This window comes from Methylobacterium sp. 391_Methyba4, from assembly GCF_029691625.1.
GTDB lineage: Bacteria > Pseudomonadota > Alphaproteobacteria > Rhizobiales > Beijerinckiaceae > Methylobacterium > Methylobacterium fujisawaense.
In genome coordinates this window covers 1,795,152-1,850,151 of sequence record NZ_CP121475.1, presented here as the reverse complement: position 1 = coordinate 1,850,151, position 55,000 = coordinate 1,795,152, and the positions used below count along the sequence as shown (strand labels likewise).

Sequence of the window (55,000 nt, the reverse complement as noted above, 5' to 3'; positions counted from 1 at the left end):
CGTCCCAGGCGTGGCGGCAGGCGGCGATGTCCCGGGCCTTGTCCTGGGTCTCCCAGGTGAAGCCCTCGCCCAGGGTGTGCCACACGACCCGGTCGCCGAAGGCCGCCACGGCGTGGCGCTCGCCGGTATCCCAGCCGCCCTTGATGAACTGCACCATGCCGACCCGCCAGCCGCGGCCGAGCGCCCGCAGCATCAGCCCCAGCGCCGCCGTGCTCTTGCCCTTGCCCGGACCGGTATGGACGAGGAGCAGGCCCTTCTCGAGGGTCTTGGCGGCCACCTCGGCATCCTGGACGGCCTTGCGCTTCTCCATCTTGGCGCGGTGGCGGGCGTCGTCGTCGCTCATGCGGAGGCTCCTGCGGTGGGGGCTTGCGGCTTCACGACCAGCGGCAGGCCGGCCACGGTGAGCACGACCCGGTCGGCCCGGGCGGCGAGCTGCTGGTGCAGGCGGCCGGCCGCGTCGCGGAAGCGGCGGGCGAGGGCGTTGTCGGGCACGATCCCGAGCCCGACCTCGTTGCCGACCAGCACCACCGGGCCGGGCGCGCCGGCGCAGGCTTCGAGGAGGCGCGCCGTCGCAGCGTCCAGATCGGCCTCGGCGAGGATCAGGTTGGTGAGCCAGAGCGTGAGGCAATCGACCAGGACCGGCCCTTCGGACGCGGCGACCGCCTCCGGCAGGGCGAGCGGCACGTCGCGGGTGCGCCACGCCCCGGCGCGCCGGGCGCGGTGCTGGGCGATGCGCGCGACCATCTCGTCGTCGAAGGCCTGCGCGGTGGCGAGATACAGCCACGGGCCGGGGCAGGCTTCGATCAACCCCTCCGCGTAGGCGCTCTTGCCGGACCGCGCCCCGCCGAGGACGAGGGTCATGCGAGGGGGGGATTGGGGCATCCGTCCTCCATCGCCCCAACCCGGCCCGCGGTCAAACCTGGGTCCTGTGGCACCAGTGCCGCGCATGAACGGTTGCCGGGCGTCTCCGGTCCGACTATAGAACCCCGGCCTAGCCAGAGCGCCCTTCGTCTAGCGGTCCAGGACGTCGCCCTTTCACGGCGAAAACACGGGTTCGATTCCCGTAGGGCGCGCCAGCACATTCAAGCCCGTAGCTGAAGGTGCTGGTGCGGCTCACATGGCTGTTTCACACCGTTCGCTCAGACCGTGCCAGGCCATGGATGCCAGCCCATGGACCCGCGAGTGATGCCCGTTCGGCACGTGAGGGGCGTACGCGGCCCGCTCGGAGGCTGACCGTCCCGTGGTGGTGCGCCTCCAGCGTGGCGTGCCGCCCGCGGAAGGGGCCTCAGTCCACGGCGAGCGGGCGCCGACGGGCCGGACCACATGCCCCACGCGTCTCAGCCGGGGGGCCGGATCGCCGGGTTGAAGAGCCGCAGGGAGCGGCCGGCCCCGCGGGAAGAGGCCGACGACCCCGCTCACGGGGGCATCGCCAGCATCCGGACCGCCAGGGCGACCATCATCACGCTCTCGGTCAGCGCGACGAAGCCGGGCGGCACCGTGCTCGCCCCGCCGGCGCAGGCGCACTCGATGTCGCGCCCTTCGAGGTCGACCGCCTTGAACACCGCGTTGGCCGGCACGGAGGTCGGCATGTTCGGGCGTGGGCCGCCTTGCCGAGACGGCGCTGCAGGTCGTCGATGAAGGTCCGGGGCGTCGGTTTGACCGGGGGCTCGTCCTCGAGGCGTTCGGCCTCATCGCGGGCCGTGAGCCTGCGGTCCTCGACCGCGAAGCCCCCGCATTCGCGCAGGTCCTCGGCCTTCAGGCCGGAGGGACAGAGGCGCTCGGAGGGGGCCATGCGGTGGAGCGTGGCCTTGCGGGCGGCATGCATCGGTTGCCCCTGGACAGGCGCGGGTGGAATCGGGACGCGGGCCGGGCGCCCCTGTCGGCGGCCCGGCCCCGGCGGCGACTACCGGCCGTGCCGCTTCAGCCACGCCTCCATGTCGGCGATCTCCGTGGTCTGGTCGGCGATGATCTTCCGGGCCATCGCCTGCGTGGCGGGGTCCCGGGCGTATTTCAGCGCGACCTCGGCCATGGCGACCGCGCCCTTGTGGTGCGGGATCATGTGCGTGCGGAAGTCGACGTCGGGGTCGCCGGTGTAGGGGACGTCCATGTCCCTCATCATCGTCTGGTCGGCGGCCTTGAACGCCCGGGTCGAGGCGTCGTCCTTCGGGTCCGGCTTCATCGATCCCCTCCCCTGGCCGGACATGGAACCGTGGTCGTGCAGGCCCTGTGCGCGGGCGGTGCCGGCGAGGCCTGCGGTCAGCAGGGCGGCGGCGAGGAGGGTCCGGGCGACGGTCATGGAAGAGATCCCTTCGGTGGTCGGTTCAGTTGAACTTGCCGCTGACGGTGGCCCCGTCCGGGGCGGCGAGCTGCACGGCGCCCTTCGGGCGGTCGCCGAGCGCCGCCGGGGCCTTCCCGGTCAGGCGGTTGCCGTCGGCCGGCTCCAGCGGCACGCGGGCGGGCTTGCCGCCGGCCACGAGGATGGCCGTGCCCCTGAAACCCGCGACAGGGACCGGCGCCTGCGTGCCGTCCGACACGTAGACGTCGACGGTCTCGCCCCGGGTGACGAGTTCGACGTGGAAGTCGCCGGCGTCGGCGACGCGCCCGCCGTGCCGGCCCGCAGTCTCGTGGGCGTCGGCGGCGGTTGCGGCCAGCAGGCCGGCGGCAAGGGTCAGGCTCGGTCGGATCATGCGCGTGTCTCCTCGGGGGTCAGTACGCCTCGGCCGGGCGCGGGGGCGTGCCCGACGGCGATGGGTGGGCCGGGGCTTCGGCGTGGAGGGCGCGCAGCCGTTCCAGCGACGTGCGGCCGAAGCGCAGGAACAGGACGGGGGTCAGGACGGTGTCGAGCAGCGTCGCGCTGACGAGGCCTCCGAAGATCGTCACCGCCACCGGGTGCAGGATCTCCTTGCCGGGGCTCGCCGCATCGTAGAGCAGCGGCACCAGCGCGACGCCCGCCGAGAGCGCCGTCATCAGCACGGGGGTCAGCCGCTCCAGGCTGCCGCGCACCGCGAGGTCGGGCCCGAACGGCACGCCCTCGTGCAGCGACAGGTTCAGGTAGTGGCTGATCTTCAGGATGCCGTTGCGCGCGACGATCCCGGTCAGCGTGATGAAGCCGATCATCGACGCCACCGAGAGCGGCTGGCCCACGAGCCAGAGGGCGGCCACCGAGCCGATGAGCGCCAGCGGGACGTTGCCCATGATGATCAGGGCGAGTGCGGCCGAGCGGTAGCGGCTGAACAGGATGGCGAAGACCAGGGCCAGGGACAGCGCGGAAAGCGCCGCGATGGTCCGGCTCGCCTCCTCCTGCGCCTGGAAGGTGCCCTCCAGGCTGGTGAAGAAGCCGGGCGGCAGCGGCTCCTTGGCCACGGCCTCGCGGATGGCCGCCACCACGGTCGCCATGTCGCTTGCGCCGTCGGTGTTGGCCTGGACGACGATGCGGCGGCGGGCGTTCTCGCGCAGGATCTGGTTCGGCCCGTCCGTCTCGCGGATGTCGGCCACCTGCCGCGCCGGCACCCAGCCCGACGGTGTCTCCAGGAGGAGATCGCCCAGCCCCGCGGTCGTCCGCCGGTCCTCGGACAGGCGCAGCACCACGTCGAAGCGGCGCACGCCATCCACGATCGTCGAGACCACCCGCCCGTTCGACAGGCGGCTGATCTGCTCGACGATTGCGGCCGGCTGAACCCCGTAGAGGGCCGCCCGGGTATAGTCGACCCGCACCTCCAGCTGCGGGATGCGCACCTGCCGCTCGACCTGCAGGTCGGCGAGGCCCGGAATCGCCGCCAGCCGGTCGCGCAGGGCGTTGGCCACCCGGCGCAGGCCGTCGAGGTCGTCGCCGAACACCTTCAGGGCGATCTCGGCGCGGACGCCCGAGAGCATGTGGTCGAGCCGGTGCGCGATCGGCTGGCCGACATTCACCGCCACCGGCAGGGCGGCGAGGCGTCCGCGGATGTCGGCGACGAGCGCCTCCTTCGGACGCGCGGCGTCCGCGTCGAGGGCGACCTCGATCTCGGAGGCGTGGACCCCCTCGGCGTGCTCGTCGAGTTCGGCGCGGCCGGTCCTGCGGCCCACCGCCTTCACGCCCCGGATGTCGAGGAGCAGCCGCTCGGCGATGAGCCCGACCCGGTCGCTCTCGGCGAGGGAGATGCCCGGGCGGAACGTCATGTTGACCGTGAAGGAGCCCTCGTTGAACGGCGGCAGGAAGGCCCGGGGCAGGTTCCAGGCGGCCACGCTCGCGGCCGCCACCGCCACGGCGACGGCGCCGACGAGCCGGCCCTGGTGCCGGAAGGCGGCCCCCAGCAGGGCGGCGTTGGCCCGCTTGAGCAGGGCCAGGAAGCGGCTGTCGTGTTGCTCCAGGTTCCTGAGCCCCGGCAGCAGCAGGGAGGCCAGCACCGGGGTCAGGGTGATGGAGGTGAGCAGGCTCGCCAGGATGGAGATGATGTAGGCCTGCCCCAGGGGGGCGAAGAGCCGGCCCTCGATGCCCGACAGCGCGAAGAGCGGGACGAAGACCAGGATGATGATCAGCGTCGCGTAGACGATGCCGGACCGGACCTCGTTCGAGGCCTCCACCACCACCTGGAACACGCTCTTCGGGTTGCCGGCCTTCCGGTTCTCGCCGAGCCGGCGAAAAATGTTCTCGACGTCGACCACCGCGTCGTCGACGAGTTCGCCGATGGCGATGGCGAGGCCGCCGAGCGTCATCGTGTTGATGGAGAGCCCGAACAGGTGGAACACCGCGGCGGTCGTCAGCACCGAGACCGGGATGGCGAGCAGCGAGATGGCCGTGGTCCGGACGTTCAGCAGGAAGGCGAACAGCACCACCGCCACCACCAGTACCGCCTCGACGAGGACGCCCTCGACGTTGCGGATCGAGGTCTCGATGAAGTCGGCCTGCCGGAACAGGATCCGGTCGGCCCGGATGCCGGCCGGCAGCGTCGGCGCCATCTCCTTCAGGGCGGTCTCGATCCTGCGGGTGAGCCGCACCGTATCGACGTCGGGCTGCTTCTCCACCGAGACGATGACCGCGGGCTTGGCCATGTACCCGGCGTCGCCGCGCTTCACCTTCGCGGCGAAGGAGACCTCGGCAACCTGGCGCAGGGATACGGGCGCGTCGTTGACCGTCGCGACCACGAGGTTGCGCAGGTCGTCGAGGCTCAGGGTGCGGCCGATGTTCCGGATCAGGTACTCGCGGGCGTTCTGGTCGGTGAAGCCTCCGCCGGCATTCGTGCCGAACTGCGCGAGCGCGGTCTCCAGCTGCGCGTTGGTCACCCCGAGCGCGCGCATGGCGGCCGGGTTCGGGCCGATCCGGAACTGGCGCACCTCACCGCCGATGGGGATGACCTGCGCGACGCCCGGAATGGTCAGCAGCCGCGGCCGCAGGGTGAAGTCCGCGACCTCGCGCACCTGCATCGGGCTCGCCGTCGCGCTCGTGACCGCCACCAGCAGGATCTGGCCCATGATGGAGGAGATGGGGGCCATCACCGGGGTCACGCCCCGGGGCAGCTGGTTCTGCACCAGCGCCAGACGCTCCGCGACCTGCTGGCGATTCCGGTAGATGTCGGTGCCCCAGTCGAACTCGACATAGGTGATGGACAGCCCCACGCCCGAGACCGAGCGCACCCGGGTGACGCCCGGGAGTCCGTTCATCCGGGTCTCGATGGGGTAGGTGACGAGCTGCTCGACCTCCTGGGGGGCGTACCCCTCCGCCTCCGTCATGAGGGTGACGGTCGGCTTGTTGAGATCGGGGAAGACGTCGACCGGCAGCTTGGTGGCGGCGAAGGCGCCGTACAGCACCAGCGCCGCGGCGAGCGCGAGGACGAGCAGGCGGTTGCGGACCGACTGGCCGACGAGGACGGTGAACATCGCGGGCCTCCTCAGCGCACTTGGTCGAGGAGTTCGGCACCCTGGGTCACGACCCGCCGGCCGGGCCCCATCCCCTCGGCGACCAGCACGCGGCCGCCGTCGAGCGGCTCGACGCGCACCGGCCGCGCCTCGAAGCGCTCGGCGGTGGTGTGCTCGTAGACGACGTCCTGCCCGTTGCCGGTCCGCACGACCGCCGCGCGCGGCAGGGCCAAGCCCGCCTGCTCGCGGTCCGTCCCGGCGAGCACGGTGACGAACTGCCCGACGCGCAGGCCCGACGCGTCGCCCTGGACCGCGAACTGGACCGGGATGGCCTGGTTGCGGTCGGCGAGCCCCGAGCCCTGGTAGGCGAGCGTCAGGAGCCGGCCGTCGGCGAGCCGCGCCGTGGCGTCCTGCGCCGCCGTGAGGGCATCGAAACTCAGCGCCTCGACCCAGAGGCGGTTCGGGTCGACGATCTGGAAGACCATCTGCCCGGGGCTCGCCATCTGCCCGGCGACCGCCGCGGCCTGCGCGACCACGCCATCCACCGGGGAAACCAGCGGCTCGGGCTCCCGGCGGATCCGGTCGAGGGCCGCGCGCCGGTCCTGCAGGCCCTTGAACTCGGCCAGGGCGTCGTCGAGCTGGGTCTGGGCCACCGCCCCCGTCAGGGCGAGACGCCTGTAGCGGTCGACCCGGCGCTCGACGATGGAGATCTGCTGGTCGAGGTCGCCCTGCGTCTGGCGCATGTCGGAGAGGTCGACGGCCTGGATCGGCGGGGTGACGGTGGCCAGCACCTCGCCCCGGCGCACCCGGGTGCCGAGGCGGGGAAACAGCCCCGAGGCCGGAGGCGAGAGGCGGCCGCCGACCGAGGATTGCACGACGCCGCTCGCATTCGGATCCGGGATGATGCGGCCGGGGAGTTCCACCGCGCGGTGGAACCGGCCCTGCTCGGTCATCGTCGTGCGCAGAACCAGCAACCGCTGGGTGGGCTTGGGCACGAAGACGGAGCCGTCGGGCAGGCGCTGGGCGAGATCGGAGGATCCGGACGGGCGCGGCTCGGTCAGGGCGGCACCCTGCACGGCCGGGCCGTGGTCCTCGTCGCCATGCGCGAAGGCGGCCGTGCCGAGGACGAGGGTGATGCCGATGGCGAGCAACGCCACCGCCGGGACGCTGCGGCGCCCGCGTGCGAGCCCGGTCACCAGCATGCCGAGCAGGAAGGCGACGACGACCGCGCCGACCCGGGTCGGATCCTTCTGCCCGAGGCGCGCGCGAACCCCCTGGGCGACCTCGGACACGCGCGACAGGGCGGCCCGCCCCGGTGACGGCTCGGCGGGCGCCGCGGCCGCCCGGCCGGAGGGGTCCGGCACGGCGACCGCGACGGTCAGGACGTCGACGTCCCCGCCCGCCGTGACGGTGGCGACGAATTCGTGCCGGCCGGGCGCCGACATCCACGGGGCCGTGAGCGCGTAGCCGCCCTCCGGCGTGGCGGTCGCGGTCTTCGGGCCGTCCGGCGTCTCGACATCGATGGTTGCGCCGGTCACCGGCTCGTTCGTCCGGAAGCGGTCGAGGAACAGCGTCAGGGTGCCGTCGCGCGGGACGGCGACCAGTTCGAAGGTCTCCGAGAGGGCCTCGCCGCGGGGGGCGATGGTCTTCGAGACGGGCGGCGGGGCCGCGCCGTGGTCATGGCCCTCATGGGCGAGCGCGGATCCCGCCAGAACGGCGGCAAGCGGCGCCATCGCGCCCAGGGCGGCGGCAAGACGGGTCGACATGGAAACGGTATTCCTCGCGGTGGGGATGCCGGGCGCGGCCGTTCGCGGGCGCAGCTCGGGCGTCGCGCGCCTCGGGCGCGCCTCATCTCAGGCGAGGGTTCGTGGGGGTTTGGGCAGGGTCTCGGGGTCGGTGCCGACGCGGCCGGAGACGTCCCCCGGGATCAGCGTGCCGGTCCGGAACAGGGACGGGACGAGGGCGTCGAACCCGGACAGGACGCCGGTCGCGCAGCAGGACATCGTCCCGCAGCAGCGGGTCTTGCAACCGGGCCGGCAACACGCGTCCCCGGTCGGCGCGATGTACGCCGCCTCGACGGCCGTGGTGACGACCTTGGACCACGTGGGCGCCGCGGCGCGAACCGTCGGCTTCGCCGCCACCGCCGCCGCCGCCTTCGGCTGTGGCTGCGCCGCGGCCATGTGGCGGCCGTGGCCCCCGTGGCCGCCATGACCCCCATGGCCCTCGTGGGCCTGGGCGGCGGACGGCGCGACGTAGGCGATGATCGCGAGGATCATCGCCGCCATCAGGCGCGCGATCTGCCGGTCGAAGCACATGGACTCAGGATTACACCGGTTCGGGTGGCGGGACCATGTCGGGCATGGGACGTCCATGCACAGCGCAGGTTGGGTTGGCGGCCCGAAGCATCAGGCCGCCGCGAGCATCGGCTCGGCCGGATAGCCGGCGGCGACGAGAACCCGGGCGATCCGCTCGGCCGGAGCCGAGGCGTTCGACACGGTGACGCGCTTCGCACCGAGGTCGACCTCGACATGGGCGCCGGGATCGATGGCTTGAACGGCGCGGGTCACGGATTCGGCGCAGCCACCGCAGCCCATCCTGTCGACCTTGAAGCGGACCATGACGTTCTCCTTCGGATGCCGTCCCGACGAGATGGGGCTTCCCACCGTTGGAAGGTCAAGCCCCCGGGATCGTCGGGCCTCGGCGTGCCGGCGGGCCTCGGCGTGACGGCGTAGACCGGTGGCCGGTCCCGGGCCGTTGTCGGCCGTTTTGCCGATGACCTTGCCGGGGGGCGATCCCCGGCGGGACCGGGGCGAGACAGGCCTGCGCGGGTGGCTTGTACCGGTCCCTCGATCCCGATACCGACATGCGACACCGCAGGATGGCGCCGCGATCCCGACGGATGCGACCGCAGGGCGCGGCGGGCTTCGCGGGGGCGCCGTCGGAGGCCGTCCGATGCGGGACGCCGCTCGCGAACGCATGGCCGGCCGTCCCCCCGCCGGCACGACGGAGCGAGGCCGCCCATGACCGAAGCCCCCGCGGCCGCCGAGGCGCGGCGTACCGATCCCGCCTCGGCGGGCGCGTCCGGCTCCGCCGGGGAGGTGTTCCGCGCCTTCTTCAAGCTCGGCCTGACCTCGTTCGGCGGCCCGGTCGCGCATCTCGGCTATTTCCGCGACGAGTTGGTCATACGGCGCCGGTGGCTGGACGAGCGTGGCTATGCCGACCTCGTGGCGCTGTGCCAGTTCCTGCCCGGGCCGGCGTCAAGCCAGGTCGGGTTCTCGCTCGGGGTTCTGCGCGGCGGGCTTCTCGGCGGGCTCGCGGCCTGGACGGCCTTCACCCTGCCCTCCGCCCTGCTGCTTCTGGCCTTCGCCTCCGGCGCCGGCGCCCTGTCCGGCCCGGTGGCCGAGGGCGCGATCCACGGGCTCAAGCTGGTCGCCGTCGCGGTGGTCGCGCAGGCGGTCTGGGGCATGGCCCGCGCGCTGGCGCCGGATCGGCCGCGCGCCGGCATCGCGGTGGCGGCGCTGTTCCTCACCGTGTTGGTCGCCGGGTCGGTCGGTCAGGTCGGGGCCATCGCGCTCGGTGCCCTCGCCGGCCTCGTGCTCTGCCGGCTGCCGCCGCAGGAGCAGGCCGGGCTTCTCGCCTTCCCGGTGTCCCGACGGGCCGGCGCAATCGGCCTGCTCGCCTTCGCGCTGCTCCTCGTCGTCCCTCACCTGCTGGCCGCCAGTCTGCAATCCCAGGCTCTGGCGCTGTTCGATGCCTTCTACCGCTCCGGGGCTCTGGTGTTCGGCGGCGGCCACGTGGTCCTTCCGCTGCTGCAGGCCGAGGTGGTCGCCCCGGGCTGGGTCGGCCCCGGCACCTTCCTCGCCGGATACGGGGCCGCCCAGGCCGTGCCCGGGCCGCTGTTCACCTTCGCGGCCTATCTCGGAGCCGTCGCCGGACCGGCACCCCACGGCGTGGTCGGTGCGGCCATCGCGCTGGTCGCGATCTTTCTGCCCGGTCTGCTGCTGGTCTACGGCATGCTGCCCTACTGGGACGCGCTCCGGACGCGACCGCTGGCCCAGGCGGCCATGCGCGGGACCAACGCGGCGGTGGTCGGAATCCTCGGCTCCGCGCTCTACGATCCCGTCTGGACCAGCGCGGTCGGGAACGCGCGCGACTACGCGGTGGCCGTGCTCGCCTTCGGGCTCCTGACCGTCGGCCGGACGCCGCCCTGGATGGTCGTCGCACTCACGGCCCTGGGCGGCGTCGCCCTGGCCCTGCTCTGACGGATCGCTGTCGAGGCCTCGGGCAGCCGTGCGCGATCCGGCCGCCTGCTGAGACCTTCCGGGGGAATCGCCTGCCATGCCCGAGCCCGTCCGTTTCCGGCCGTGCGATAGGCTGTCAGCCCTGGGCCGGAAGGTCGAGGCCGCCGCCGGCGTTTCAGACCCGGCAGTCGTCGCTCACCCGACCGATGTCTCGACCGATGTCCCGGACTGTGCCGCCTGCGCCGCGGCGGCGTGGCGGAGGCCGTCCCAGCCGAGCCAGCCGGTGTAGAGGCCGACCAGCACGATCAGCGCCGCCGAGGCGTACGGCGCCCGGCGTGCGAACGCGCCGAACCCAGACCAGCGGCCGGCCACGTGCCGCACGCTCAAGGCCGCGACGACGCCGGCCGAGACCATCGTGAGCGCCAGCCCGATGCTGAAGCAGGCGACCAGCGCGAAGCCGAGGCTCAACTGCTTGAGCTGGATGCACAGCAGCAGCACCGTGATGGCGGCTGGGCACGGGATGAGCCCGCCGGTCAGGCCGAACAGCACGATCTGCCCCGTGGTCACGGTGCGGCCCTGGAAGCGGCGGCGGATGTCCTCCGCATGCGCCCTGGCATGGGCGTCGTCCTCGTCGCCGAGGTTCATATGATCGTGGTCGTGGTCGTGCTCCGCGAAGGCGACCTCGTGCACCTCCGACCCGGCCGGGCCGTCGAGGCGGACACGCGCCGTGAACGCGTGGGGCTCGGGGATCTCGTCCCGGCTCTCCAGGAAGCCTTCGCGCGCGACGAATCCGAACGCCTGCCGGGCGCCATCCGGGCGCACCGTCTCGACCGTGACGGCCGCGGGGACCGGCAACGATCCGCCCTCGGCCCGCAGGCGCCAGCGCGGCGGCACGCCGTCCTCGAACACCTCCAGCGTCAGCGCACCGTCGCGCGTGACGATGAGCCGATGCGCGTCAGGGTGGTGATGGTCGTGCGCGTGATGCTGCTCGCGCCAGGTCCGCCACGCCATCCAGAACGCGACGCCGAGGATGAGGGCGGCCGAGGCGAGCTGGAAATACGGCTCGGCGGCCTCGCCGCCCCATTCCCGGCCGAGGTACTGGCCGCCCAGCGCGATGGTCCAGACCACCGCCGTGTGGGAGAGCGTCGCCGCCAGCCCGAGCAGGACCGCCTGCAGGACCGTGCCGCGCACGGCGATGATGAACGCCGCCATCATGGTCTTCGCGTGACCGGGCTCCAGGCCGTGGAGGGCGCCCAGCAGGATCGCGCTCGGCACGAACAGCCAGGCATGGGCGGTCCCCTGCTGCAGCAGGTCGGCGAACGGCGTCATGGGGCGGCCTTCATTTGAGGTAGGTCCGGACCACCTCGATCAGCTCGGCGGCGCCCCGGGCGCGCTCGGCGTCCGGTTCCGCGTCCGGGTTCACGACGTGGTGACGGATGTGGTCTTCCATCAGCTCGGCGGTCAGGCCGTTGATGGCCCCGCGCATCGAGGCGACCAGCATCAGGACGTCGGCGCAGCCGAGTTCGGCCTCCAGGGCCCGCTCGACGGCTTCCGCCTGTCCCTTGATCCGGCGCACCCGCGCCAGGAGCTTGGCCTTTTCCTTGACCGTGTGGGCCATCGCGGGCTTCCTCGTCGTAGTGACGTATAGGGGGGTACCCTATATGTGTCCAGCGGCGGACGGGCCGCCTGGCGTACGGAGCCCTAACATGAAGACGGACGACCCCTGCATCGGGGTTTGCCAGTGGGACGGGCGGACCGGCTGGTGCCTCGGATGCGGCCGCACGGTCCCGGAGATCCGCGCGTGGTGGAAGATGACGCCCTACCGGAAGACCGCTCTCGTTCGCGACCTGCCGCGGCGGATACGGCAGATCGCCGCCGTACAGGCCCAAGCCGGTCCCGACAGGACCTGACGTGGCGCGTGGACGGCAGCGTGCGCCCGGGCGCAGCTTGGCGCCGGCGGCGCCCGCACGGCTCGGCCGCCTCAAGCCGGGACGGTAGGAGGTCGAGACGGCGCCGGCCCGCCGCGTGGTCAGAGACCGGCGCCTCCGGCCCGTGTCGCCGGTTTGCCGCACGCACGGCGCATGCGAACACGCGCCCATGCTCACCTATCCCGCCTTCGCCGCGGCCGCCTTGGCCGAGATCGCCGGTTGCTTCGCCTTCTGGGCGTGGCTGCGCCTCGACAGATCCCCGTGGTGGCTCGTCCCGGGGATGGCCTCGCTGGCGCTGTTCGCCTCCCTGCTGACCGTCGTGGAGAGCGGGGCGGCGGGACGCACCTATGCGGCCTACGGCGGCATCTACGTCGTCGCGGCCATCCTGTGGCTCTGGGGCTTCGAAGGCCACCGGCCCGACCGCTGGGACATCGCCGGCGGCCTCGTATGCGTGCTCGGCAGCGCCCTCATCCTGTTCGGGCCGCGGGGCGCCTGAGCCTCCGCCGACCGCCCCGGACCGTCGTTCGGTCCGGGGCGGTCCGGGGCGGTCCGTTCCGTCGGCGAAGTCGTGGTTGGGGGGATGGGGGCCCCGTTCATCGAAGAACGACCTGTCCTCGTCGCGGCGCGGATGGTGATGCCGGCCGACGTGGTCGTCGACGTGGTCGTGCGGCCGCCAGTCGCCGGAGCCGCCCGCGGAGGATTGGGCGTCTGGCGCCAGGGCGAAGAGGTGTCGTCTCCTGTCGGGTCTCTCCCGATGCCGGCCGAGCCAGGCTGTCGCGACGGCGTTGAGCCGCGACGGACGGTGACATTCCGCACTCCGTCGGCCGGACCGGCGACCTGACCGCCCGGCGTTTCACCCCCGCGTCTTGTGGCCCGACGCCCGAATCGCCCATAAGGAGCACGATGAAGTCGGCGGGACGCCAGCGAGCCTTCGGGGCCTGGACGGGGTGGTGGGCGACCGTCGCCCGCGCGCTCGCGCTCGTCCTGGCGCTGGCCGTCGCTCTCCCGACCGCCGGCCTCGCCGAGGACCTGGCGTATCATCAGAACCATCCGGGCCACGACCGGACGGAGCTGGTCATGGCGTCGGACCTGACGCCGGCCTCGGCCCGGGCGGCGGATCCCGGCATCGCCTGCCACGTCCATTGCGGCTGCCACGTGGCCATGCCGTCGGACGGCCTCGCCCCCGTTCCGCCCGCCCTGCCGTCCCGACCCTGCTACGCCCCGGTCGACGCGGCGCGCGCCTCGATCTCCCCCGACCGCCTGCCGCGTCCGCCGCGCGCCTGAGGTGACGCCGCGACGGCGCGCGTCCTGAACCCCGGGTCCGAGGCCCCGGGGCCGCTTCCTCACGTCATCGCAACGGGACCGGCCCGGAAGCCGCCACGGCACCGGCGCCCCGACGAGCAGGCATCATGCGCATTCTCCTGACTGCGGCCCTGGTGGCCGCCGGCGTCCTCGTGGGCGCCGCCGTTCCCGCCGTGTCCGGCTTCGTTCGCGGCCTCCTCGCCGCGGCCGGGTTGCCGCCGGCCCTCCACACCTTCGCCGCCGGGCCTGGCCCAGCATCGCCGGGCGAGCCCCGCCACGAAGCGGGCGGCGGCCACGACCACGGCAAGGCCGCCGCCCCCAAGGCGGGCGCAGGCCACGCTCACGGAGCGCACGAGCCTTCCGAAGCCGAGGGCGCGGAGGGGCACGTCACGATGACCGCCGAGCAGATCGAGAACCAGGACATCAAGGTGGCCAAGGCGGAAGGCGGCCTGCTGTCGAGGCACATCCTCGTCCCCGGCACGATCACCCCGGACACGGACCGGATCGCCCGCGTCCCGGTCCGCGTCGTCGGCACGGTGTCCGAGATGCGCAAGCGCCTCGGCGACGACGTGCGGAAGGGGGACGTCGTCGCCGTCCTCGACAGCCGCGAGGTCGCCGACGCCAAGAGCGAGTACCTCACCGCCATGGTCCAGTCCGACCTCCAGAAGGTCAATTTCGAGCGCCAGCAGAGGCTGCTGGCATCCGCGGCGGCATCCCAGGCGGCGTTCGACAACGCCAAGGCCGTGTTCCAGGAGAACCAGCTCCGCGTCGACCTCGCCCGCCAGAAGCTCTCGGCGCTCGGCCTGAACGCCGCCGAGGTCGCCGCCGCGCAGAAACGCGACGAGGCGACGCCCAACGCCTCGACCCTGCGCCAGTACGAGCTGCGGGCGCCCATCTCCGGCCGCATCGTCGAGCGCAAGGTCGACGTGGGCACCGCCGTCGGCAAGGAGGGCGACCCGGCCGACGTCTACACCGTGGCCGACCTCTCCACCGTCTGGATCGAGCTCGCGGTGCCGACCTCGGACCTCGACGAGGTCCGGGAAGGCGCCCGGGTCACCGTGAACCGCGGCGGCCGCAGCGTGCAGGGGAAGGTGGTGTTCGTCAGCCCGCTGCTGAACGCCGACACCCGGTCCGCCCGGGTGGTGGTCTCGCTGCCCAACCAGGACATGGCTTGGCGTCCGGGGACCTACGTCACCGCCGAGGTCGAGACCGAGACGGATCGAGTGCCCGTCCGGGTGGCCAAGGCCGCGCTCCAGACCGTCGAGGGCAAGCGCGTCGTCTTCGTGCGCACCGACGAGGGCTTCGAGAAGCGCGAGGTCGAGCTCGGGCGCGCGGATGACGACGCCTACGAGGTGGTCTCCGGCCTCAAGGCCGGCGAGGACATCGCGGTCGCCAATACCTTCCTCCTCAAGGCCGAGCTCGGGAAGAGCGAAGCCGGCCACGAGCATTGAGGGGCCGAGACATGATCAGCCGCATCCTCGACGTCTCGGTCCGCCAGCGCTGGCTCGTGCTGCTGCTGTCGCTGCTCGCCGCCGGCTTCGGCGGCTACGCGGTGACGCAGCTGCCCATCGATGCGGTCCCGGACATCACCAACAACCAGGTGCAGATCAACACGACCGCGCCCTCGCTCGCGCCGGTCGATATCGAGAAGCAGGTCACCTACCCGGTCGAGACCGCCCTCGCCGGCATCAAGGGGCTCGAATACACCCGCTCGCTCTCGCGCAACGGCTTCTCGCAGGTCACCGCCGTCTTCGCCGAGACGCTCGACATCTACTTCGCCCGCCAGCAGGTGGCCGAGCGCCTCGCCCAGGTGAGGCGGGCTCTGCCCCCCGGGGCAGAGCCCGCCATGGGCCCGATCTCCACGGGCCTCGGCGAGATCTACATGTGGTCGATCCACTACGCGAAGCCCGGCGAGCGAACGCTCTCGAAGGCGGGCGCGCCGGGCTGGCAGCCCGACGGAAGCTACCTGACCCCCGAGGGCCAGCGTCTCAGGACCGCGCTGGAGCAGACCGCGTACCTGCGCACGGTTCAGGACTGGATCATCCGGCCCCAGATCAAGACCGTGCCCGGCGTGGCCGGCGTCGACGGGATCGGCGGCTTCGAGAAGCAGTACCACGTCCAGCCCGACCCCGATAAGCTCGCCTCCCTCGACCTGTCCTTCTCGGACGTCGCCCGGGCGCTGGAGGCGAACAACGCCAACCAGGGCGCTCGCTACCTGGAGGATAACGGCGAGGGCTACGTCGTGCGCGCCGCCGGACGCCTCGAGGACATGGACGACATCGGCAACGTCGTGGTCGCGACCCGCGGCGGCGTGCCGGTCCGGATCCGGGACATCGCCGAGGTCCGCATCGGGCGCGACCTGCGCACCGGCTCGGGCAGCGAGGACGGCCAGGAGGTCGTCATCGGCACCGCCCTGATGCTGATCGGCGAGAACAGCCGCACGGTGGCCGCCGCGGTCGACGCCAAGATGGACCAGATCCGCAGGAGCCTGCCCCCCGGCGTCGCGGTCCAGACCGTCCTCGACCGGACCCGTCTCGTCGAGGCGACGGTGAGGACGGTGGTGAAGAACCTGTCCGAGGGCGCGGCCCTCGTCATCGTCATCCTGTTCCTGCTGCTCGGCAACATCCGGGCGGCCGTCATCACGGCGCTGGTCATCCCGGTGGCGATGCTGATGACCCTGACCGGGATGGTCGAGGCGAAGATCTCGGCGAACCTGATGTCGCTCGGCGCCCTCGACTTCGGCCTCATCGTCGACGGGGCGGTGATCATCACCGAGAACGCCCTGCGCCATCTCGCCGAGAAGCAACACGCCCTCGGGCGGGCCCTCGAGACCGAGGAGCGCCTTCAGACGGTGCGGGCGTCGGCCGAGGAGATGATCAAGCCGTCCCTCTACGGGCAAGCCATCATCATCCTGGTCTACGTGCCGCTCCTGACCTTCACCGGGGTCGAGGGCAAGATGTTCGCGCCGATGGCGCTGACCGTCATCATCGCGCTGGTCTCGGCCTTCATCCTGTCGCTGACCTTCGTGCCGGCGCTGATCGCCATCGTCATCACCGGCACGGTCACCGAGAAGGACAACCTCATCATCCGGGCGCTGAAGGCGGCCTACCGGCCGGTGCTCGGGGCTGCGGTGCGCGGTCCCCTCGCCTTTCTCGGGGCGGCCCTGTTGCTGCTGGTCGGGGCGGGCGTCCTGTTCACCCGGCTCGGGACCGAGTTCATCCCGCAACTCGACGAGAAGAGCATCGCGCTCAACGCCACCCGCATCCCCTCGACCTCGTTGACCCAGTCGCAGGCGATGCAGCTCAAGGTCGAGCAGGTGGTCTCCAAGTTCCCGCAGGTCGCCTACGTGTTCTCGAAGACCGGCACGGCGGAGGTCGCCTCCGACCCGATGCCGCCGAACTCCTCCGACACCTTCGTCATGCTCAGACCGCAGGAGGCGTGGCCGGACCCGAGCCTGTCGAAGGCCGACCTGCAGGCGCAGATCGAGACGGCGGTGGGGGCGCTCGCCGGCAACGTCTACGAGTTCTCGCAGCCGATCCAGCTCCGCTTCAACGAGCTGCTCGCCGGCACCCGGGGCGACCTCGCCGTGAAGGTGTTCGGCGAGGAGTTCGAGCCGATGCTGAAGACCGCCAACCAGATCGCGGCGGTCCTGAAGGGCATCGACGGCGCCGAGGACGTGAAGGTCGAGCAGACGGCGGGCCTGCCGTTCCTGGAGATCAAGATCAACAAGGCCGAGGCCGCCCGCTACGGCCTCAGCACGGGCGCCATCCAGGAGGTCATCGGCGCGGCCATCGGCGGCAAGGATGCCGGCGTCGTCTTCGAGGGCGACCGGCGCTTTCCCATCGTGGTGCGCCTCACCGACACGGTGCGCGAGGACCGCGAGGCCCTGGAGAATATCCCGGTGCCGCTGCCGCCCGGCCCGAACGGCCGTGCGCGTTCGGTCCTGCTCAAGCAGGTGGCGGGCTTCTCGGTCACGGAGGGGCCGAACCAGATCAGCCGCGAGAACGGCAAGCGCCGGGTGGTCGTCACCGCCAACGTGCGCGGGCGCGACATCGGCTCCCTCGTGGCGGAGGCGCAGGCCGAGGTCGGGCGGCAAGTGCCGTTGCCGCCGGGCTCCTTCGTGACCTGGGGCGGCCAGTTCGAGAACCTCGCCTCGGCCAAGCAGCGGCTGATGGTGGTGGTGCCGGCGTGCTTCTTCCTGATCTTCCTGCTGCTCTACTCGGCCCTGGGCTCGCCGCGGGACGCGCTGCTGGTGTTCAGCGCGGTGCCGCTGGCGCTGACCGGCGGCATCGTGGCCCTGTGGCTGCGCGGCATGCCGGTCTCGGTGCCGGCGGCGGTCGGCTTCATCGCGCTGTCGGGCGTGGCGGTCCTGAACGGCCTCGTGATGCTGACCTTCATCAAGCAGCTCGTGGCGGAGGGGCGCCCGAAGCGGGAGGCCATCCTGGAGGGCGCGATGATCCGGCTGCGGCCGGTGGCGATGACGGCGCTGGTCGCTTCGCTCGGCTTCGTGCCGATGGCCATCGCCACCGAGACCGGGGCCGAGATCCAGCGGCCGCTCGCCACCGTGGTCATCGGCGGCCTGATCAGCGCGACCCTGCTGACGCTGGTGGTGCTGCCGGCCCTCTACGCCCGCTTCGGCAGGGTCCGGCCCGCGACGATCACGTCCCGGGCGCGCCAGCCGGAGCCGGTCCACCGCGAGGCCGCAGAGTAGAGGCGTGCGGTCAGTCCTCCCGCTGGGGCGGCCTGGCCCGGCTCATGTCGCGCCGGTCGCAGGGCCGGGCCGCACGCCGGATCCCGGGGAACGGGGCCCCTCGGGGGCCCCGACCAGCTCACATGCGGTGATGGCGGTGCATATGCCGCGTCATGTGCCCGCGATGATGGTGATGGCGCATCATGTGCCCGTGGCGGTGATGGCGCATCATCCGGTGGTGATGGTGGCCGTGCATCCGGTCCATGCGGACGGAGACCACGTCCGACGGGGCGCTCACGGCGCCGGGCAGGCCGGGCGCGGCCGAGGCCGAGGTCGCGGCGCCGGCCGCGCCGAAGGCGGCCAGGACGGCGACGACCAGCAGGGACTTCCTCATAGGCGTTCCTCTCAGGGTGTCGGCGCGCCGGTCATCGCCGGCGGCTCGGTGCCGGCCAGGGCTGGTCGGCAGGGAGGCAACAGCCAAGCTCACGACACCGTTCCGCACGGCGCGCGCGCCGCCTCGGGCATGCTTAAGAGGCCGAAGGGCTCACGGACGACGCGCCACCGCGCTCGGCAGCAACCCGCGAGACCCGCGCGCAAGCGAGCGCCCGAGTGGCGTCGCGTCGGATCCGCCTCCGGCAACGGATCTGCAGGCGCCGCTGGTCCCGCCGCGGCCGATATCCGCTCCAGCGCAGGGGATGAAGGCCGGCGAGTGGCCACAAGGCGGAAGGTCAGTGTCAAGCCGCGATGGACAATCGCGTGCCTTGAGACGGCTTCGGCCGCCGGGCGGCACGAAGAATCTCGGAAGTCCTGCGGGGGCGACGGCCGGTTATCTCCGCGCACGCAGAACACTCCGATCCCGGAGCCGGACATGCGCCGGATCCGGCCAGAATCACGCTCTCGGGACAGGCGGGCGTCACAGGGCCGATCGGGTGTCGCCACGGGCCCTGGCCGGCCGGGCGGCCGACCGACGATGCGGCACCCGTCTTACCCCGCGCGCCCCGCAGGGCTTCGTCCTCCCGTTGGACGGGGCGGACCTCATAAGGCGGCAGGCTCGCCGTCACGGGCGCCTGTGGGCAGGCCCGCGGGCAGCAGGTCACGCAAGACGGCATCCTGGCGAGCCTTGAGCAGGCGCAGGACCCGCGCAGGCGTGCGGTTAACCGCGCGGCCGGCCGCTGGTAGGGGCGAACGAGCCGCCGCGTGCGAAGAGGGCCGGTCGGTTTGTTTGGCCGTATCGCGCTCCGTGCGCGATCTCACGCCGGCGGGCCCGGACCCGTCGCAGGGTAGGCCGGCGGGGCGAGCCGGTCGCCCCGCCGGTGCGAATCGAGGGCTGGGGGCGACGGTCATGGCGGGGATACGACCGAGCAGGCGCAGGATCCTCGCGGGCGGCGGCGCCCTGGCGGCCGCCGCGCTGCTGCCGCGGGCGGCCCGGGCCGCGCCGCGGATCATCCTGAACGATGCGAGCGGCCTCAACCCGACCCCGGTGGCCCGCCACGCCGTGCTCCCGACAGGGTCGACCGAGGCCCTGATCGAGGCCCTGCGCGCCGAGATCCGGGACGCCGCCGCCGCCGGGCGGCCGGTGGCGGTCGGCGTCGCCCGCCATTCCATGGGCGGCCAGAGCCTCGCCCGCGACGGGACGGCCGTGACCCTGGAGGGCGGCCCGATCGAGCCCGACACCGCTGCCGGCCTCTACCGGGTCGGGGCCGGCGCGCGCTGGTCGCAGGTCATCCGGCAGCTCGACCGGATCGGGTTCTCGCCCGCGGTGATGCAGTCGAACAGCGATTTCGGGGTCGGCTCGACCTTCAGCGTCAACGCCCATGGCTGGCCGGCCCCGCGCGGGCCCTTCGGCTCCACCGTCCGCGCCCTCCGCTTCGTCCTGGCCGATGGCAGCCTCGTCACCTGCTCCCGCACCGAGAACGCCGAGCTGTTCGGGCTGGCGATGGGCGGCTACGGCCTGTTCGGGATCGTGGTCGACCTGGTGGTCGAGATGGTGCCGAACCGCCTCCTGACGCCGACCTTCGCGGTGATGCCGGCCGCGGAGTTCGCGCCGGCCTTCGTGGCGGCGGTGGAGCGCGACCCGCGGCTGCGCATGGCCTACGGCCGCCTCTCGGTGGCGCAGGCCGGGTTCTTCGAGGAGGCGATCCTCGTCACCTACGCGGAGGCGGAGCACCCGCCGCAGGTCCTGCCCGCCGCGGCCGCGCAGGGGGCGTTCTCGGCGGTCTCGCGGGAGATCTACCGCGCCCAGGTCGGCAGCGAGTTCGGCAAGCGCGCCCGCTGGATCGCCGAGACCCGGCTCAACCCGACGCTCGACCCCGGCCTCGCCACCCGCAACAGCCTGATGAACGAGCCGGTGGCGAACCTCGCCTCGCGCGACCGCAACCGCACCGACATCCTGCACGAGTATTTCGTCCCGCCCGAGCGGTTCGACGCGTTCCGCGCCGCCTGCCGGGAGATCATCCCGGGCTCGGGCTGCGACTGCCTCAACGTGACCCTGCGCTACGTGGCGGCGGACCCGGACTCGACGCTGGCCTACGCGCCTTCTCCCCGCATCGGTGCCGTGATGTCGTTCTCGCAGGGGCTCACCCCCGGCGACGAGGCCGCGATGATGCGCATGACCGAGGCCCTGATCGAGCGCGTCGTGGCGCTCGGCGGGGCCTATTACCTGCCCTACCGCCTGCATGCCCGGCGCGACCAGATGGCCCGGGCCTATCCCAGGCTCGACGCCTTCGTGGCGGCCAAGCGCCGGTACGATCCCGGGCTGCTGTTCCGGAACGCCCTCTGGTCGACCTCCATGGCCTGACCGCGCAAGGATCCGCTCATGAGACCCACGCCCCCACAGGCGGCCGCCCTCGCCTTCGCGGCCATCCTGCTGTTCGCCGCCGCCACCGACTACATCCCGGCCTTCCGGGACGCGGAGGGCCGCGTCTTCGGCCTGTTCCGGCTCGACGTCTACAAGGACGCGCTCCACCTCGCCTCCGGCCTGTGGGCGCTCGCCGCCGCCCTGTGGTCGCGGCACGCCGCCGTGACCTTCCTGCGGGCCTTCGGGGCGATCTACCTCCTCGACGGCGTGGTCGGGGTGATCACCGGATCGAGCTTCCTCGACCTGTCGCTGTTCCTGAAGGGCTTCCAGGACAGCCCGCTCCTCTCGAACGGCCCGCACCTGAGCCTCGGGCTCGCCGGCGTGGTGCTCGGCTGGTGGCCGTGGCGCGCCGCCGCGGCGGGCGCGGCGTGAGCCCCCGTCCCGCCCGTCGCCGCCGCCGGGCCGCCCGCTGGGCGGCCGCCGGCCTGGCCCTCCTCGCGCTCGCCTGCGCCCTGCCGGTCGCGGCGATCGAGGGGGGCTGCGCGGTCGCGCCCGATCCCACCCTGCAGGGGCGTGCGGGGGGCGGCTCGCGCTTCGGGATCGCCCCCGACGGCTACAAGCGCGCGGCCGGCGACAGCTACCTGACCTTCCCCGAATGGGACATCGTCCACGCCTACGCGGACCTCGCCGGGGTGACGCGATCCGCCTCGGAATCGGCTTTCGACTACTGGGCGGCGACCACCGGCTTCTGGACGAGCCTGTGCGGGGCGACCCGGGCGGCCGGGCGCACCGGCGACGTCACCGCGGGCCAGAAGGTCACCAACTACGTCATCGGCCTCAGCTTCACGGCCGAGATGCTGATCCAGGGCGCCTACGAGCGCACCGTCGGGGCGCTGACCGCGTGGTGGCGGGGGCCCGAGCCCACGGAGGAGGACCGGTTCAACGCCCGGCTGCTCGCGGATTACGCCGTGTTCCTGCGCCAGACCCCCTGGTACCGCTACCCGTTCGACGCGGAGCTGTCCCGGCTCTGGCGCGATGTCCCGTTCACGCCGTCCCTGCGGGCGGTCGAGCGGCGCGGCGCGCTCTCGCTGCAATACGGGGTGAAATGGGCCTACGCGCAGGGGATCGCGTGGCTCGCCGGGATGGACCCGGCCGGCCTGACGATCCGCAGCGTCGTGGCGGGGCTCGACGCCGCCGACGCGGCCGCCGACCCGCGCATCACCCGCCTCGGCCCCGTCCCGGCCGGCGATGGCGGACCGGCCGCCCTGATCGAGACGCCGCGCTACCGGGCCTTCACGGAGATCCTGCGGGGCCTGGGGGCGCGCGGCCGGACCGTGCTGGAGATCGCCGGCAACGACCGCATCCTCACCACCGTCCTCCTGCCGCCGGGCCGGACGGTCGCCCTCGCCGGGGCCGAGCCGCTGTTCGCGATGCCGATCCAGTCCGAGCCGGGCTGGCAGCGCGTCGGCTACGACACCGCGGTGGAGCAGCTCGTCGAACAGATCCGCGCCGTCGAGGCCGCGGGGGGCCGGTTCGAGCATGCCTACGATTACTGATCGGCGCCGACGGCGCCGCCTGCCGGTCGCCCCGGCGGCGGCGGCGCTCGCCGGGTGGCTCGGCGTGACCGCGCTGACCGCCCTCGCGGTCCAGCCGGAGACCGTGGTGGCGCTCGGGAACCCCGCCGCCCTGGCGGCCGCCGACGATGGGGCCCTGGTCTCGGCCGGCCGCGCGTATCTGGTGATCCGGCCCGCCGCGCCGGGCGCGGTCCGGCGCCTCTACGCGGGGGGCGCCTGGCTGGTCCTGCCGACGCCCGGGACCGGCTGCCTCGGCGCGCGCTGAGGGCGGTGCTCAGTAGGGATCGGACCGCTCGAGGATCTCCTGCCCCATCAGCACGCAGCTCCCGGGCATCGGCGCGTAGATCAGCCGGATCCGATAATCGCCCTTGTCGATGCTGCCCTCCGCCTCGATCACCTGGAAGCGCCGCGTCCCGACCAGGGACGCGACGGTGCCGACGGACCGAACGGAAGCGGGATCGACCGTGGCCCGCGCGTCGCCGTCGCTGTGGAAGCGCAGCAGCTTGAGGGCCTGCCGCTCGGCCTCGGCCGCGCAGGACGGCGCGGGCGCCGCGACCGCGGCGGTCGCGGCCGGCCCCGTCGCCGCGATCAGCGCCAGCGCCCGCAGGATCCGTCTCATCGGCACGTGACTCCGTATTCGTGGACCTCGGGCAGGTCCCCGTCGCCCGTCGTGGTCACCGAGAGCGCGCCAGCGGCCCCCGCATACCGGAAGCTGCAATAGGCGAGGCCCGTCCCGGAACAGCCGTCGACCTCGATCACGCCGCGCCGGGCGAGGTCCCGCTCCCGCGCATCGTCGCTCGGCGGACCCTTCACCGGCGTCCAGCCCGCGGCGATCAGCGCCGCCCGGGCCGTGTCGATCGGCTGGCCGCGGATGGCGGGGACCGCTCCGCGGCCACCGCAGACGGATTCGACCGTGGGAAGCGGCTCCAGGGACAGGGTCCCGTCCGGGCGCAGGGTCAGGTCGCCCACCGGAGAGGGCGGCAGATCGCCGTCCCAGAGACGCACGCCGCCGGCGCGCGCCGCGATCCGGCCGACCGCGCCGGTCCGGCCGGCGCCGTACACGAGGGCGACGAGGCGCGGTCCCTCGAAGAGGCCGACATTGCCGTCCGCGATGAAGCAGGTGCCGCTCGTCCCCTGCTGCAGGTCGCTGGCGAAGCTGACGGCCCGGTAGCGGCCCAGCGCCGCTTCGCCGGTGACGAACCAGTCCCGGGCGGCCACGGCCTGCGCCGCTTCCGATTGCGCCGGGACGACCTCGCCCGGGCAGCCGGCCTGGCGGCCCGCCCCGCCCGGGGCCCGCGGCAGCGCGGCGAGGGGCACGAAGCGCAGGTTCTTCACGGCGGAGGCGACCCGCGGCGCCGGCGGCCCGTCCTGCGCCCCGGCCGGCTCGGCGAGGGGCAGGCCGAGCATCAGACCGAGCATCAGGCCGAGGGCCAAGGCGGGTGCCCGGCCGGCTCGGCCGATGCGCGGGCGCCGAGGAGCTTCCCCGGCTGCGCCACGGCCTGCGCGCAGCCGAAGGCCGGCGTCACCCGGAAGGCGGCTGCGGGCCGGGTCCGGCAAGGGGGCGTCCGGTCTCATCGTCACTTCCCGTTCGGGTCGCCCGCGCGCGCCGGCGGGCGCGACCCCGGTTCCGTCCCGGCCGCCGGAACCGGGTCGGGCGGCGGATAGGCGGGGTCTGTCAGGCAGGTCGAGAGCCAGGTCTCGGCCTCGGCGTCCGAGGCCAGCTCGACATCGAGGACGGCCCGAGGGCCTGCGGGCGCCGTCGTCGCGCTGGCAGTCGCGGCCGCCGGGGCGGCAGGCCGCGTCCAGCGGCCGGCGGGGTTTTCGGGACCCGGGCATTCCGCGTCGTCGCCCCCGCCGATCGTGCAGGTCGCGACCGTTCGCACGGCGCCGTCGACGACCCGCCCGACCGTGCGCGTCTCGGTGGTGTGCCCGCTCGCCCAGTCGTCGGACAGCGTGCAGACCCGGTCGCCGTTCTGGAAGCGCCGGCTGCCGAAGCAGCCGTAGACCCGGTCCTGCCCGACGGGCAGGAAATAGCAGGCCGTGTCGAACCCCGCGAAGGGGCCGCCGGTGAACCGTGCCGCGAAGGCCCGCTGGCGCAGCGCCGCCGCGATCCAGTGCGGCCGGGCCGGATCGCTCTTCGCGCGGCCGGACAGGTCCTCGGTCCGGGCCCGGATCGCCCCCAGCACGATGGTGCGCGCGTCGGCCGCGTCCAGGTCGCCGAGCCACGTGTCCCGGGCCGCCACCCAGCGCTTCTGGCTGGCGATCAGCATCGCCCGGATCTCGGCGTCGTCCGTGCCGTGCAGGAGGCCGGCATAGGCCGAACCCAGGGCGGCATCGGCCTTTCGGAGCGCCGCGTCGGCGCAGATCATGCGCTCGAGCGGGCTGGCCGCCCTGCGGCAGTCGATCGCCCGGGCCGCAGACGGCGCCAGGAGGGATGCGGCGACGGCCGCCACCAGGAGCCGCGTCACGGCCGGCCTCGCACTGAACGGCGCATCTGAACCTCGCATCCGGACCGCGCGCCCGGGCAGCGCCGCGGAGCCACGCCGCTCCCCCGTGACAGGCCGCGGGGTTCGGGCGGACGCCCGCAGCCGCGCGCCATCCGGGCCCTACTGCGCCGCGGCATCGACGACGCGGCACAGGTTCTGGTCGACGTCCTGACCGATCTGCCCGGCCTGCACCATGAACAGGGCGTCGACCCGGCTGCCCGTCCCGGCCTTGCGCACGACGACCCGCAGCGTCTGCGGTCGCCCCGAGCCCGATGTCTCCTGCTGGGCCGTCAGGGTCCCGAGCTGCTTCTCGACGTGCACGCCCACGAAGCCTTCGGCCAGGACCGCCCGCGTCACCCGGTCGAACGCGGCCTTGGGGCTGACCGAGGGGAAGATCATCCACGTCTTGTAGGTGATGGCCTGAAGCATCGGCGTCCCCTCGCTCCGGTAATGGTCGCGGCATGTCTCCGCCGCGGCCGCCGGGAGCGCGAGTGTGGACAGGATTGCCGCGTGGACGAACGCGGTTTGCATCGATCCCATGGGGCGCCTCTCACTTCGTTCTGGCGTGGACTTGGCGGACCTGCGCGGCCGGGTCCCGGTCGGGCGTCGATCCGTACGGGTGCGGGAGGCCGGTCCGCGCCGGCCGGCCCCCCGCAGGGTCTCAGAGCTGCGGCGCGGCCGGTGGCCGGGGGCGCGGCGGCGGCGCCATCTCGCGCGGTGCCGGGGGCTCGGTCCGCGGCACCGCGCCGGACGCGGCCGCCTCCGCCTTCGGAGGCTCAGCGACCGGCGCCGGCCGCGGGGCCGCGACCGAGCCGCGGACCGTGTCGCGCAGGAAATCGCCGGTGCTGGTGCCGGCCTCCCGGGACGCCGGAGCCGGCGCCGCCCGGGCCACCGGTGCGGCCTGGCCGCTGCCGCCGTCGCGCGGCACCGGCACCTGCGACACCGCCGGGGCCCGGCGGGGCTCGCCCGGCGGCACGGTGATCCGGAACGTGTACGGCACCGTGGACCCGTCCCCGAAGGTGACGGCGACCGACAGGGTGTCGAGGCCGGAGAAGTCGGTGCGTGCCGTGTAGTAGAGCGACATCGCATCCTTCTTGGCGTCCTCGCAGCCGTCCGGCTGCCGGATCTGCGCCCCGGTCTCGTCGACCTTGCCGCTGAGGATCCGGAATTCCCGCCGCTGCTCGATGCGCCCGCCGCGCGGCGGCCTGACGAGTTCGATCGTGGCCGCGCGCGAGCGGCACCCCTGCGTGGCGAAGTAGTAGGTGAAGCCCTGGAGGAAGATCCGCTGGCCGGGGCGCGCGGTCTTGTTCTCTACCTCCGCCCGGGCCGGCAGGGCGAGGCAGAGCGGCAGACAGAGCGCTGAGCCGAGCGCCGACCCGAGGGCCAGGACGCCGGCGCCGGTGCGCCGCCGCGGTCGGGTCGGTGCTGCGGATCGGGGAGCGTTCGGAAGGTGCTGATGCACGGGACTCGTCCTCGGCTTGGCGATGGGGGGCGCGGCCTCCGCCGCAGGGCTGACCGTCCGCGGCGCGTCAGAGCTGCGGCGCGGCGGGCGGGCGCGGCGGTGCCAGCTGCTGTGGCGGCAGCGCGGGCGGTGCGGGCGTGCCGGACACGGGCGCCGCGGCCTCTGCAGCCTTCGGGGGCGGCGAAGCCGGTGCCGGCCGGCCGGCCGGGACCGCGCCGCGGACCGCGTCGCGCAGGAAGTCGCCGGTGCTGGCCTCCTGGGGCGCCGGAGCCGGAGCCGGAGCCGCTCGCTCGGCCGGAGCGGCGCGCGCCGTCGGGGCCGGCCGCGAGAGGCCCGCGTCGCGGGGGGCGGGTGCCTGGGACACCGCCGGCGCCCGCCGGCCTTCGCCCTCGGGCACCGTGATCCTGTAGGTGTAGGTCGCCTCCTCGCCGGTGACGAAGGTGACGATCACCGACACCGTGTCCAGGCCGGAGAAATCGGGCCGGGCCGTGTAGTAGAGCGCCCGCGCGTCCCGCTCGACATCCTGGCAGCCGTCCCGCGACGGGGTGCCGTCGGTGTTCCGGCCGAGGACCAGGAATTCGCGCCGCTGCTCGATGCGTCCGCCGCGGGGCGGCGTGACCAGTTCGACCGCGGCCGCCGGAACCGACGGGCAGCCCGGCCGGGTCTCGTGGGTGGCGTAGCCGTCGAGGCGAATCCGCTGTCCGGGGCGCGCGGTCACGCTCGTGGATCCGGCGAGCGCCGGCCCCGCGAGGCAGAGCCCGAGGAGGCCGAAGAGGAAGCCGAAGCCGGGCCGCCCAGGCCGCACGACCCCGGCCGCTCTCGTCTTCGGGACGCTGTGTGCCATGGGACTCCTCCTCGGCCTGCGGGACGGGCGGTCGTGGACCGCGGGCGGGACGCTCACTTCGGGTCGGAGCGCTCCAGGACCGGCTTGCCGCCATCGGTGCGGAACCGGACCGCGTAGGTGCTGTTCGTCGACTGGGCGTTGCACGTGATGACCACCGGGCCGCCCATCGGGTTGGGCAACTCGCAGGTGCCCTTCACCTTGATGGTGGACTGGTCGCGCTCGGCGTACATCAGCTCGTCGATGGGCTGGCGCAGGGTGCCGCCTGCGACGAGGCCCTTCGCCGAGGCCAGGAACGCCATGGCCTTGCCGTCGGTGGTGCCGAAGATGAACCCGGCCTTCGGGCTCCCGACGACGGAGGTGTTCACCGCACCCGAGGCGCAGAGGGCGGTGAGATCCTCCCCGTCCATCACCAGGGATTCGCAGCGGCCCTTGAAGGACAGCTTCAGGAACGTGCCCGGCGGCGGGTCCCGCGCCTCCGCGGTGTCGCGGGGCGCGGGCGGTGGAGACGGTGACTGCGACGGCGACGGCGACGGCGGCGTGTCGGGCGGAGCCGGAGCCCGCGCTTCGGCGGGCCGATCGCGGGAAGGCGCGGTCCCGCCGTCCCGCCGGTCCCAGCCGCCGCGAGGCTGGCCGGGCTGCCAGACGCAGAGACGGACGCCGTCATTGTCCCAGCAGGGGCCGCTCGGGGACAGGGCGCCGAGGGATTCGGCGGCGCGCAGGCCACCGGACGACCCGTTCCAGAAGGCGGTGGCTTTCAGCGGGTTCTGCGGGTCGCGGACGAGCTGCGCCACGACGTCGAGCTTGCTCCCGGAATAGGAGCGGATCTCGAAGCCGCGGGCACCGGTCTGCCCGGTCTCCGCCCGGAACTGGCAGGCCCCGTCGAGGCGGACATCGCCGGCGACCTCGAGGTAGCAATCGGCGGCCCGCGGCGCGCCGGCCTCGGGCGCCGCCGCGGGAGCCCCGCCGAAGCCGGGGCGGCCCTCGCCGACCTTCCAGGCGCAGACCCGGCTCCGGGACCCGGTCCAGCAGGCGCCCTCCGACGTGACGCCGTCGGCGGGGCCGTCCTCGGGCTTGCCGCCGGGCTCCCGGTTCCAGGTGGCCGTGCCCCGGCCCGGCGCCGTCACCGACACGACCACGCCGTCGCGCAGGTAGCCGTTGTCGTAGGTGGCGAGGCGGAACCCGCCCACGCCGTAGCTGCGCGCGTCGGTCAGGAACTCGCAGACCCCGTCGATGACGGTCCTGCCGTCGGCCGCGAAGAAGCAATCGGCCTTGCGGACCTTGATCTGCGCCTGCGCGGCGGCGGGCAGGAGGAGGCCGGCCAACAGGGCGGCGGCGAAGAGGGCGAGGCGGCGCCCGGCCCGAGGGGCCGGGAACCGCGCAGGATTCGAACGGCGGCGGGGGGCCATGGCCGTCTCCTATGGATTGCCGAGGAGGCGGCGGGCCGCCTGGATGGTGCGGTCGTTGCGCTGGTCGACGACGCGGCCCTGGTAGAGATTCCGGTCGGCGAGGCGTTGCTGGAGCGCGGCCCAGAAGCCGACGCCCCATTTGTCCTGCTCGAGGTTCTGCAGGATCTCGGTGGACTTGAGTTCGAGGGCGCGGATCGTCATGTCGGCCGCCTTGCCGGGATCCCGCTGCAGGCCGGCGCCGCCGATATCGAACAGGAACGCCGCCGAGGCCGCCGCGGGGGCGAAGGAGGCCTCGCCCGCGAGGCGCTCCAGATACCGCCGCGCCAAGAGGCCGTCGGGGGCGGTGATCCGCTGCTCCGTGTTCGCCGGCGACAGGAGCAGCGCGTAGAGATACTGCGCCACCGAGACCCCGCTCTCCGCCAGGCTCCTGAGCTTCGCCTCGTCGGCGGCGTTGGTGGTGGCGCTCTTGAACAGCGCCATCAACGCCTCGACGCTCGGTGCGGAGGCGGGTGGTGTCGCGGGCGGTGTCGCGGGCGGCGGCGTGCCCGGCTTTCCGGGGCCGGAATTGCCCGCCCCGGAATTGCCCGCCCCTGGATTGCCGGTCCCCGGATTGGTCTGCGGGCCGGCGGCCCTGCCGGCCAGCGCCTGCACGGCCGCGCGCGTCTGCGGCGTCGCCGACCCGTCGGCGGGGCCCGTGTAGAAGCCGCGCTTCGCGAGATTGCGCTGGATCGCCGCCACGAGGTCGGGGGGCTGGCGGCCGAGCTCGTCCGTGAAGGTGGTGACCGCCAGCGGCAGCTTGGCCGCCACCGTGTCCATGTAGAGATCGGCGGCCTTCTGCGGATCGCGCGGGACGCCGCTCTCGGCATCGGTGTAGCAGCCGGCGATCCAGTAGAGCGTCGACCAGGAATCGAGATAGGCGTTCCGGGCGGCGACCGGGTTCGCGTGGAAGGCCAGCCCGTAGCGGCAGCCCCGCTTGAGATCGTATTGGCCGCGGCCTCTGTTGAGCAGGAGCTCGGTCATGCCGCGCTGGGCCCCGGGGAAGCCGAGGTCGGCGGGCTTCTGGTAGTAGGTCAGGGCCTTGGCGGCATCGGGCTTGACGGGATTCTTGGCGTAGAGCGCGGCCCATTCGGGATTGTAGAGGGCGCCCATGAACGAGCGGGCGCTGACGTCGCCGGCCTCGGCACCCGCCTTGAGCTTCTCGAAGGCGGCCCTGTCGCCGTCCTTGCCGGCCTTGTCGAGCAGGTCGAGATAGAGCTTCTCGTTCTCCTTGCTGTCGGCGGGCTTGCCCCACTCGCCCGCGGGCTTCAGCAGCGCGAGGGCGAGGCCGGCCAGGAGCGCGACCGCGGCCTGGGGCAGGACCAGCCAGGCGAGGCGGTAGCGCGCATCCGCGTACCAGAGCGTCGCGTGCGCCCGGAGCCGGTCGGTCCCGATCAAGACGCCGCTCATGACTTGGCTTTCATGTAGGCGCGCAGGGCCGTGATGACCGCCGGATTGCGCGTGTTCTCGACCGGGAGCGTGTAGAAGCCGCGGGTGGTCAGTTCGGCCTGAAGGGCGCCCCAGAACCCGTCGCTCCAGTGCCCCGCCTCGGGGAACAGCAGCCAGAAGGTGATCTGGTCGTCCTTGAGGTCGATGCCCCGCAGGGCGAGGGCCGCGGCCTTCCGGGGATCCTTGGCGACGTTGCCGTAGCCGGAATCGTAGAGCACCGCGGCCTCGCCCGCCGCCATGCCGTTCCCGGCGGCCGCGGCGCGCTCGTAGGCGGCCACGGCGACCTGCGCGTCCGGCGCGAAGACGTCGCCCTTGTTCATCACCGGGTTGAACAGGCGCGCATAGGCGGTGAGCGCGTCCGCGTCCCCGGCATCGGCCCGGCCCTTGAGCTCGGCCAGCTTCCGCCGGTCGCCGGCCCGGGCGGCGGTCGCGAGGGCGATCACCTCCGGATCCGGGCCCTTGGGCGCCATCCGCCGCGGCTCGGGCCGCGGGGTCGCGACCGTGTTGGTGATCCCCGCCTCCACCTGGAGGGCCGTGATGATCCCGGGATTGGGCCGCCCGTCCACGGGGCCGATATAGCGACGCTGCTCGGCCAGATGCCGCTGGAGGCCCGACACCAGGGCGGGGTTCTGCTGGCCGAGATTGTTGATGAAGGCGTCCATCGTCGGCCGGTGCTTGCGCCACAGCACCGCGGTCACCAGCCCCCCGGCCCGGACCGGGTCCTGCGGCAGGCCGCTCTCGGGCTCGACGTAGCAGGTGGCGAGCTTGACGGTGAGCCGCTCCTCGCCGGTGATCGTGCGCTCGAGCGTCTCGGGATCGTCGAACCAGGTCTGGGCGAGGCGGCAGCCGCGCCGGAGGTCGCGGTTGGGGTTGGCCGGATCGAGCAGCACGTCCGCGAGGCGCGCCACCGCCAGGAGGTCGCCGATCGCGGCGCCCGGTCCGTAGAGGGCGGCCGCCCGGGCGAAATCGTTCGGCGCGGGCTTGCTGGGAAAGTAGGCGGCGGTCAGCGGGTCGTAGAGCGTCCCGAGCTTGGTCGCGGCGTCGATCTGGCCCCGGGTGGCCGCGGCGGTCAGCGCGTCGAACGCCGTGCGGTCGCCGTCCTTGCCGGCCCGGTCGCGCAGGGCGCTCAGCTCGGCGATCCGCGCCTTCGAGGCGGTGGCCGGCTGACCCCAGACGCCCTGCGCGGCCAGCGCCATGCATAGGCCCGCCACCGCGCAGGTCACGGCCTGCGGCAGGGCGAGCCAGGCCAGGCGGTAGCGGCGATCGTCGTACCAGAGGGTCGCGTGCGCGCGCAGCCAGTCCTCGCGTGCGATGCTCATGGCCGCGACGGCTCCCGGGCCGTCACGACAATGCGGCGGGGCGCGGGGCGCCGCCGCCGAGCGCCCGCTCGAAATCCACGAGCTCGAACTGGCCGTAATCGCCCAGGGGATCGCTGGCGAGCCGCATCGCCTGGGCCTCGCGCAGGCGCTCCAGGAGGGTGCGCATCGCGCGGGCATTCGCCCAGTCGTGCCGCTGCGCGCGCTGCTCGACCCACGGGATCAGCAGGGTCTCGAAGCGCGGCGGCAGCCGGAAGGATTGCCGCGACGCCATCAGGCGCAGGATCTCGACGAGGTCGTAAGGATCGTAGGCCGGGAATTCGACGGTCTTGGTGAAGCGGCCGGCGAGGCCGGGATTCGTGTCGATGAACCGCGCCATGTCGCCGGTGTAGCCGGCGACGATCACGATGATCCGGTCGCGGTTGTCCTCCATGAACTTGAGGAGGGTGTCGATCGCCTCCTTGCCGAAGTCGCTTCCGCCCCCGCCGCCCTCGGCCAGGGTGTAGGCCTCGTCGATGAACAGGATGCCGTCGAGGGCCTCGCGGCAGCGCTCCAGGGTCTTGGCCGCGGTCTGGCCGACATAGCCCGCCACCAGCCCGGCCCGGTCGACCTCGACCACGTGCCCCTTCCGCAGGACGCCGAGCGCCCGGAAGATGTCGCCCATGATGCGCGCCACCTCGGTCTTGCCGACGCCGGGCGGGCCGGTGAACACCATGTGCTGGCTCACCGCGCCGACCTCGATGCCCTCGGCGCGGCGCCGGGCATCGACCAGCACCCGCGCCGCCACGGTCTTCACCTGCTCCTTGACCGGCGCGAGCCCGATCATCGCGTCGAGGCGGGCCATGACCTTCCGGGCCGCGTCCATGTCGACCGCGCCGCCGGCCTGGCGGCCGAGGGCCGCGGCGATGTCGGCGGGCTCGAGCCGGTTGATGTCGCCGCCGGGGCTGGCGGCGAGGCGCAGCGCCTGCGCCTGGCGGGCCTTCTCCAGCACCGTGCGCATCTCGCGGGCATTGGCCCAGTCCTCGGCCTTGGACCGGGCGCCGACATAGGCCGCGAGGTCCTTCTCGAACCCCTCCGGCATGACGAAGCCCTGGCCGGCCGCCATGCGCTTCAGGATCTCGGCGAGTTCCGGCGGGCTGTAGGGCGGGAACTCGACGGTCTTGGTGAAGCGGCTGGCAAGCCCCGGATTCGTGTCGATGAACCGGCGCATGTCGTTGGTGTAGCCGGCGACGATCACGATGATCCGGTCGCGGTTGTCCTCCATGAACTTGAGGAGGGTGTCGATCGCCTCCTTGCCGAAGTCCCCGCCGCCGCCGCCGGCGGCCAGGGTGTAGGCCTCGTCGATGAACAGGATGCCGTCGAGGGCCTCGCGGCAGCGCTCCAGGGTCTTGATCGCGGTCTGGCCGGCATAGCCCGCCACCAGCCCGGCCCGGTCAACCTCCACGACGTGGCCCTTGCGCAGCACCTTCAGCGCCTTGAAGACGTTGCCGAGGATCCGGGCGACCTCGGTCTTGCCGACGCCGGGGGGCCCGGTGAACACCATGTGCTGGCTCATGGCCGCCACCGGCAGGTTCTGGGCGCGGCGCTGCTGCTCCACCTGCATCCGGGCGATGACGCCCTTCACCTCCAGCTTCACGGGGTCGAGGCCGACCATGCCGTCGAGGGTCGCGAGCGCGGTGGCCAGGAGGTCCTTCTTCTCCGCGCCCGCGCCGTCGTCCACGAAGCGGATCGGGCGGATCCTGCGGCTCGCCCGGGCCTGGTCCAGGGCGCGCCGCGTCGCCTCGATCCGCGCCGGGATGTAGCTCGCCGCCAGGAGGCCCCCGACGAGGCCGCCGAGGATCAGGCCGTTGCGCAGCAGGGCCGCGGGCGTCGCGGCGAGCGGCCCGAGCAGGTCCGGCCGCAGGGCGACCAGCAGGCCGGTGGCACCCAGCACGATGACCGCGAAGAGCGCGACCGGATGCTTGTCGAGGCGTTCCATGGACGTGACAAACCTTGGTGCTGGCCGTGGTGCTGAGCGGGCGCGGGGCGTCCCGCGATCGTCTCGCCGTCAGGCGTCCTCGCCGGTGGCGCGGAGCAGATCGACGATCTCCAGGCGGCGCAGGTCGCCGCCCTGCAGGGCGACCCGGGCGGCCTGGGCCTCGCGGGCCTTCTCCAGGAGGGTCCGCATCTCGCGGGCGTTCGACCAGTCCTCGGCGCGGGACCGCTGCGCGAGCCAGGGGGTGAGCGCCGCCTCGAACCCCTCGGGGAGCGCGAATTGCTGCCGGGCCGCCATGCGCTTCAGGATCTCGCAGAGATCCTTCGGGCTGTAGGGCGGGAATTCGACGGTCTTGGTGAAGCGGCCGGCCAGTCCCGGATTGGTGTCGATGAACCGGCGCATGTCGTTGGTGTAGCCGGCGACGATCACGATGATCCGGTCGCGGTTGTCCTCCATGAACTTGAGGAGGGTGTCGATCGCCTCCTTGCCGAAGTCGCCCCCGCCGCCGCCGCCGGCGGCCAGGGTGTAGGCCTCGTCGATGAACAGGATGCCGTCGAGGGCCTCGTGGCACTTCTCCAGGGTCTTGGCCGCGGTCTGGCCGACATAGCCCGCCACCAGGGCCGCGCGGTCGACCTCCACGAGATGCCCGCGGCGCAGCACCTCGAGGGACCGGTAGATCTCGCCGATCGCCCGGGCGACCTCGGTCTTGCCGACGCCTGGAGGCCCGGTGAACACCATGTGCTGGCTGATCGCCGCCACCGGCAGGCCCTCGGCGCGCCGCCGCTGCTCCAGTTCCAGCCGCGCGATCAGGGCGTTGACCTCGCGCTTGACCGGCGCGAGCCCGACCATGTTCTCCAGATTCGCGATCACGGCCTCGGGAGACCGGGCCTCCACGACCCGGCGCGGCGCCACGATCAGGCGCGGCAGGGCGAGCAGGCCCCCGGCCGGCTGCCCGAGGCCGGCCTCCGCCTTGCGGGCGGCCGTCGCGGTCGCGGCGAGGCCCAGCGCCGCCAGCAGGGCGACGGCGATCCCGATCGCCGCCCTCCACCGCAGCTCCGCTCCGGCGGCGTTCCACCAGGCGACCGGGCCGTAATCGGTGCTCAGCAGGAGCGGCGTGAGGACCGCGACCACGAGGCCGGAGACGACGAAGGGGAGGATGGCGGATTTCGACATCCGTCAGCCTCCGCAGGGCTTGCTGGTGTTCCAGATCACGGGGATCCGCTTGACGCCCGCGGTGGTATCGACCGTCAAACCCGGGGTCAGCTCGACGAACACGTCCTTGGCGGCGCCCTCGATGACGATCTCGCCCTTGCCGGCCTCGTAGGGGGCCGGGAACGGGACCGCGATGTTGATCGGCCCGTCGGTGATGTTGAAGGCCGGCGACAGGTAGTTCCCGGCGCGGATGCGCACCACGCCGCCGGCATCGGCCTTCGTCTTCGACAGGCGCATCAGGCCCAGGGGCGCCCGGCAGGCCTTGGCTTCGGCGACGATCTTGTCCTTCTCGTCGGCGGGCAGGGTTTCGGCGGCCTTGTCGATCTGGCCCGTCTTGACGAGGTTCAGGGCCGGCCGCTCGGCCGTCCCGGCGGTCTCGCCGCCGCCCGAGAGCAGCACGCCCGCGACGGCGCCCGCTGCCACCAGCCCGCCCACGATCGCGATGAGGCTCGGCGACAGGGCCGGCTTGGCGGATGCCGCCGGGCTCGGGGCCGCGTGGGGACCGGACAGCCTGTCCTGAGCCTGCCGCTCAGCATTCTGGCGCTCGACTTCCGACATCCAGCAGGCCCCCGAACATGGAACGACGTAATTCGTGCGCCGCATCGGCACGCACGACAGGACAAACAGCCTTGATGTTTTTGGAAAGATTCAAAAGAACCGGCGGCCGATGCCTGTCATCATGACGGGCTGACTTCTAGGCATGCGGAAAAAACCGGTCTACTAGTGTATCTGACCTATCGTCGCACCCTTGACAGGGCCTGGATTTCATCCGGCATGGCCCTGTGCTGGGGACGTCGTGGGGAAAGATTCCGATGCTGCGATCGGGAGTGGAATGAACGGCTCCGCGCGCGAGACCCTCATCGTCGCCGACGATCATCCGCTGTTCCGCGAGGGCATGCGGCGCATCACCGAACGGCTCTATCCCCAGGCCCTCGTCCGGGAGGCCGCCACGATGGAGCAGGTCCTGGCAATGGCCCGCACCGGGCCGCCGCCCCGGGCGTTCTTCCTCGACCTTCTGTTCCCCGGCCTCGATCCCCGGCACTCCATCGGAGCGCTGCGCGTCGAGTTCGAGCGGGCCTCGATCGTCGTCGTGTCGATGACCGACGACGAGGGCCTGATCCGGACCGTCATGGCCGAGGGCGCCGACGGCTTCATCGGCAAGGCGTTGCCGGCAGCGGAGATCGCCCAGGCGATCGCGGCGATTCGCGACGGGGAGTTCGTGATCCGGCGAAGCCCCGTCTCGGGCCTCGCCCTACCGCGCGGACCGCTCCCGCCCCTGACGCAGCGCCAGCGCGACGTGCTGCGCCTCGTCGCCCGGGGGCACACCAACAAGGAGATCGCCCGGGAACTGGACATCTCGCCCTTCACCGTCCGCATCCACGTCTCGGCGCTCCTGCGGGCCCTCGACGTCACCTCCCGTTCCGCGGCGGCCGCGAAAGCCGCTACGGCCGGTGTCGGCGAATGAGGGGGGCGGGGCGGCGGCTGCGGCGCGTCCGATCGTACACCTGTCCGAATGTCGCCGTCGCGGACCCCGTGGCAAGGGCCGGGGCATGAGGCGATCGGGACACGGGGTCGGGCGTCCGGCCCGCATGCGGCGTCTGGCGGGTCTGGGCCTGGCGGGGCTGTCCGGACTGGCCGCCCGGCCCGCTGCGGCCGATCCCGACCTCGCCATGCTGCCGCATGCCACGGTGCTGGCGGCGATCTGCGGGCGGCCCGCCGACAAGGAAGCCGAGACCTGCCGGATGAAGGACGGCCGCACGGCGGAGTTCTGGACCGCCGCGATGTTCTCCACCGAGACCGGGAGCTGGTTCACCGGGTTCGTCACGATGCCGGCGCCGGGTGAGGATGCCGCCGCGCCCAACCGGCGGAGCGTCGCGGCCGCCACCTACGCCCTCAAGGACATGCGCTGGCGTCTCGCGGGGGTGCAGACCCTGTCCGGGCGGATCGGGGCCGGAAACCGCAACGGCAGCGCCCCGGCGGTGGACGAGCAGCGAGGCGCGGTGTTCAAGCCGCTGAGCCGGGGGCGCCTCCTGATGGGCCTGCGCCTTGCGGCTTCCGGTGCGGCCGGGGCCCGCGACTTCTCCTTCCTCCTCCTGCAGTTCTACGGGGCGCCGACGCGTTGGGTGCTGGCGGGTGAGGTTTCGGCCGGCTCGGACGGCTCGGCCGCCTGCGTCGAGGAGGAGCCCTGCCGGATGGGCACGAGCGAGGGCCGGCTGGAGATCCGGCCGGAGGATCCCCGCGATCCCGCCGCGTGGCCCCCGGTCCGGGTCACCCTCAGCGGCACCGTGCTGGGCGCGGACGGCAGCCTGCGTCCGGCCACGGACCGGGATGCCCGCCTCTATCGATTCGACCCGGCCACCGGCACCTACCGCTGAGGCCGGCCACCCGGCCGGCCTCCCGGAGGGCCACCCGCCACGCCACGGGGTGCCGGTCGCCGGGAGCACTCGGCCGTGGAGCGAGACTATTTTTGCAGTGTCGTAAACAAGATCACACTGAATATTTTCCAAATCGATGTTGTTGCGATGATCGGACTGGGCTGTGCCGAGGACTTTCGAGGATTGTCGAGGATTGTATAGCCGCCCGGCGCCCGGAAATGCCGTCCGCGTCGCCCGATCGCCCCTTCTTTTTACCCCTGGTAGTGCTGCTCACCCTCAGGTAGGCTTGAGAGATCTGTCCTCGGTCGGCGACGGTTGCGGCCGTTGCCCGGGTCCGGGCGGTGATACGGCTGGGCAGTTCGCACGATGACGCGACAGCAGGATACCGGGGCCGGCAGGAGGGGGGGCGGGCCGTATGCCGGAGGCGCAGCCCCCGTGAAGTCCCGGGACGGCGTCGGGGCCGTGCCGTTCGCTTCCGGCCCGGCCTGATCGCCGATGTTCCAGCCGCGCCGCCAGCGGGACGAGGCGTACGACAACGAGAAGGCGCAGGCCCTCATCCGAGCCGTCGTCATCGGCTGCGCCTGCCTGTATCTCCTGCCCCAGATCTACGGTGGCATCGCCCCGCCGGAAGCCCGGTTCGTCGCCTATCTCGTGACCGGCCATTGGGTCTTCGCCGTCGCGCTGTACGGCTGGATCGCCCGGCATCCCGGCAGCAACACGCCGCGCCGCGTCGTCACCTTCGCCCTCGATCTCGGCGGAATGACCTACGCGATGGCCGTGGGCGGCGCGCCGTTCCTGCCGCTCTACGCGATCGTCATCCGGCTGATCGTCGGCAACGGCCTGCGCTACGGGTGCACCTCCCTGAAGGCGTCCACGGCCGCGGCCCTGGTCTCGCTCGCGGTCACGACGTATTTCAACGCGTACTGGCGCGGCAATCCGTTTCTCGTCCTGACGCTGGCGGCCATCACCGTCCTCGTGCCGACCTACATCTACAGCCTCCTGGAGCGTCTGCGCCGCGCCTATGAGCGTGAGCAGGAGGCGAACCTGTCCAAGTCGCGCTTCCTGGCTCAGGCGAGCCACGATCTGCGCCAGCCGATCCATGCCATCAGCCTGTTCACCGCCTGCCTGCGGGACGCCGCGCTGGGTCGGGAGGAACTGCAGATGGTCGAGAACATCGACCGGTCGCTGCAGAGCGTCTCGCGCCTGTTCAAGTCGCTTCTGGATATCTCGACCCTCGACAGCGGCCGGGTGGTGCCCCGCCCCGAGCCTGTCCCGATCAACGACATCCTCGACGACGTGTGGCGCCAGAATTCGGAGGCCGCCCAGCTTGCCGGGACGGTCCTGCGCCGCCGTGCCTGCGCCAGCGTCGTGGACACCGACCGGGCGCTGCTCACGACGATGCTGCAGAACGTCGTCAACAACGCGATCAAGTACGCGCCCGGCCGGCCGATCCTGATCGCGTGCCGGCGGCGGGGCGGTCGGCTCGCCATCCAGGTCTACGATCGCGGCCCGGGAATCCCGGCCGAGCATCAGGACAGGGTCTTCGACGAATTCTACCAGATCCGCCGCCGCGGCGACCGGGACGTCGAGGGCGTGGGCCTGGGCCTGCCGATCGTCCGGCGGCTCGGCGCGCTGCTGGACCTGGCGGTGACGCTGCGCTCGGTGCCGGGGCGCGGAACCTGCGTGACCATCGGCGACCTCCCCCTCGCCGAGGCTCCGGTACCCGCGGCCCCGCGCGACGCCCTCGACCCGCCGGCGACGATCGGCGGGCTGCGCGTGCTGCTGGTGGAGGATGACGGCGCCGTCCTGCGGGCGACGGCCAGCCTGTTGCGTAAATGGGGATGCCGCGTTCAGGCCGAGGCCGGGATCCCCGCTGCGCTGCCCGAGATCGACCTCCTCATCACCGACTTCGAACTCGGGAGCGGCGTGACGGGAACGGAGTGCATCGCGGCGGTCCGCGGCCTGGCGGGCCGTGCGCTGCCGGCGGTGGTGATGAGCGGCCATGACGAGGCGCGCGTGCGCGAGGATCTGGGCGCACCGGACATCCCGATCCTCTCGAAGCCGGTTCGGCCGGCCGAGCTGCGCTCCGTCCTCATCGCCGCCAGCATCAGGCTGCGCCCGCGGCCGGTGCCGGTCGCGTGAGGCCGGCGCGCATGCGGTCGCGGATTTCCCCTTACCGGGCCAGATCGCGCCGGTCCTTGCCGGTACCCTTGCCGAGACGCTCCGTCCCCTCCCCGCCGGCCTGAGGGTCGATCATCGCCTTCAGCAGCGCGTCCCGGGTGAGGCCGTGCTCGGTGGCGATCTGCGAGACGATCCGGAGCGCCTGGGCGGCGGGGGAGCGGTCGGTCACCGGCAGCCGTGCGAAGGCCTGGCTGACGCGCGTGCCCGCCACGTATCCGATGACGATCCCGACGATCACGCCGCAGGCTCCAGCCAGGATCAGGACACCGATCTTCATGAGTCACCCGTCAGCGGTTGCGAGGCTGGCGCCTTCTGACGCTCCTGCGCGGGTGCTTTCAAGCCGGACCGTGCCGACCCGGCAGCCGGCGGGACGCCCGCGTCGCGCGGAGCCCGATTCTCACAGGCGGGCGATGGCGTGACCGAATCGGTCGCCGCCGTCAGCCCTGCTCCGCGCGGTCCGCACCGTCGCGCGATTCGGCCTCTCGGCGGGCCGCGCGGGCCTGGGCGATGAGGTCGATGGCCGTCAGCGCGGCGTTCGCCCCCGTGCCGCCGGCCAGCAGCAGGCCCGGCGGCATCGTCCGGATCTGGGGGCGGCCGCTACGACCGCCGCGGCGTCCGGTTCTTCGATCGGTCGCGTTCGTCATGAGGCCCCACCGCCTGTCAGCGCGGACCGGTCTGCGGACGCGGCCTTGGTAGGGAGATGGTGACCAGCTCGCCGGTGATCGGATCCAGGATCGTCATGGGCGCCCCCGTGGTTGACCCCCATGGCGAACCCAAATTGTGGTTTAACCTTGGCCGAACGAGGCGGTGAACACAGATTTCGTGACCGGAATTTCGGATGCCCATCGTCTGATTGCTGAACATCCGTCCAAATAATCGGATCGGAGGTCCGGATTCCCAAGTGCCTCCGGCGCAGCACCGGCAGGGGCGTGGCGACCGGCGCGCCCTACACCGACATCCACCGGAGCACGTCGGCCTCGACCATCCCGGCCCGGGGGCCGGCGAGCACCACCTGCCCGCGATCCATCACCGCGTAGGAATCGCAGAGGTCGCGCGCCCACGCGAAATACTGCTCGACCAGCACGATCGCCATCTCGCCCTTGGACCGGAGATAGGTGATCGCCCGGCCGATATCCTTGATGATCGAGGGCTGGATGCCCTCCGTGGGCTCGTCGAGCACGAGGAGCTTCGGCCGGGTCACCAGCGCCCGGGCGATGGCGAGCTGCTGCTGCTGGCCCCCCGAGAGATCGCCGCCGCGCCGGTGCAGCATGTCCTTGAGCACCGGGAACAGGTCGTAGATCTCCCCCGGGATGTGGCGGTCGCGGCGCTTCAGCGGCGCGAAGCCGGTCTCCAGGTTCTCCTTGACGGTGAGCAGCGGGAAGATCTCGCGGCCCTGGGGCACGAAGGCGATCCCGGCCCGCGCCCGGTCGTAGGGGGCGAGGTTCTGAATGGGACGGCCGTCGAGCCGGATCGCGCCGGAGCGCACCGGCTGCTGGCCGACGATCGCCCGCATGAGCGAAGTCTTGCCCACGCCGTTGCGGCCGAGCACCGTCGTCACCTGCCCGGCCTCGGCCGTCAGGGAGACGCCGCGGAGCGCCTGGGCGGCGCCGTAATAGAGATCGATGCCTTCGACACTGAGCATGGTCATCGTCCCAGATAGACTTCGACCACCCGCGGGTCGGCCGAGACCGCGTCGATCGAGCCCTCGGCCAGCACCGCGCCCTCGTGCAGGCAGGTGACCCGGCAGCCGAGGTCGCGGACGAAGTGCATGTCGTGCTCCACCACGAGGACGGCGTGCTCGCCCGCGATCCGCCGGAGCAGCCGGGCGGTCTCGGCGGTCTCAGCGTCGGTCATGCCGGCCACAGGCTCGTCGACCAGCAGGAGCTTGGGGGCCTGGGCGAGGAGCATGCCGATCTCCAGCCACTGCTTCTGGCCGTGGCTGAGATCGGCGGCCGGGCGGCCCCGGTGGGCCAGCAGGCCGACGGTCTCCAAGAGGGCGTCGATCCGCGCGGCCTCCACCCGGTTGCGCCAGCCGAACAGGGAGGCGAAGGCCGCGCGGGGGCCTTTGAGGGCGAGGAGGATGTTGTCGGCGACCGTGTGGCTCTCGAACACGGTCGGTTTCTGGAACTTGCGGCCGATGCCGAGGTCGGCGATCGCCGGCTCGTCGCTCCTGAGCAGGTCGTGGGTGCCGTCGAACAGCGCGATGCCGCTGTCCGGCCGGGTCTTGCCGGTGATGCAGTCCATCATGGTGGTCTTGCCGGCGCCGTTCGGCCCGATGATCGCCCGCAACTCGCCCCGGGCCAGGGTCAGCGACAGGCCGCGCAGGGCCTTGTAGCCGTCGAAGGTGACCCGCAGGTCGTCGAGGTAGAGGAGCGCGTCCGTCTCCCGCTTCCGGTTGGCGGGGCCCCGGGCGTCCGGGCGCTCAACGAGGTCGGTGCTCACGAGCCCTGCCCTTCTTCGGCGAGTTTCGGGGCGATGTCGGGCTCCGGCGGCAGCGTGGCGGCGGCGCGCCGGGAGCCGAGACGCTCGATCGCGGTGCCGACGAGGCCGCGCGGCAGGAACAGCGTCACGACCACGAACAGGCCGCCGAGCGCGAACAGCCACGCGTCGGGCATCGCGCCGGTGAGCACGGTCTTGGCGTAGTTGACCAGCACGGCGCCCAGAGCCGCGCCGACCAGCGTGCCGCGCCCGCCCACCGCCACCCAGATCACCGTCTCGATGGAGTTGGTGGGGGCGAACTCCCCCGGGTTGATGATGCCGACCTGCGGCACGTAGAGGGCGCCGGCGACGCCGGCCATCATGGCCGAGACCGTGAAGGCCAGCGTCTTGAAGTGCTCCGGCCGGTAGCCGAGGAAGCGCGTGCGGCTCTCGGCATCGCGCACGGCGATCAGGATCTTTCCATACGCCGAGACCGTCATGACCCGGGCGATCAGGTAGCCCGAAGCCAAGGCCACGCCGGTCGCCACGAAGATGCCGACGCGGAAGTTTTGGGACTGGACGGAAAATCCCAGAAGATCCTTGAAGTCCGTGAGGCCGTTGTTGCCGCCGAGGCCCATGTCGTTGCGGAAGAAGGCGAGCATCAGCGCGTAGGTCAGCGCCTGTGTGATGATCGACAGGTAGACGCCCGTGACCCGCGACCGGAAGGCGAGCCAGCCGAACACGAAGGCGAGCAGCCCCGGCACCAGCAGCACCATCAGGGCCGCGAAGGCGAAGTGGTCGAAGCCCAGCCAGTACCAGGGCAGGGCCTTGTAGTTCAGGAACACCATGAAGTCGGGCAAGACCGGGTTGCCGTAGACGCCCCGGGAGCCGATCTGGCGCATCAGGTACATGCCCATCGCGTAGCCGCCCAGCGCGAAGAACGCCCCGTGGCCGAGCGAGAGGATGCCGCAATAGCCCCAGACGAGGTCGAGGCTCACCGCGAGCAGCGCGTAGGCGAGGTACTTGCCGAACAGCGAGACGAGGTAGGTCGGCAGGTGCAGGCCGGAGCCCTCCGGCACCGCGAGGTTCAGCACCGGCACGGCGCCGCAGAAGGCGGCCAGGACGGCGAGGAAGATCCAGCCCTTCAGGTCGATGAGAGGGGGGCGGGACGGCATGGGGCTCACGATTCCACCGCCCGGCCCTTGAGCGCGAACAGGCCGCGCGGGCGCTTCTGGATGAACAGGATGATGAAGACCAGGAGGCCGATCTTGGCGAGCACCGCGCCGACATACGGCTCGGCGAGCTTGTTGACGACGCCGAGTGTCAGCGCCGCCACCAGCGTCCCCCAGAGGTTGCCGACGCCGCCGAACACGACCACGAGGAACGAGTCGATGATGTAGCCCTGGCCGAGATTGGGCGAGACGTTGTCGATCTGCGACAGCGCCACCCCGGCGATGCCGGCGATGCCGGAGCCGAGCCCGAAGGTCAGGGCATCGACGTAGGGGGTGCGGATGCCCATGGCGGCGGCCATGCGCCGGTTCTGGGTGACCGCCCGGGTCTTCAGGCCGAACGACGTTTTTCTGAGCACGAACAGCAGGCCCAGGAACACGGCCAGCGCGAACGCGATGATCCACATCCGGCCCCAGGTGATCGACAGGCCGTAGAAATCGAAGGCGCCGCTCATGAAGGCGGGGGCGCCGACCTCGCGGTTGGTCGGACCGAAGATTGAGCGCACGCCCTGCTGCAGCGCGAGGCTGACCCCGAAGGTGGCGAGCAGCGTCTCCAGCGGGCGCCCGTAGAGGAAGCGGATGATGAACCGCTCGATCAGCACGCCGACGAGGCCGGCGACCAGGAACGCGCAGGGGATGCTGATCGCCAGCGACCAGCCGAACAGGGACGGCGCCTGGGTGCGGATCAGCTCCTGCACGCCATAGGTCGTGTAGGCGCCGAGCATCACCATCTCGCCGTGGGCCATGTTGATCACGCCCATCACCCCGAAGGTGATGGCGAGTCCGATGGCGGCGAGCAGCAGGACCGAGCCCAGCGAGATCCCGTACCAGACGTTCTGGAGGGCCCCGAGGATCGCGAGCCGCGTCTCGATCGCCGCGATGCCCCGGGCGGCGGCATTGCGCACCGCCTCGCTCGGATCCGCCGCCAGACCGCGCAGGATGCCCATCGCGTCGCCATCGCCCCGGGCCTGGATGGCGGGAATTGCGCCAATCCGGTCGGTCTCCGCGGTGCCGGGCCTGGCGAGCAGCACGGCGGCGCGGGCCTCGGTCAGCGCCTGCCGGACGGGCGCGCTGGTCTCGCGCGCCAGGGCGGCGTCGAGGGCCGGCAGGGCCGCCGCGTCCCTTGCCTTGAACACCGCGTCGGCGGCGATGCGCCGCTTTCCCGGATCGGGGCTCGCGAGGTCGAGCTGCCCGCGGGCGGCCTCGATCGCCCGGCGGACCCGGTTGTTGGCGCGCACGGGTTTGAGGTCGGGACTGTCGGCGGCGGCGGCGCCGGTCCGGGCGTCGACCAGAGTGCCGCCCTGCCGGATCAGCAGGGTCCTGTCGGCGGGGCGCACCAGCAGCCGTCCGTCCGACAGGGCCGACAGGATCGCGTCCGCGCGCGGGTCGCCGCTGGCGGCGAGGCCGGAGACGCCCGCCTCGATCTCGGCGTAGCCGTCCCCGGCGAGCTGGCCGTAGGGATCGGGCGCCTGGGCCAGCGCGGGGGCGGCCAGCAGCAGGACGAGGAGGGTGAGGAGACGGAGCATCGAGACTTTCGTTGCGCCTGGGAAGCGGGACGGGGACGCGTGCGGCACCTGAGTTCGCCAACGGGCGGCCGCGGTCTGCACGGATCGGTCGATGCGAGGCGCGACAGGCCCCCTCTCCCGCACGGGAGAGGGTTGGGGTGAGGGGTGCGCGCTGTCCGGAAGGACCCGATCCCTCACCCTGTCCCTCTCCCGCACGGGTGAGGGGACCCGCGCCTCACCGCGATCCGAAGGTGCCGGACCGAACTGGAGGTCCGGCACCTCCGTTCAGCGGGAGGGCCCCTCAGGCGCCGCCGCAGGTCTTGGTCTTGGTGTTGTAGTTACCGCACTTGAGCTTGACCCAGTCGGCCTCGAGGTCCTTCGAGCCCTCGAGCTGCTTCGACCACGCCTCGCCGGGGATCAGCCTGTCGGTCTTCCAGACCACGTCGAACTGGCCGTTCGCCTCGATCTCGCCGATGAAGACCGGCTTGGTGATGTGGTGGTTCGGCAGCATCGTGGCGGTGCCGCCGGTGAGGTTCTTCTGCTCGATGCCCGGCAGGGCGTCGATCACCTTGTCGGGGTCCGTGGTGCCGGCCTTCTCGACCGCCTTCACCCACATGTTGAAGCCGATATAGTGGGCCTCCATCGGGTCGTTGGTGACGGCCTTGGGGTTCTTCTTGAACGCCTGCCACTTCTTGATGAAGGCCTCGTTCTCCGGCGTCTTGATCGACTCGAAGTAGTTCCAGGCGGCGAGGTGGCCGACCAGCGGCTTGGCGTCGATGCCGGCGAGCTCCTCCTCGCCCACCGAGAAGGCGACGACCGGGATGTCGGTCGCCTTGATGCCCTGGTTGCCGAGCTCCTTGTAGAACGGCACGTTGGCGTCGCCGTTGATGGTCGAGACCACGGCGGTCTTCTTGCCGGCCGAGCCGAAGGCCTTGATCTTCGACACCTCGGTCTGCCAGTCCGAGAAGCCGAACGGCGTGTAGTTGATCAGGATGTCCTCGTCCTTGACGCCCTTGGACTTGAGGTAGGCTTCGAGGATCTTGTTGGTGGTGCGGGGATAGACGTAGTCGGTCCCCTCCAGCACCCAGCGCTTGGCGCCGCCGCCATCCTCCGACATCAGGTAGTCGACGGCCGGGATCGCCTGCTGGTTCGGGGCGGCGCCGGTGTAGAACACGTTCCGCTCGCTCTCCTCGCCCTCGTACTGGACGGGGTAGAACAGGATGTTGTCGAGTTCCTTGAACACCGGCAGCACCGACTTGCGCGACACGCTGGTCCAGCAGCCGAACACGGCCGCGACCTTGTCCTTGCTGATCAACTCGCGGGCCTTCTCGGCGAAGAGCGGCCAGTTCGAGGCCGGGTCGACCACCACCGGCTCCAGCTTCTTGCCGAGCACGCCGCCCTTGGCGTTCTGCTCGGCGATGAGCATCAGCATCGCGTCCTTGAGGGTGGTCTCCGAGATCGCCATCGTGCCCGACAGCGAGTGCAGGATGCCGACCTTGATGGTCTCCTGAGCCCGCGCGGGGCCTGCCCCCAGGGCGCCCATCGCGAGCCCGGCGGCCAGCGCGGCGGCCGAAGCCCAAGTTCCAAATGCCTTCATGGCGGTCCCCTGCGTCGTCTTCCTTGCGACGGTTCGGGGCTTCGCAAATCGTATGCCACATATTTAGGCATGCCTCATCGCGCGGCGGCCCGGCCGGAGCGGCGCACAGATGGGCGGCGTTTCGCCCGCGAGACCGGCAGCTTCATGCTGCTTCGGGCGGCGGCGGGATCAACCGGTGGGCATCTGCCATCGGGTTTTCGCCGACACGTTGATCGGGCGCGGATCGATGCCACTTACCTCAACCCGCGGCGCGCGGACGCGTCGCCCGACGGGCGGCAGCCCGCGGGCGGGTCGAAATCGGGTCCGGGCCTGTGCAGAAGGATGATATGGCAGAGCGCTACTATTTTCGCCTGAGCAGCGACGGCGAGACGATCGAGGACGAGGTGGGCGTCCTGGCCGCGTCGATCGCGCAAGCGGAAGCGGAGGCGCTGGTGCTGATCGAGGAGTTCCGGCGCGCCGGCGAGCTGCCGGACGCCGGGGAGGGCTGGCGCATGGAGATCCACGACGGGGCCGGCACCGTCCTGCGCACGCTTCAGCTTTCCTGATGCGCCGGGCTCACCCGCGCGATCCGGCCGAGCCTGGGCCTGACGGGCGGGTCTGCACGGCCTTTCCGTCGCGTGGCTCGTCCCGGCGCAGGCTGTGGATCCCAAACGGTCCGGCTCTTGCCCGGTTCTGCTGAACGCCGCATCCGGGCAGCGGTATGCCCGGCCGTTCAATGGTCCGGCGGATCGAGGCCGTCGGCATCCGGGGCCGGACGAGACGGTGATGTGATGACCCGAGGGAGTAGGAATAGGCGGTCGCGCGTTTACGCTGGCGCGGCTCGTGACGCGGCGCGGTCCTTCCGGAACATCCCTTGAACCCCTTCCTTCGCAAGCTGGCGCTGCGCGCAGACCTGGATGAGGCCGACATGGCCGCGCTGGACGCTGCGACCAGCGCGACCGCGCAGGTCGAGGCGGGGCGCGACTTGGTCTCGGAAGGCGAGCGGCCCGACGCCGCCTACGTGATCCTTCAGGGATTTGCCTGCCGCTACAAGCTCGTGCCCGACGGGGGGCGATCGATCCTCGCCTATCTGGTGCCCGGCGACGGCTGCGACCTGCACGCCTCCCTCCTCAACCGGGCGATCCACTCCGTGGCGACGCTGACGCCCTGCACCGTCGCCTCCGTGCCCTACCGGACGATCAAGGAGCTCGCCGCCCGCCGGCCCAACATCTACCGCGCCCTGTGGTGGTCGGTTCTGGTCGACGAAGCCGTGCTCCAGGAATGGCTGGTCGGGGTGGGGCGCCGGTCCGCCGACCGGCAGGTCGCCCATATCATCTGCGAACTCTTCGCCCGCCTGAATGCCGTCGGCCTCGGCCTGGAGCCCGACTACCGCCTGCCGCTGGCGCAGTCGGAACTGGCCGACACGGCGGGGCTCTCGAACGTCCACCTCTCGCGGGTCCTCTCGGATCTGCGCAGGGCCGGACTGATCGAGAGCGGACGCAAGAGCGTGCGCGTGCCGAACCTGAAGCGACTGCAGGACTTTTCCGGCTTCACGCCGGATTACCTCCTGCTGCCCGGATCGACCCAGACCCCGGAGGCGCTCGGCGCGCTCCCCCAGATGACCGGGCAGGTGCGGGCGGCATCGGGACCGTGAGCGCCGCCGGGGCCGGTGGGGGCCCGCATCGTCCTCCCGGGCCCGGATCTCACCGGCTGTCGCCGTCCCACGCCGTCTCGGGATCCTCGGCGACGTGGCGCCCGATCCGGGCGGTGAGCGGCACGCGGATCGCGCAGCGCAGCCCATCCGGCGCAAAGTGCAGATCGACCGCCGCGCCGAGCTCGTAGGCCAGCATCTCCGTCAGCACGTCCGTGCCGAAGCCGCGCCGGCACGGGGCCGTGATCCCGCTGCCGCCGGTCTCGGCCCAGGCGAGGCTGAGGACAGGCGGCTCGACCTCCAGGTTCACCCGCCACGTGGCGCGGATCCGGCCCTGCGGGAGCGCCAGGGATCCGTGTTCCACCGCGTTGCTGGTCAGTTCGTGCAGGGCCAGCGCAAGAACCTGGGCGGTCTTGGGGCGGAGGCGGACCCGCGGGCCGGCGAGGGTCGCCTGCTCCCCTTCCCGCGCGAGGTGGAACATCAACTCGTCGGAGATCAGGGTGTGCAGGTCGGCATCGCCGAACGCGTCCGTCGCGGCCTGCACGCGCATGATCGCGCCGAACCGTCCGTCGAGATGCGCCACGTAGCTCTCGACATCCGCGGCGCTCTCGGCGGACCGGTGCATGACCGTGCGCAGCATCGCCATCGTGTTGCGCATCCCGTGGCGCAGGCTGTCCGGAAGGCCGGCTTCGTCGAGCAGCCGGCGCAGGCGTGCGTTGTCGGCCTCCAGAGCCGAGAGTCGCTCCGCCGGGTCGCGAGGGTCTGTCATGCCGGGCCACTCCGGATGTCGTTCAACCTGCCTCAATCGCCACGGGGCCGGCAGGGTTCAGCATGCGACGATGCGGTCGACCTCCGTGCGGTGCAGATAGGCGGCGTCGAAATGCGCGAGCCGGGCGAGTGCCGCCGGGTCGTGGATGGTCAGGCGCCGGCTGCGCAGGGTGATCAACCCCAGGCCGCGCAGCTCCTGAAGCGTCCGATTGATGTGCACGCTGGTCTGGCCCATGGCGTCGCCGAGATCGTTCTGCGTCATCGGCATCGCGCAGGTATTGCCGTCCGCCAGCCCGATCGCCGTCAGCCGCGCATGCAGCTCGCAGAACAGGTGGGCGAGGCGCTCGATGCCGGTCCGGCTGCCGAGGCTGACGGTCCACTCGCGCTGGATCGCCGCGGTGGCCAGGCTCTCGCGATGGAAGGCCAGGTCGAGCCGCGGGCTGCGGGCGGTCAGATCCCGCATCGCGGTGCCGGAGATCTGGCCGAGGAGCACGGGCGTGATCGCCCCGATCGTGTGATCCATCTCGTCGAGGAGGAACACATGCGGATCGCACGGATCCCCCGGAAGCAGGAGCGAGACGATCTGGCGGCGCCCGTTGGCGAACTGCCGGTACCGGCAGGCCCAGCCGTCGAGGATCACGTTGATGGCGCGGGGATCGTCGCCCTCGTGGATGATGTCGGTGCGCGGGGCGACCATGCGGCTCGGGCCCATGGCGTCGGCCAAGCACATCCGGTCGTCTTCCGAGAGCCGGACGTAGCAATTGAGCTTGTGCGCGAGCGGGCTTGGCATGGCTGCATCTCCGCAACGGCCTGAGCGTGCAACCCTACATTTTGTTTCCGCGCATGAATACTTACATAGATTAGTTTATGCTACCACAAGGTGTCTTTCCGCCTCTGCTGCCGGGCTGATTCAGCGATGTCCGGGCTCTGTCGCCGCGCCGGCAGGGCAAGATCTGACCGTCCCGTGCGGCCCGTCGGCGCGACGATGGAGGCGATCTCGTGCCGCCGCTCCCCGGCGGGAGAATGTTCGCGTGTCGTCCTGAAATTGGAAAGACTGTGCTTTTGACTTCATCCGCGCTGAGCAGCAGGATTTGAACAGCAGGAGCATCGAACTGTCCTCCCGGGACGGATCATCGTCTTGCGTCTCGTCTTCTCTCAACGGGTGCCGCCGGTTCGCGCCGAAGCGGGCGGCCTGTCCTGAACGGAATCCGGATCATGCAGCCTGCGCTGCGCCTCGTTCGAACGGGACGGGACGGCAATCGGCCCCTCCTCCCGGGGCCCGCCCCCCGCCCGGCTGCCGTCCCCGCTCCCGGCGGGAGCCCGCATCGGGACCGGGCGGGACGGGTCCTGTCGGTCGAGGGGCTGTCCCTCGCCTTCGGCGGCACGGTGGCCTTCGCGGAAATCGACCTCGCGGTCGGGGCCGGCGAGATCCATGCGGTGATCGGGCCGAACGGCGCCGGCAAATCCTCGCTGATCAACGCGATCACCGGCCTCTATGCGCCTCAGGCCGGGCGGGTGCGGATCGGCGCGGAATCCTTCGCCCGGGTGCCGGCCGGGCGGCTCGCCGCATTGGGCGTGGCCCGGACCTTCCAGAACCTCGCCCTGTTCACGGGCCTGAGCGTCCGCGACAACGTCCTGGCGGGGCTCGCGGCGGCGCGGCGCGCCGGGCTCGGGGCCCAGATCCTGGGCCTGCCGTCGGCCCGGCGGGAGGCGCGGGCGCACCGCGACGCCGCCGAGGCCGTGATCGGCCGCCTCGGCCTCGGAGCCGTGGCCGACCGTCCGGCGGGCAGCCTCCCCTACGGGCTCCAGAAGCGGGTCGAACTCGGCCGGGCCCTGGTGGCCCGGCCGCGACTCCTGCTCCTCGACGAGCCGATGGCCGGCATGACGGCGACCGAGAAGGCCGAGATGACCGGCTTCATCCGGGCGGCGCGGGAGACGTCCGGGGCCGCGATCGTCCTGATCGAGCACGATATCGGCGTCGTCATGCGCCTCTCCGACCGGGTGACCGTGCTCGACCACGGCCGCCGCATCGCCACCGGCACGCCGGCGGAGGTGCAGGCGGACCCGGCGGTCATCGCCGCCTATCTGGGACTCGCGGACGGGGATGCGGACGGGGATGCCGACACGGGCGCGGCCGCCGCATGAGCCCGGATCTCGCCTTCCTGATCGAGGTCGTGGTCGGCGGCCTCCTGTCGGGCGTGATGTACGCCCTCGTGGCGATCGGCTTCGTGCTGATCTACAAGACCTCGGGCGTGCTGAACTTCGCGCAGGGCGCGATGGTGCTGTTCGCCGCCCTCACCTTCGTGAGCCTGACCGAGCGCGGCCTGCCCTTTCCCGCAGCGCTCGCCGCGACCCTCGCCGCGATGGGGGTGGTCGGCCTCGCGGTGGAGCGGACGGTGCTGCGGCCGCTGGTCAACCAGCCGCCGATCACCCTGTTCATGGCGACGCTGGGCGTCGCCTACGTGATCGAGGGCGCGGCCCAGCTCGCCTGGGGCACCCAGGTCCACGGGCTCGACCTCGGCATCGACGACACGCCGATCGATCTCGGCGGCGTGCTGGTGAGCCGGTTCGACCTGTTCGCCGCCGCGACCGCCGGCCTGATGGTGGCGCTCCTCTCCGCCTTCTTCCGCTACACCCGCACCGGCCTCGCCTTCCGGGCGGTGGCGGACGATCCGCTGGCCGCCCTCAACACCGGCCTGCGCCTGCCCCGGATCTGGTCGGCGGTCTGGATCGCCGCCGGGATCGTCGCGCTGGTGGCGGGGCTGCTCTGGGGCGCGCGGCTCGGCGTGCAGTTCTCCCTGTCGCTGGTGGTGCTGAAGGCCCTGCCGGTGCTCGTGCTCGGCGGCTTCGATTCCATCGCCGGGGCGATCGTGGCCGGGCTGATCGTCGGCGCGGTGGAGAAGGTGTCGGAGGTCTATCTCGGGCCCGTCATCGGCGGCGGCATCGAGGGCTGGATCGCCTACGTGGCGGCGCTGGGCTTCCTGCTGGTCCGGCCGTCGGGCCTGTTCGGCCTGCGCGCCGTCGAGCGGGTCTGAAGACGCCATGGACGCCCTCCCCCGCGCCGCGCCGCGCCCCCACCTGCCCGCCGGAGCCCTCGGCCTCGGCGCCCTGCTGGTCCTGGCCTACGGGATCGTGCCGCTCACCGGCACGAGCTACCTGTTCGAGGCGCTGCTGACGCCGTTCCTGGCCCTGGCGCTGGCCGGCCTCGGGCTCAACCTGCTCACCGGCTATGCCGGGCTGCTCTCCCTCGGCTCGGCCGCCTTCATGGCGGTCGGGGCCTACGCGGCCTTCAACCTGTCGCTGCGCCTGCCCGGTCTGCCGCTCCCGGCGTCACTCCTGCTCGCCGGCTTCGTGGCGGCGCTCGCCGGGCTGGCGGCGGGGCTGCCGGCCCTGCGCCTGCGGGGCTTCTACCTCGCGGTCTCGACGCTCGCCGTGCAGTTCTTCGTCGCCTGGGCGCTGAACCGGATCGGCTGGATCTCCGACGACAGCCCCTCGGGCGTCATCACCGCTCCCCGACTGGTGGTGGCCGGCCTGTCCTTCGACGATCCGCGCGGGCGCTACCTGGTCTCGCTCACGGTGGTCACGCTGCTGACCCTCGTCGCGTGGAGGCTCGTGAGCTCCCCCACGGGCCGCAACCTCGTGGCGATCCGCGACAACGAGACCGCCGCCCGCCTCGTCGGCGTGAAGGTCGCCCGGACCAAGCTCCTGGCCTTCGCGGCCTCGTCCTTCGTGATCGGGATCGCCGGGGCGCTGTGGGCCTTCGCGTATCTGCGCACCGTCGAGCCGGCGGGGTTCAACCTCGACCGCTCCTTCCAGATCCTGTTCATCGTCATCATCGGCGGCCTGGGCACCCTGCGCGGCGCCTTCCTGGGCGCGGGCTTCATCGTGGTGCTGCCCCTGCTGCTGGCCCGCCTCGGCGCGGCGCTCCTCGGCGACGGCTTCGATTCCGGCACCCTGGAGATGGTCCAGCGCATCGTCCTCGGCGCCCTGATCGTGGCCGTGCTGATCCGCGAGCCCGCGGGCCTCGCCGCCCTCCTCGACCGGGCCGGCCGCCGCCTCGGCCGCCGCGCCGCCTGATCCCCTCCCCGTCTGACCAACCCCAGGACGACCATGCCCCTGACGACCCGCCTCCGCGCCGCGCTCCTCGCCGGCACCGTGATGCTCGCCGCCGCCGCGCCGCGCGCCGGATGGGCCGACGAGCAGTATTTCCCGCTCCAGAGCTACCGGGTCGGCCCCTACGCGGCCGGCGGGACCGGCTTCTTCGGCGGCTTCATCGACTATCTCAATCTGATCAACGCCCGGGACGGCGGCGTGAACGGCGTCAAGCTCACCTGGAGCGAGGGCGAGACCCAGTACGAGGTCGAGCGCGGGGTCGAGGTCTACGAGCGGCTGAAGTCCCGGCCCGGCATCGCCGCCTGGAACCCGCTCTCGGTGGGCATCGCCTACGCGATGATCGACCGCATCACCGCCGACAGGGTGCCGCTGGTCACGATCAACCACGGCCGCACCGATTCCACCGACGGGCGCGTCTTTCCCTACGTCTTCCCGCTGCTGCTCAACCCCTACAGCGAGACGAGCGGCATCATCCAGTATCTCGGCACCCGCGCGGGCGGCCTGGACAAGCTCAAGGGCAAGACCGTCGCGGTGCTCTACCATGGCTCGCCCTACGGCAAGGAGACGATCCCGATCTACGCGCAGCTCGCCGAGCGGTACGGCTTCACGGTCGCGCAGATCGAGGTGCCCCATCCCGGCAACGAGCAGCAGTCGCAATGGCTGACGATCCGGCGCCTGCGGCCCGATTTCGTGGTGCTGCGGGGCTGGGGCGTGATGAACCCGGTGGCCCTCAAGACCGCCCAGAAGACCGGCTTCCCGGCCGACCGCATCGTCGGCAATGTCTGGTCGAACTCGGAGGAGGACGTGATCCCGGCAGGCGACGCCGCCAAGGGCTACGTCGCCATCACCACCCAGGCCTCGGGGACCGCCTATCCGGTGATCCAGGAGGTCGTCGGCAAGGTCTACGGGGCTGGCAACGGCAACCTCGCCGACAGGAAGCGGATCGGCAGCGTCTACCACAATCTCGGGGTGCTGAACGGCATCCTCAACGTCGAGGCGGTGCGGATCGCGCAAGGCAAGTTCGGTGCGCGCACGCTCACCGGCGACGAGGTGCGCTGGGGCTTCGAGCACCTGCGCCTCGACGAGGCCCGGGTGGCGGCGCTCGGCGCCAAGGGCCTGTTCCACTCGATCAACGTCACCTGCGCCAACCACGAGGGCGAGGGCCGCGTCACCTTCCAGCAATGGGACGGGGCGAAGTGGACTGTGGTGTCCGACTGGATCGCCCCCGACTGGGCGAGCCTGCGCCCGATCATCGAGGCCTCCGCGACCGCCTACGCCAAGGAGCACGGCCTCACCCCGCGCGACTGCGCGGCGGAGGAGGCCGCGGACGCGGCCGGCAAGCAGGCCGCCGCGGCGGCCCGGTGAGCGCCCGATGAGCGCCGCGCCGACCCTCCTGCAGGTCGAGGCCCTGGAGGTCGTCTACGGCGGGGCGGTGCACGCCCTGCACGGCGTCGACCTCGCGGTCCGGGCGGGGGAGATCGTCGCCCTGGTCGGCGCCAACGGCGCCGGCAAGACGACCCTGCTGCGGGCGGTGTCGAACCTGCTGCCGGCCCTGCGCGGCCAGGTCACGGCCGGGCGCCTCGCCTATGACGGACGCGACGTGACGCGGACCCGGACCGACGCCCTCGTCCGCGCCGGGCTCGTGGGCGTGCTGGAGGGCCGTCACTGCTTCCGGGGACTGAGCGTCCAGGAGAATCTCGTCGCGGGCGGCCTCGGGCGCGGCTCGGGCCGCAGCGACGTGCGCGCCGACCTGGAGCGGGTCTACGGCCTGTTCCCGCGCCTCGCCGCGAAGCGGGAGGTCGCCGCCGGCCTCCTTTCGGGCGGCGAGCAGCAGATGGCGGCGATCGGCCGGGCCCTGATGGGACGGCCCCGGCTGCTCGTCCTCGACGAGCCGTCCATGGGGCTCGCGCCCCGGGTGGTGGAGGAGATCTACCGGGTGCTCGCTGGCCTGAACCGGGCCGAGGGCCTGACCCTGCTGGTGGCCGAGCAGAATGTCCGTCTCGCCCTGCGCCACGCCCACCACGCCGTCGTGCTGGAGAACGGACGCAGCGCGCTGGCCGGCAGTGCCGCGTCCCTGCGGGCGCGGGACGATGTCCGGTCCCTGTATCTCGGGGGGGGCGAGCGCCCCGAGGCGGCGGCGCCGCCCGAGGCGCGCCGCCACGCGCCGGCCTGACGGCTCCGGCCTTCCGTGGGGCCTGCGTCAGGATTCCAGATCGGCCCGGCGCAGGGACCAGAGCATGGTCCCGCTCGCGTCGACCAGCCACAGGGCATTCACCGCATCGTCCTCGATCGTCAGTGAGCGTCTGTTGGCGAGGCGTACCGCTTCCTTCGCGTCCGCGGCCGTGAGCATCTCGTCGAGGCGCGGCGCGCCGATCTCCCCATCCGCGCCACGAACCGCCCCGCGCAGGCGATAATCCGGCATCCATCGACTCCCGTTTCCGACCAGGCTGCCTGAGGTTTGGCGGCGGATGCGAAGATAGGCGCCTGCGCGGCGTGTCGAGAGGGGGCGGGCCGCTACGGCCCGGCGCCGTTCGCCAGGATCTGCTGCGGCGCGGCGAGGAACAGCGCCCGCAGCGCGGCGGCCGCCGCGTGGGGCGGCAGGCCGAGGGCGCGCCGCGTGCCGGCGATCCG

The 55,000-nt window shown here is 72.4% G+C and carries 55 protein-coding genes and 1 tRNA gene (2 of these 56 only partly in view); 21 read left to right on the top strand and 35 right to left on the bottom strand.

The features are described 5' to 3' along the window. Positions 1–343, bottom strand: the 5' portion of a protein-coding gene (gene cobO / locus P9K36_RS08740) for a cob(I)yrinic acid a,c-diamide adenosyltransferase (protein ID WP_053609835.1). The gene continues 260 nt to the left of window position 1, outside the view; only the first 343 of its 603 coding nucleotides appear in the window; it begins with the start codon at positions 341–343; its stop codon lies beyond the left edge, outside the window. Beyond that, positions 340–882, bottom strand: a complete 543-nt coding sequence (cobU, locus tag P9K36_RS08735) for a bifunctional adenosylcobinamide kinase/adenosylcobinamide-phosphate guanylyltransferase (protein WP_182592913.1) — start codon at positions 880–882, stop codon at positions 340–342. Before cobU ends, cobO begins: the two co-directional genes overlap by 4 nt. A gap of 118 nt (positions 883–1,000) precedes the next feature. Between cobU and P9K36_RS08730 the strand changes: the two genes are divergently transcribed. Next, positions 1,001–1,076: transfer RNA gene (locus tag P9K36_RS08730), tRNA-Glu, on the top strand. Between the two features lie 339 nt (positions 1,077–1,415). Here the strand turns inward: P9K36_RS08730 and P9K36_RS31020 are convergent. From P9K36_RS31020 to P9K36_RS08695, 7 genes are all read right to left on the bottom strand, one after another. Then, on the bottom strand, positions 1,416–1,589 hold the full coding sequence (locus P9K36_RS31020; RefSeq protein WP_306307448.1) for a hypothetical protein: 174 nt from the start codon (positions 1,587–1,589) through the stop codon (positions 1,416–1,418). A 314-nt stretch (positions 1,590–1,903) separates the two neighbouring features. Further along, a complete protein-coding gene (locus P9K36_RS08720; protein WP_043389390.1) occupies positions 1,904–2,296 on the bottom strand; it encodes a DUF305 domain-containing protein in 393 nt (130 codons plus the stop codon). 25 nt (positions 2,297–2,321) lie between these two features. Beyond that, positions 2,322–2,687: a hypothetical protein gene (locus P9K36_RS08715; protein WP_043389384.1), complete on the bottom strand. Its 366-nt coding sequence runs from the start codon at positions 2,685–2,687 to the stop codon at positions 2,322–2,324. Positions 2,688–2,706: 19 nt separating this feature from the next. Then, positions 2,707–5,856, bottom strand: a complete 3,150-nt coding sequence (locus P9K36_RS08710; RefSeq protein WP_274927613.1) for an efflux RND transporter permease subunit — start codon at positions 5,854–5,856, stop codon at positions 2,707–2,709. Between the two features lie 11 nt (positions 5,857–5,867). Beyond that, the gene (locus tag P9K36_RS08705; protein ID WP_278306912.1) at positions 5,868–7,601 is read right to left on the bottom strand and encodes an HlyD family efflux transporter periplasmic adaptor subunit; all 1,734 of its coding nucleotides are present in this window, start codon (positions 7,599–7,601) and stop codon (positions 5,868–5,870) included. Positions 7,602–7,688: 87 nt separating this feature from the next. Then, a complete protein-coding gene (locus P9K36_RS08700) occupies positions 7,689–8,120 on the bottom strand; it encodes a hypothetical protein (RefSeq protein ID WP_347568051.1) in 432 nt (143 codons plus the stop codon). 120 nt (positions 8,121–8,240) lie between these two features. Then, positions 8,241–8,453: a heavy-metal-associated domain-containing protein gene (locus P9K36_RS08695; protein ID WP_043389375.1), complete on the bottom strand. Its 213-nt coding sequence runs from the start codon at positions 8,451–8,453 to the stop codon at positions 8,241–8,243. A gap of 402 nt (positions 8,454–8,855) precedes the next feature. On the opposite strand from P9K36_RS08695, the gene chrA reads away from it, so the two are divergent. Next, positions 8,856–10,097: a chromate efflux transporter gene (gene chrA, locus P9K36_RS08690; RefSeq protein WP_278306910.1), complete on the top strand. Its 1,242-nt coding sequence runs from the start codon at positions 8,856–8,858 to the stop codon at positions 10,095–10,097. 174 nt (positions 10,098–10,271) lie between these two features. Here the strand turns inward: chrA and P9K36_RS08685 are convergent, their stop codons facing one another. Then, complete coding sequence (locus tag P9K36_RS08685; protein ID WP_278306909.1) at positions 10,272–11,405, bottom strand: nickel/cobalt efflux transporter; 1,134 nt, start codon at positions 11,403–11,405, stop codon at positions 10,272–10,274. A gap of 10 nt (positions 11,406–11,415) precedes the next feature. Beyond that, on the bottom strand, positions 11,416–11,694 hold the full coding sequence (locus P9K36_RS08680) for a metal/formaldehyde-sensitive transcriptional repressor (protein ID WP_043389372.1): 279 nt from the start codon (positions 11,692–11,694) through the stop codon (positions 11,416–11,418). 88 nt (positions 11,695–11,782) lie between these two features. Between P9K36_RS08680 and P9K36_RS08675 the strand changes: the two genes are divergently transcribed. The 5 genes from P9K36_RS08675 (at position 11,783) to P9K36_RS08655 (ending at position 18,017) form a co-directional block, all read left to right on the top strand. Further along, positions 11,783–11,986 (top strand): DUF1289 domain-containing protein, encoded by a 204-nt coding sequence (locus P9K36_RS08675; protein WP_278306908.1) that lies wholly within the window; start codon positions 11,783–11,785, stop codon positions 11,984–11,986. 187 nt (positions 11,987–12,173) lie between these two features. Next, the gene (locus P9K36_RS08670; protein ID WP_043756616.1) at positions 12,174–12,500 is read left to right on the top strand and encodes a YnfA family protein; all 327 of its coding nucleotides are present in this window, start codon (positions 12,174–12,176) and stop codon (positions 12,498–12,500) included. A gap of 407 nt (positions 12,501–12,907) precedes the next feature. Further along, positions 12,908–13,288 (top strand): hypothetical protein, encoded by a 381-nt coding sequence (locus P9K36_RS08665; RefSeq protein ID WP_043756614.1) that lies wholly within the window; start codon positions 12,908–12,910, stop codon positions 13,286–13,288. Positions 13,289–13,413: 125 nt separating this feature from the next. Continuing rightward, complete coding sequence (locus P9K36_RS08660) at positions 13,414–14,757, top strand: efflux RND transporter periplasmic adaptor subunit (RefSeq protein ID WP_043756612.1); 1,344 nt, start codon at positions 13,414–13,416, stop codon at positions 14,755–14,757. Positions 14,758–14,768: 11 nt separating this feature from the next. Further along, positions 14,769–18,017: a CusA/CzcA family heavy metal efflux RND transporter gene (locus P9K36_RS08655; RefSeq protein ID WP_043756610.1), complete on the top strand. Its 3,249-nt coding sequence runs from the start codon at positions 14,769–14,771 to the stop codon at positions 18,015–18,017. A gap of 118 nt (positions 18,018–18,135) precedes the next feature. Here P9K36_RS08655 and P9K36_RS08650 read toward each other — a convergent pair whose 3' ends face one another. Further along, the gene (locus P9K36_RS08650; protein WP_043356624.1) at positions 18,136–18,390 is read right to left on the bottom strand and encodes a hypothetical protein; all 255 of its coding nucleotides are present in this window, start codon (positions 18,388–18,390) and stop codon (positions 18,136–18,138) included. A gap of 948 nt (positions 18,391–19,338) precedes the next feature. Between P9K36_RS08650 and P9K36_RS08645 the strand changes: the two genes are divergently transcribed. Genes P9K36_RS08645 through P9K36_RS08630 form a run of 4 tightly spaced genes read left to right on the top strand, consistent with a single transcriptional unit; the run spans position 19,339 to position 22,632 of the window. After that, positions 19,339–20,793 (top strand): FAD-binding oxidoreductase, encoded by a 1,455-nt coding sequence (locus tag P9K36_RS08645; protein WP_043756607.1) that lies wholly within the window; start codon positions 19,339–19,341, stop codon positions 20,791–20,793. A gap of 18 nt (positions 20,794–20,811) precedes the next feature. After that, on the top strand, positions 20,812–21,225 hold the full coding sequence (locus P9K36_RS08640; RefSeq protein WP_043356619.1) for a DUF4383 domain-containing protein: 414 nt from the start codon (positions 20,812–20,814) through the stop codon (positions 21,223–21,225). After that, a complete protein-coding gene (locus P9K36_RS08635) occupies positions 21,222–22,349 on the top strand; it encodes a hypothetical protein (RefSeq protein ID WP_043356642.1) in 1,128 nt (375 codons plus the stop codon). Before P9K36_RS08640 ends, P9K36_RS08635 begins: the two co-directional genes overlap by 4 nt. Continuing rightward, a complete protein-coding gene (locus tag P9K36_RS08630) occupies positions 22,333–22,632 on the top strand; it encodes a hypothetical protein (RefSeq protein WP_278306907.1) in 300 nt (99 codons plus the stop codon). The genes P9K36_RS08635 and P9K36_RS08630 overlap by 17 nt, the downstream gene beginning before the upstream one ends. Positions 22,633–22,641: 9 nt before the next feature. Here P9K36_RS08630 and P9K36_RS08625 read toward each other — a convergent pair whose 3' ends face one another. The 12 genes from P9K36_RS08625 to P9K36_RS08570 all read right to left on the bottom strand — a co-directional run bounded on the left by P9K36_RS08625 (position 22,642) and on the right by P9K36_RS08570 (position 35,111). Next, entirely contained in the window at positions 22,642–22,986 is a 345-nt protein-coding gene (locus P9K36_RS08625) for a hypothetical protein (protein ID WP_043756603.1), read from the bottom strand. Next, complete coding sequence (locus tag P9K36_RS08620) at positions 22,983–23,801, bottom strand: hypothetical protein (RefSeq protein WP_236961475.1); 819 nt, start codon at positions 23,799–23,801, stop codon at positions 22,983–22,985. Before P9K36_RS08620 ends, P9K36_RS08625 begins: the two co-directional genes overlap by 4 nt. A gap of 143 nt (positions 23,802–23,944) precedes the next feature. Further along, positions 23,945–24,835, bottom strand: a complete 891-nt coding sequence (locus P9K36_RS08615; protein WP_236961477.1) for a lysozyme inhibitor LprI family protein — start codon at positions 24,833–24,835, stop codon at positions 23,945–23,947. A gap of 138 nt (positions 24,836–24,973) precedes the next feature. After that, complete coding sequence (locus P9K36_RS08610; protein ID WP_043761065.1) at positions 24,974–25,384, bottom strand: hypothetical protein; 411 nt, start codon at positions 25,382–25,384, stop codon at positions 24,974–24,976. Between the two features lie 130 nt (positions 25,385–25,514). Then, positions 25,515–26,315 carry a hypothetical protein gene (locus tag P9K36_RS08605; RefSeq protein WP_043756601.1) on the bottom strand — a complete coding sequence of 267 codons (801 nt, stop codon included), beginning with the start codon at positions 26,313–26,315 and terminating at the stop codon, positions 25,515–25,517. 67 nt (positions 26,316–26,382) lie between these two features. Beyond that, complete coding sequence (locus tag P9K36_RS08600) at positions 26,383–27,159, bottom strand: hypothetical protein (protein ID WP_043756600.1); 777 nt, start codon at positions 27,157–27,159, stop codon at positions 26,383–26,385. A 53-nt stretch (positions 27,160–27,212) separates the two neighbouring features. Next, entirely contained in the window at positions 27,213–28,565 is a 1,353-nt protein-coding gene (locus tag P9K36_RS08595) for a hypothetical protein (RefSeq protein ID WP_043756598.1), read from the bottom strand. A gap of 9 nt (positions 28,566–28,574) precedes the next feature. Next, on the bottom strand, positions 28,575–30,011 hold the full coding sequence (locus P9K36_RS08590) for a peptidoglycan-binding protein (protein WP_043756595.1): 1,437 nt from the start codon (positions 30,009–30,011) through the stop codon (positions 28,575–28,577). Further along, complete coding sequence (locus P9K36_RS08585) at positions 30,008–31,369, bottom strand: hypothetical protein (RefSeq protein WP_043756594.1); 1,362 nt, start codon at positions 31,367–31,369, stop codon at positions 30,008–30,010. Before P9K36_RS08585 ends, P9K36_RS08590 begins: the two co-directional genes overlap by 4 nt. 22 nt (positions 31,370–31,391) lie before the next feature. Then, on the bottom strand, positions 31,392–33,344 hold the full coding sequence (locus tag P9K36_RS08580) for an AAA family ATPase (protein WP_043756593.1): 1,953 nt from the start codon (positions 33,342–33,344) through the stop codon (positions 31,392–31,394). A 69-nt stretch (positions 33,345–33,413) separates the two neighbouring features. After that, on the bottom strand, positions 33,414–34,514 hold the full coding sequence (locus P9K36_RS08575; protein ID WP_043355315.1) for an AAA family ATPase: 1,101 nt from the start codon (positions 34,512–34,514) through the stop codon (positions 33,414–33,416). A 3-nt stretch (positions 34,515–34,517) separates the two neighbouring features. Continuing rightward, positions 34,518–35,111, bottom strand: a complete 594-nt coding sequence (locus P9K36_RS08570) for a hypothetical protein (protein WP_043389344.1) — start codon at positions 35,109–35,111, stop codon at positions 34,518–34,520. 274 nt (positions 35,112–35,385) lie between these two features. Between P9K36_RS08570 and P9K36_RS08565 the strand changes: the two genes are divergently transcribed. The 3 genes from P9K36_RS08565 to P9K36_RS08555 all read left to right on the top strand — a co-directional run bounded on the left by P9K36_RS08565 (position 35,386) and on the right by P9K36_RS08555 (position 39,070). Continuing rightward, on the top strand, positions 35,386–36,018 hold the full coding sequence (locus P9K36_RS08565) for a response regulator transcription factor (protein WP_043389341.1): 633 nt from the start codon (positions 35,386–35,388) through the stop codon (positions 36,016–36,018). An 85-nt stretch (positions 36,019–36,103) separates the two neighbouring features. Next, on the top strand, positions 36,104–36,928 hold the full coding sequence (locus P9K36_RS08560) for a hypothetical protein (RefSeq protein ID WP_111474043.1): 825 nt from the start codon (positions 36,104–36,106) through the stop codon (positions 36,926–36,928). Positions 36,929–37,423: 495 nt separating this feature from the next. Further along, complete coding sequence (locus P9K36_RS08555; protein WP_111474044.1) at positions 37,424–39,070, top strand: hybrid sensor histidine kinase/response regulator; 1,647 nt, start codon at positions 37,424–37,426, stop codon at positions 39,068–39,070. Between the two features lie 31 nt (positions 39,071–39,101). Here P9K36_RS08555 and P9K36_RS08550 read toward each other — a convergent pair whose 3' ends face one another. From P9K36_RS08550 to urtA, 7 genes are all read right to left on the bottom strand, one after another. Further along, a complete protein-coding gene (locus P9K36_RS08550; protein WP_043756588.1) occupies positions 39,102–39,386 on the bottom strand; it encodes a hypothetical protein in 285 nt (94 codons plus the stop codon). A 160-nt stretch (positions 39,387–39,546) separates the two neighbouring features. After that, complete coding sequence (locus P9K36_RS08545) at positions 39,547–39,753, bottom strand: hypothetical protein (protein WP_043347550.1); 207 nt, start codon at positions 39,751–39,753, stop codon at positions 39,547–39,549. A gap of 302 nt (positions 39,754–40,055) precedes the next feature. Next, positions 40,056–40,751 (bottom strand): urea ABC transporter ATP-binding subunit UrtE, encoded by a 696-nt coding sequence (gene urtE / locus P9K36_RS08540; RefSeq protein WP_043756581.1) that lies wholly within the window; start codon positions 40,749–40,751, stop codon positions 40,056–40,058. Between the two features lie 2 nt (positions 40,752–40,753). Then, complete coding sequence (gene urtD, locus P9K36_RS08535) at positions 40,754–41,551, bottom strand: urea ABC transporter ATP-binding protein UrtD (protein WP_043389328.1); 798 nt, start codon at positions 41,549–41,551, stop codon at positions 40,754–40,756. Then, positions 41,548–42,702: an urea ABC transporter permease subunit UrtC gene (gene urtC, locus P9K36_RS08530; RefSeq protein WP_043756577.1), complete on the bottom strand. Its 1,155-nt coding sequence runs from the start codon at positions 42,700–42,702 to the stop codon at positions 41,548–41,550. The genes urtD and urtC overlap by 4 nt, the downstream gene beginning before the upstream one ends. 5 nt (positions 42,703–42,707) lie before the next feature. Continuing rightward, positions 42,708–44,282, bottom strand: a complete 1,575-nt coding sequence (gene urtB / locus P9K36_RS08525; RefSeq protein WP_043756576.1) for an urea ABC transporter permease subunit UrtB — start codon at positions 44,280–44,282, stop codon at positions 42,708–42,710. Between the two features lie 280 nt (positions 44,283–44,562). Continuing rightward, positions 44,563–45,858 (bottom strand): urea ABC transporter substrate-binding protein, encoded by a 1,296-nt coding sequence (urtA, locus tag P9K36_RS08520; RefSeq protein ID WP_043756574.1) that lies wholly within the window; start codon positions 45,856–45,858, stop codon positions 44,563–44,565. Between the two features lie 326 nt (positions 45,859–46,184). Between urtA and P9K36_RS08515 the strand changes: the two genes are divergently transcribed. Both P9K36_RS08515 and P9K36_RS08510 read left to right on the top strand, forming a co-directional pair. Beyond that, on the top strand, positions 46,185–46,403 hold the full coding sequence (locus P9K36_RS08515) for a hypothetical protein (protein ID WP_043756573.1): 219 nt from the start codon (positions 46,185–46,187) through the stop codon (positions 46,401–46,403). Between the two features lie 308 nt (positions 46,404–46,711). Beyond that, complete coding sequence (locus P9K36_RS08510; protein WP_043756572.1) at positions 46,712–47,491, top strand: Crp/Fnr family transcriptional regulator; 780 nt, start codon at positions 46,712–46,714, stop codon at positions 47,489–47,491. 49 nt (positions 47,492–47,540) lie between these two features. On the opposite strand, the gene P9K36_RS08505 is transcribed toward P9K36_RS08510, so the two are convergent. Next, complete coding sequence (locus P9K36_RS08505; protein ID WP_043355062.1) at positions 47,541–48,257, bottom strand: HWE histidine kinase domain-containing protein; 717 nt, start codon at positions 48,255–48,257, stop codon at positions 47,541–47,543. A gap of 57 nt (positions 48,258–48,314) precedes the next feature. Then, entirely contained in the window at positions 48,315–49,046 is a 732-nt protein-coding gene (locus tag P9K36_RS08500) for a Crp/Fnr family transcriptional regulator (RefSeq protein WP_053609776.1), read from the bottom strand. Positions 49,047–49,471: 425 nt separating this feature from the next. On the opposite strand from P9K36_RS08500, the gene P9K36_RS08495 reads away from it, so the two are divergent. Genes P9K36_RS08495 through P9K36_RS08475 form a run of 5 tightly spaced genes read left to right on the top strand, consistent with a single transcriptional unit; the run spans position 49,472 to position 54,542 of the window. Then, a complete protein-coding gene (locus tag P9K36_RS08495; RefSeq protein WP_043756571.1) occupies positions 49,472–50,401 on the top strand; it encodes an ABC transporter ATP-binding protein in 930 nt (309 codons plus the stop codon). Further along, positions 50,398–51,291 (top strand): branched-chain amino acid ABC transporter permease, encoded by an 894-nt coding sequence (locus tag P9K36_RS08490; RefSeq protein WP_043389310.1) that lies wholly within the window; start codon positions 50,398–50,400, stop codon positions 51,289–51,291. The genes P9K36_RS08495 and P9K36_RS08490 overlap by 4 nt, the downstream gene beginning before the upstream one ends. 7 nt (positions 51,292–51,298) lie before the next feature. Beyond that, on the top strand, positions 51,299–52,333 hold the full coding sequence (locus P9K36_RS08485) for a branched-chain amino acid ABC transporter permease (RefSeq protein ID WP_278306906.1): 1,035 nt from the start codon (positions 51,299–51,301) through the stop codon (positions 52,331–52,333). Between the two features lie 33 nt (positions 52,334–52,366). Next, positions 52,367–53,734 (top strand): ABC transporter substrate-binding protein, encoded by a 1,368-nt coding sequence (locus tag P9K36_RS08480; protein WP_278306905.1) that lies wholly within the window; start codon positions 52,367–52,369, stop codon positions 53,732–53,734. A gap of 7 nt (positions 53,735–53,741) precedes the next feature. Continuing rightward, positions 53,742–54,542 (top strand): ABC transporter ATP-binding protein, encoded by an 801-nt coding sequence (locus P9K36_RS08475; protein ID WP_278306904.1) that lies wholly within the window; start codon positions 53,742–53,744, stop codon positions 54,540–54,542. 27 nt (positions 54,543–54,569) lie between these two features. Here P9K36_RS08475 and P9K36_RS08470 read toward each other — a convergent pair whose 3' ends face one another. Continuing rightward, positions 54,570–54,791 (bottom strand): hypothetical protein, encoded by a 222-nt coding sequence (locus P9K36_RS08470; protein WP_278306903.1) that lies wholly within the window; start codon positions 54,789–54,791, stop codon positions 54,570–54,572. Between the two features lie 92 nt (positions 54,792–54,883). Further along, positions 54,884–55,000, bottom strand: the end of a protein-coding gene (locus P9K36_RS08465; RefSeq protein WP_278306902.1) for a hypothetical protein. 1,107 nt of this gene lie beyond the right edge of the window; only the last 117 of its 1,224 coding nucleotides appear in the window; the start codon falls outside the window, past its right edge; its stop codon occupies positions 54,884–54,886.

Bases quoted from the DNA above. Each gene is read 5' to 3' on its own strand.
- P9K36_RS08610 (WP_043761065.1), bottom strand. From the start codon at position 25,384: ATGCAAACCGCGTTCGTCCACGCGGCAATCCTGTCCACACTCGCGCTC.
- P9K36_RS08645 (WP_043756607.1), top strand. From the start codon at position 19,339: ATGGCGGGGATACGACCGAGCAGGCGCAGGATCCTCGCGGGCGGCGGC.
- P9K36_RS08710 (WP_274927613.1), bottom strand. From the start codon at position 5,856: ATGTTCACCGTCCTCGTCGGCCAGTCGGTCCGCAACCGCCTGCTCGTC.
- cobU (WP_182592913.1), bottom strand. From the start codon at position 882: ATGCCCCAATCCCCCCCTCGCATGACCCTCGTCCTCGGCGGGGCGCGG.
- P9K36_RS08555 (WP_111474044.1), top strand. From the start codon at position 37,424: ATGTTCCAGCCGCGCCGCCAGCGGGACGAGGCGTACGACAACGAGAAG.
- urtB (WP_043756576.1), bottom strand. From the start codon at position 44,282: ATGCTCCGTCTCCTCACCCTCCTCGTCCTGCTGCTGGCCGCCCCCGCG.
- P9K36_RS08680 (WP_043389372.1), bottom strand. From the start codon at position 11,694: ATGGCCCACACGGTCAAGGAAAAGGCCAAGCTCCTGGCGCGGGTGCGC.
- P9K36_RS08695 (WP_043389375.1), bottom strand. From the start codon at position 8,453: ATGGTCCGCTTCAAGGTCGACAGGATGGGCTGCGGTGGCTGCGCCGAA.
- P9K36_RS08595 (WP_043756598.1), bottom strand. From the start codon at position 28,565: ATGGCCCCCCGCCGCCGTTCGAATCCTGCGCGGTTCCCGGCCCCTCGG.
- P9K36_RS08580 (WP_043756593.1), bottom strand. From the start codon at position 33,344: ATGGAACGCCTCGACAAGCATCCGGTCGCGCTCTTCGCGGTCATCGTG.
- P9K36_RS08600 (WP_043756600.1), bottom strand. From the start codon at position 27,159: ATGGCACACAGCGTCCCGAAGACGAGAGCGGCCGGGGTCGTGCGGCCT.
- P9K36_RS08505 (WP_043355062.1), bottom strand. From the start codon at position 48,257: ATGACAGACCCTCGCGACCCGGCGGAGCGACTCTCGGCTCTGGAGGCC.
- P9K36_RS08515 (WP_043756573.1), top strand. From the start codon at position 46,185: ATGGCAGAGCGCTACTATTTTCGCCTGAGCAGCGACGGCGAGACGATC.
- P9K36_RS08655 (WP_043756610.1), top strand. From the start codon at position 14,769: ATGATCAGCCGCATCCTCGACGTCTCGGTCCGCCAGCGCTGGCTCGTG.
- P9K36_RS08625 (WP_043756603.1), bottom strand. From the start codon at position 22,986: ATGAGACGGATCCTGCGGGCGCTGGCGCTGATCGCGGCGACGGGGCCG.
- P9K36_RS08570 (WP_043389344.1), bottom strand. From the start codon at position 35,111: ATGTCGGAAGTCGAGCGCCAGAATGCTGAGCGGCAGGCTCAGGACAGG.
- P9K36_RS08475 (WP_278306904.1), top strand. From the start codon at position 53,742: ATGAGCGCCGCGCCGACCCTCCTGCAGGTCGAGGCCCTGGAGGTCGTC.
- P9K36_RS08650 (WP_043356624.1), bottom strand. From the start codon at position 18,390: ATGAGGAAGTCCCTGCTGGTCGTCGCCGTCCTGGCCGCCTTCGGCGCG.
- chrA (WP_278306910.1), top strand. From the start codon at position 8,856: ATGACCGAAGCCCCCGCGGCCGCCGAGGCGCGGCGTACCGATCCCGCC.
- P9K36_RS08675 (WP_278306908.1), top strand. From the start codon at position 11,783: ATGAAGACGGACGACCCCTGCATCGGGGTTTGCCAGTGGGACGGGCGG.
- P9K36_RS08630 (WP_278306907.1), top strand. From the start codon at position 22,333: ATGCCTACGATTACTGATCGGCGCCGACGGCGCCGCCTGCCGGTCGCC.
- P9K36_RS08485 (WP_278306906.1), top strand. From the start codon at position 51,299: ATGGACGCCCTCCCCCGCGCCGCGCCGCGCCCCCACCTGCCCGCCGGA.
- P9K36_RS08670 (WP_043756616.1), top strand. From the start codon at position 12,174: ATGCTCACCTATCCCGCCTTCGCCGCGGCCGCCTTGGCCGAGATCGCC.
- P9K36_RS08685 (WP_278306909.1), bottom strand. From the start codon at position 11,405: ATGACGCCGTTCGCCGACCTGCTGCAGCAGGGGACCGCCCATGCCTGG.
- urtC (WP_043756577.1), bottom strand. From the start codon at position 42,702: ATGCCGTCCCGCCCCCCTCTCATCGACCTGAAGGGCTGGATCTTCCTC.
- urtA (WP_043756574.1), bottom strand. From the start codon at position 45,858: ATGAAGGCATTTGGAACTTGGGCTTCGGCCGCCGCGCTGGCCGCCGGG.
- P9K36_RS08550 (WP_043756588.1), bottom strand. From the start codon at position 39,386: ATGAAGATCGGTGTCCTGATCCTGGCTGGAGCCTGCGGCGTGATCGTC.
- P9K36_RS08575 (WP_043355315.1), bottom strand. From the start codon at position 34,514: ATGTCGAAATCCGCCATCCTCCCCTTCGTCGTCTCCGGCCTCGTGGTC.
- P9K36_RS31020 (WP_306307448.1), bottom strand. From the start codon at position 1,589: ATGCCGACCTCCGTGCCGGCCAACGCGGTGTTCAAGGCGGTCGACCTC.
- P9K36_RS08545 (WP_043347550.1), bottom strand. From the start codon at position 39,753: ATGACGAACGCGACCGATCGAAGAACCGGACGCCGCGGCGGTCGTAGC.
- P9K36_RS08660 (WP_043756612.1), top strand. From the start codon at position 13,414: ATGCGCATTCTCCTGACTGCGGCCCTGGTGGCCGCCGGCGTCCTCGTG.
- P9K36_RS08700 (WP_347568051.1), bottom strand. From the start codon at position 8,120: ATGGCGGCGATGATCCTCGCGATCATCGCCTACGTCGCGCCGTCCGCC.
- P9K36_RS08590 (WP_043756595.1), bottom strand. From the start codon at position 30,011: ATGAGCGGCGTCTTGATCGGGACCGACCGGCTCCGGGCGCACGCGACG.
- P9K36_RS08560 (WP_111474043.1), top strand. From the start codon at position 36,104: ATGAGGCGATCGGGACACGGGGTCGGGCGTCCGGCCCGCATGCGGCGT.
- P9K36_RS08640 (WP_043356619.1), top strand. From the start codon at position 20,812: ATGAGACCCACGCCCCCACAGGCGGCCGCCCTCGCCTTCGCGGCCATC.
- P9K36_RS08715 (WP_043389384.1), bottom strand. From the start codon at position 2,687: ATGATCCGACCGAGCCTGACCCTTGCCGCCGGCCTGCTGGCCGCAACC.
- P9K36_RS08665 (WP_043756614.1), top strand. From the start codon at position 12,908: ATGAAGTCGGCGGGACGCCAGCGAGCCTTCGGGGCCTGGACGGGGTGG.
- P9K36_RS08705 (WP_278306912.1), bottom strand. From the start codon at position 7,601: ATGTCGACCCGTCTTGCCGCCGCCCTGGGCGCGATGGCGCCGCTTGCC.
- P9K36_RS08480 (WP_278306905.1), top strand. From the start codon at position 52,367: ATGCCCCTGACGACCCGCCTCCGCGCCGCGCTCCTCGCCGGCACCGTG.
- P9K36_RS08495 (WP_043756571.1), top strand. From the start codon at position 49,472: ATGCAGCCTGCGCTGCGCCTCGTTCGAACGGGACGGGACGGCAATCGG.
- urtE (WP_043756581.1), bottom strand. From the start codon at position 40,751: ATGCTCAGTGTCGAAGGCATCGATCTCTATTACGGCGCCGCCCAGGCG.
- P9K36_RS08720 (WP_043389390.1), bottom strand. From the start codon at position 2,296: ATGACCGTCGCCCGGACCCTCCTCGCCGCCGCCCTGCTGACCGCAGGC.
- P9K36_RS08565 (WP_043389341.1), top strand. From the start codon at position 35,386: ATGAACGGCTCCGCGCGCGAGACCCTCATCGTCGCCGACGATCATCCG.
- P9K36_RS08500 (WP_053609776.1), bottom strand. From the start codon at position 49,046: ATGCCAAGCCCGCTCGCGCACAAGCTCAATTGCTACGTCCGGCTCTCG.
- P9K36_RS08470 (WP_278306903.1), bottom strand. From the start codon at position 54,791: ATGCCGGATTATCGCCTGCGCGGGGCGGTTCGTGGCGCGGATGGGGAG.
- P9K36_RS08585 (WP_043756594.1), bottom strand. From the start codon at position 31,369: ATGAGCATCGCACGCGAGGACTGGCTGCGCGCGCACGCGACCCTCTGG.
- P9K36_RS08490 (WP_043389310.1), top strand. From the start codon at position 50,398: ATGAGCCCGGATCTCGCCTTCCTGATCGAGGTCGTGGTCGGCGGCCTC.